This is a genomic window from Butyrivibrio proteoclasticus P6B7 (assembly GCF_000622085.1).
GTDB lineage: Bacteria > Bacillota > Clostridia > Lachnospirales > Lachnospiraceae > Butyrivibrio > Butyrivibrio proteoclasticus_A.
The window spans coordinates 1-57,671 of record NZ_JHWL01000025.1 but is presented as its reverse complement, the minus strand read 5'-3'; the positions used below and the strand labels follow the sequence as shown (position 1 = coordinate 57,671).

The following is a 57,671-nucleotide window of genomic DNA, read 5'->3' as shown; positions in this document are numbered from 1 at the left end:
TCATTCAGACTTTAACAAGGTGGGTGTGGAGGAACTCTTTTCACATCTTATGTCAGTTAGTAGAAAGCTTCAGTATCAGAAGCTTACAGAGCAGGGAGCATCACTTAGGCTTCCATTTATTCCGGTAGATTCCCTTGATAAGGATAATATAAGAGTTTGCTATCAGGGAGCAGAGGGCTCCTACTCAGAGATGGCCATGAAGAGATTCTTTGGAGAGGTCAACAATTTCCATGTTGATACTTTTAGAGATGCCTTCGGAGCCTTGGAGGATGGCAGCGCCGATTACTGCGTTCTTCCTATCGAGAACTCCACAGCAGGTATTGTAAGCGAGATTTATGACCTTCTTACAGAGTATGAGAGCTACATTATTGGAGAGCAGATCATTGAAATTAAGCACTGTCTTATCGGTGTAAAGGGAGCGCAGATGTCTGACATTAAGACTGTTTATGCTCATCCGCAGGCCCTTATGCAGAGCTCAAGATTTCTTTTGGATCACCCTGAGATCAAGCAGATCAGTATGAAGAATAATGCCTTTGCAGCCAGAAAGGTGGCAGAGGATAAGGACAAGACCCAGGCTGCCATTGCTAGTAGCTACGCAGCTGATATTTACGGTCTTGATATTGTGCAGGATGGAATCAATCAGGCAGATTCCAATTCCACAAGATTTATCATTGTTACCAATCAGAAGGTGTTCCTAAGGGGCGCTTCCAAGATCAGTATTTGCATGGAGATTCCTCACGAGGCAGGATCTCTTTATCACATGATGTCACACTTTATCTACAACAATCTCAATATGACCAAGATTGAATCAAGGCCTATCGAGGACAAGAACTGGGAATACAGATTCTTTATTGACTTTGACGGCAATCTTGAAGACAGCGCAGTTAAGAATGCATTACGCGGCCTGAGAGAAGAGGCCAAGATGCTTAAGATTTTGGGCAACTACTAATTTTTCAAGAGGTGGGGTATGTTTGGAGAAGTATTTGCTGCAATCGATGTGGGCTCCTATGAGATGGCTCTTAAGATCTTTGAGCTGTCCCGTAAGAAGGGCGTAAGAGAGCTGGACCACATCAGACACAGAATGGATATCGGAAGTGAGACCTATGCAAAGGGTCGCATTTCCAATTACCATGTGGATGAAATGATCAGGATCCTTCTTGAGTTTAAGAAGACCATGAAGGAGTACGGGGCCACGCATTATCAGGCCTATGGCACCAGTGCGGTCCGTGAGACCAAGGATATTCTTGTGGTTCAGGACCTTATTGAGCAGCGCACAGGAATTCATATCGATATTCTTTCTAACTCAGAGCAGAGATTTCTTGATTACAAATCTATCGCTCTTAAATATGATCAGTTTAAAGAGCTGATCAGTAAGCCCACTGCCATTATCGATATCGGCGGTGGTAGTATTCAGCTGTCCTTATTTGAAAAAGACACCCTTGTTGCAACCCAGAACCTTAGGACCGGCGTTCTAAGGCTTCATTCTACTATGGAGCAGGTTCATGCCACTAAGTTTAAGTATAATGAGCTGGTGTCAGAGCTTGTTAATTCTCAGCTTTCCGTATTTTCCAAGCTTTATCTTAAGGACAAAAACATCGAAAATCTCATAGTCATCGACGACTATGTTTCTCCTATCATGCAAAGAATTCAGATGGGAACTGACAGACAGGGCTACGCCACAAGAAGCGAATATCTTAAGTTCATTGAGAAAGCCAACTCCATGAACTCCCTTGAAGTTGCCAAAAAGCTCAACATTCCAGAGGATAATGTACCTCTTTTATATGTTTCAAGTATTCTTGTTAAGTGTATCTTAGAGGCCACCAAGGCAGAGAATCTCTGGGCTCCAGGAATCACTCTCTGTGATGGAATCGCCTACGAGTACGCTGAGAAAAAGAAATTCATCCAGTCGCCCCACGACTTTGAAAAGGATATCATTGCCTGTGCCCAGAATATCTCCAAGAGATTCATGGGTAGTAAGTCAAGAAGAGAGACCCTTAGTAAGATTGCCCTGACTATCTTTGACAGCACCAAGAAGCTCCACGGACTGTCAGATAGAGACAGGCTCCTTCTTCAGATCTCAACTATACTTCATGACTGTGGTAAGTACATCAGCATGGTTTATCTCGGGGACTGTTCCTACAACATCATCATGTCCACCGAGATCATAGGTCTTTCCCATGTAGAAAGAGCTATCGTTGCCAATGTAGTCAGATTCAACCACGAGCAGTTTGAGTATTACTCTTCAGGTAACGACAGATTCGAGGGCATGTCTCAGGAGGAGTATCTTAGAATCGCCAAGCTGACTGCCATAATAAGAGTTGCCAACGGCCTTGACAGAACCCACAAGCAGAAGTTTAAGGACGTTACAGTAGCCCTTAAAGATAAAGAGCTTGTCATTAACGTGGACACCTCTGCAGATATCACTCTTGAAAAGGGACTGTTTAATAACAGAGCCTCCTTCTTTGAGGAGGTATTTGGAGTAAGACCTGTAATCAGACAGAAGAAGATGCTTTGATCAAAGGAGAAGAGCTTATGAAAAAGATAATCAAAAGTGATAAAGAGAACTTTGATGATCCAAAATATTACATAAATAGAGAATTAAGCTGGCTTCAGTTTAATGAGAGAGTTCTGTCTGAGGCAGAGGATAAGGACAATCCTCTTTTTGAAAGACTTAAGTTCTTAAGTATCTCAGCCAGCAACTTGGACGAGTTCTTTATGGTCAGAGTTGCGTCGCTTAAGGATATGATAAATGCTGATTATAAGAAGCTTGATATAGCCGGCATGACAGCATCTGAGCAGCTTTCAAGTGTCCTTGATGCTCTCCACGTCTTTGTCAAAAAGCAGTACAATATCCTGAACAAAAAGCTGATACCTCTTTTAACAGAGAACGGTATTGTGGTCTGCGATGCTGCAGACCTTACTGGTAAGGAAGCGGAGTTTGTGGACAGATACTTTGATGAGTACATTTATCCGGTTTTGACGCCTATGGCTGTGGACTCATCAAGACCTTTTCCACTTATCAGAAATAAGAGTCTTAATATCGGAGCCCTTCTTAAGAAGAAAGAGGGTAAGGATGACGTGGACTTTGCAACGGTTCAGGTTCCTGATGTTCTTCCACGTATCATCAATATTCCGGTTCAGGATGATGGCCCTAAAAAGATAGTTCTTTTGGAGCAGATTATCCAAAGGAATATAGATAAGCTCTTTTTAAACTACGATGTAATTACAAGTTCGCCTTATAGAATCGAGCGTAATGCCGACCTTTCCATTGATGAGGATGAGGCTGAGGATCTTCTTAAGGAGATCGAGAAGCAGATCAAGCGCCGTCAGTGGGGACAGGCCATCAGACTTGAGGTTGAAAGCGGCATCAACAAAAAGCTTTTGTCCATTATTGCCCAGGAGCTTTTGGTTGATGATAACGAGATATTTAATATCGATGGTCCTCTTGATCTTACCTTCCTTATGAAGATGTACAAGATCGAGGGCTTTGACCATCTCAAAGAGCATGGCTATAAGTCATCTGCTCCCGTTAAGCAGTTCATGGATGGGGACAATATCTTTGATATTATAAGTAGAGGCGACATCCTTATGCATCACCCCTACGAGACCTTTGAAAACGTAGTTAAGTTCGTTGAGAATGCAGCTGTTGATCCTGACGTTCTTGCCATTAAGCAGACCCTTTACCGCGTATCTGGTAATTCACCTATCATCGCGGCTCTTGCTAAGGCTGCAGATAACGGCAAGCAGGTAACTGTTCTTGTTGAGCTTAAGGCAAGGTTCGATGAGGAGAACAACATTGTATGGGCTAAGATGCTTGAGAAAGCAGGCTGTCATGTTATCTACGGACTTGTGGGACTTAAGACCCACTGTAAGATCACCCTTGTGGTAAGGCGTGAGGAGGATGGCATCAAGCGTTACGTTCATCTTGCCACAGGTAACTACAATGATTCCACAGCTAAGCAGTATACCGATGTAGGTCTTTTCACCTGCGCACCAGCCTTTGGTGAGGATGCTACCGCTGTGTTCAATATGCTCTCTGGTTACTCAGAGCCCCTTGGCTGGAACAAGCTTTCACTGGCACCACTATGGCTTAAGGACAGAATCCTTGACCTTATCAGGAAAGAGGAGGAGCATGCCAAGGCCGGTGAGCCTGCAAGGATCATCGCCAAGATGAATTCCATCTGTCACAAGGAAGTTATAGCAGAGCTTTACAAGGCCAGCTGTCTTGGTGTTAAGGTGGACCTTATTGTTAGAGGTATCTGCTGTCTTAGAGCCAAGGTTCCGGGAGTCAGCGACAACATCACCGTTAGATCAATTGTCGGCAACTATCTGGAGCACAGCAGAATTTTTTACTTTGAAAATGGCGGCAGTCCGGAGTATTATTGTTCAAGTGCGGACTGGATGCCCCGTAACCTTGAAAGACGTGTGGAGATTCTTTTCCCAGTTGAAAACCCAGAGCTTCGTAAGAAGCTGTGGCACATCCTGGACCTGGAGCTTAAGGACAATGAGAAGGCCCACGTTATGAACAAAGATGGCATCTATGTTAAGGCTAAGAGAAACGAAAATGAGGAAAGAATTAATTCCCAGAAGATCTTTGGCGATGAGGCCCACGAAGCCTCTAAGGTTTTAAGCGCACAGAATTCCAGAGTCTTTGTGCCAGAGATGGGAATATAGGATTAGAGATGAGATATGTACTTGCTTCAGGCTCTCCAAGAAGAAGGGAGCTGTTAACTAAGATTATTCCGGAGTTTGAGGTCATTCCTGCCACAGGAGAAGAGAATCCAACCAGTAGTGATCCTGCGGAGCTGGTAAAAGAGCTATCGTTCCAAAAAGCTTCCGAAATTTTTCACAAAATTTTAACGGATAGGGCACAGAGTCTTATTGTAATCGGCTCTGACACCGTTGTATCATATAATCGTAAGGTACTAGGGAAACCAAAGGACCGTGATGATGCTGCTAGAATGATCCGTGATCTTTCAGGCAACACACATTCTGTATTTACAGGAGTTACAGTCTTTTACCAGATCGATGGACAAGTGGACCACTTCACTTTCTATGAAGAGACTAAGGTAATAGTGGAAGTTATGTCCGAGGAAGAGATCCTCTCCTATGTGGCAAAGGGAGAGAGCGATGATAAGGCTGGTGCCTACGGTGTTCAGGGACTATTCGCAATATTCATTAAAGGTATTGAAGGCGATTATTATAATGTTGTCGGTCTCCCGGTAGCCAGACTTTACAAGGAATTAAAGTCTAAAGGATTATTATGTGAGAGCTGTTAAGGCAGCGGAATGGAGATTGTATGCACGAGTATGATGAAGCTGTTCTAAGATGTTTTTTGGAGAATCAGGGTCAGCTTTTTCCTGAGGATGTGGCAGAGAACATGGAAGAGGCTGAAGCTTTCTTGGAGGACTGCATGGCTGTCGTTGTTGATGGCGTAGACGAAGTGGAAGAATACTTTGAGGAGTCAGGCGTTGATACCGAGGGTGGCAACGTTCTTGATGCCGATGAGGTTTTTGATATTGGAGATGGAAGATATCTCATAGTGGAAGGATGAAGTAAATAATGGGTTCAGGCTCTAAAATCTTTTTCTTTGATCTTGATGGAACCCTTCTTACAAGTGAAAAGAAAATTTCAGATAAGACTATGGATGCCCTTAAGAAGTTTACTGATGCAGGTAACTTTTTCTGCATCAATACAGGACGTGCTATAGACAGCGCCAAGGCTGTCTATACCGGGCTGGGACTTGACTTTAAGGGCAGTTTTTTATGTGGTTCTAACGGAACCGAGATCTACAGTGTAGATGAAAAGAAATATATCTATAAGACAGGAGTACCTCTTGATCTTGTTCCTAAGATCTTTGAGATATCCAAAAGAACTGGCATACACTGCCATACCTATAGTGAGGACAGTATTATAAGTCCTTATAATGGCGAGTGCATGGATTACTATAGGAGAGTTATCAAGACTCCTCTTATCGTTACAGAGGATGTGCTTTCCTATATCAAGGAACCACCTTCTAAGATGATTGCAATTGAGCTTCATGATCATGATAAGCATGAGGCCTTTAGAAGAGAAGTGGAGGAAATGGCTGGAGGGAGACTTACTCTTTTGTATTCCAATCCCTATTATCTTGAGATCTTTCCATCGGATGCTGGAAAGGGAAGTGCTGTTAAGCGCCTTGCAGATTTTCTTGGGATTCCTGTGGAGAACACTTATGCAGCAGGAGATGAGGAAAATGACATTTCTATGATAGAGGCAGCTGGCTGCGGAATCGCAATGATAAATGGTACAGATAAGGTTAAGTCTATTGCAGATGTGATCACTACAGATGACAATAACAATGACGGTTTGGCACCATTTCTTTTAAATGCTATATCATAAAATTAAGCCTGTTCAATCGAAGCTGATTGGACAGGCTTTTGTAATTAAAGAATATAGATTAAAGAGCTTTTTTAATTGCTTCAAAGAGATCGTCGTAGCTTTCAAAGGCTGGAAGCTCTGGATAGTCAGCTTTGATCTTATCTGTTGAGCGGAACAGGAAACCGGCTTTGGAAGCCTGTATCATGGCAAGGTCGTTGTAGCTGTCGCCACTTGCAATTGTCTCATAGCCAATTGACTGAAGGGCCTTAACTGTAGTGAGCTTTGAATTCTCAATTCTCATCTTAAAGCCAGTGATCTCACCAGAATCTGCAACTTCAAGAGAGTTACAGAAGATTGTTGGCCAGCCAAGCTTCTCCATAAGAGGAGTAGCAAACTGTGTAAAGGTATCACTAATGATGATCACCTGAGTGATGGCTCTTAATTTATCAAGAAATTCCTTAGCTCCTTCAAGGGGCTCAATCTTAGCAATTGTATCCTGAATCTCCTTAAGTCCAAGACCGTGCTCCTTAAGAATTCCAATTCTCCATTTCATAAGCTTGCCATAGTCGGGTTCGTCTCTGGTTGTACGAGAAAGTTCAGGTATTCCTGACTCTTTAGAAAAAGCAATCCAGATCTCTGGAACAAGTACGCCTTCAAGGTCTAAGCAAACGATATTCATAGTGTGATCTCCCTTAGCTGTTATTTTCTATTTATTATGTGTTATCTTGCGTTCTGATAGATTTTAACACATTAAAGTGGCGCAGACAACAAGTATATTGTAATAGAATTAGTTCTTTTGACATAAAAAAAGGACCACCACCGGGAGCCTGCCGCAGTGATGGTACTTTATCTTTTGTTTGGAAGGATTTTCATGTTGTTTTTCCTCCTTCTTTTATTACCTTCACTTTTTATATCGGTAGGATGAGCCTCCAGATTAGGATTAAAGTATGTATTATTTCTGAATTCTTTATTAAATATCGGGGATTGAGGGGATTACTATTCGGATATTAAGTATAATAAAATGGTCGCAATATCGTTTATTCCTATTCTTCTAAAGGAGGATGTGATGGGCAAGAAAGATGCTACTCAGAAACGTACCAGTAACATTCCGCTGATGTATAGCGTGAAGTTTAACCTGATTGTTACTATGGTTTTGATTGTTGTAATTCCATTAGTTCTTTCTATTATTGTCAGCTATTTTTCTTCTATAAAAAAATCTTTGGCTGATGCTGAAAAGATTAATCTTAAACAGGCTATTATTGTTGCTGATGAGTTTACCACAACCCTTGATCAGCAGATCAGAACTCTTCAGGGCGTTGCCAATAACCCTTATACCATTGATTTTGTTAAAAAAGGATCTGACCTTACTCAGGCAGATTCCGATACAATGATCGCCTATCTCGATACTCTTAATGAGCCCTATGCAGATGGCAATAACATCGTTATTTCTGCAGCTACTGGCGATCAGCTTGTTAGAACCGGAGGCGGTAAGCTTTCCAATATTAGTGAGAGAGAATTTTTCCAGGATGCTATGCAGGGCAAAGTAGTTCTTTCTGATGTGCTTGTATCAAAGGCTACAGGCTCCAGAATCATTGTTCCTGCTGTTCCTGTTTATGATTATGACTACACAACTCCAATTGGAGTAGCACAGCGAAGCTATGATCTTTCTGTTCTTCACACTCTTCTCACAGAGAATCTTGATGACAATCAGAGGGCCTTTATTACTGATGACAGTGGTATAGTTATCGCTCATTCTGATTATGAGATTTCAGCTGATGACGAGGAAGATAATAGAAGTGACAGACTTTTCTTCCAGTATGCTAATGCTAATCAGAAGGGGACATATCTTTCCGATGGAAAAGGCGATGATAAGCAGATTGTTTCATATTACAAAGAACCAAATACTGGCTGGATAGTTGTTGTTTCTACTAATTACGACAAGACTATGCTCTCAGCTAAGAAGAGTGCTAATTCTGTAGTGCTTCTTGGTATTATCATGACCATATTGGCAGTGCTTCTTTCATTTAAGATGGCTAAGTCCTTCACAGGACCTATGACAGAAGTTAATACAGCACTTTCACATCTTTCAAATGGCGAATTCGTTCATATAGATAAGTTTACTAACCGTAAGGATGAGTTTGGTGAGATGATTGGCAATACCAACTCGGTTCTTGATGTCCTTGGAGGTATTGTTAAGAACATCAAGGAATCAGCTATTGCTGTTAATGATTCCTCCGAAGAGCTTGCAGATGCTGCCAGCCAGATTTCTCAAACTGCAGATGATGTATCCAATGCAGTTCAGGAGATCGCATCCGGTGCAACACAGCAGGCTGATGAGATTCAGGAGGTTACCATCAACGTTGGCAACATCGGCGAAGCTACTACAAACATGCAGAGTAGTACAACAGATCTTGCTTCTATCGCTGAGAGAATGCAGCAGGCATCCACAGCATCGGCTCAGAGCCTTGCAGACCTTCAGGAGAGCAGTAGCGATGTAAGTAAAAAGATATCCGATATTTCCGAAAGGATCGGTGCAACAAGTAATTCTGTTGAAGAGATCAACGGAAAGGTTGATGCTATTACTAATATTGCAACCCAGACTAACCTTCTTTCACTTAATGCTTCCATCGAGGCTGCAAGAGCAGGTGAAGCAGGTAAGGGCTTTGCAGTTGTAGCAGAAGAGATTGGTAAGCTGGCTGAGGATTCCAAGACTCTTGCCAACGGAATCAGAGAGAGCATGGATGTTCTTCTTACCCAGTCCCAGGAAGCTGTTACAATGGCTGCAGAGATCCAGCAGTCCAATACAGAGCAGAGTCAGGTTATCAGCGCTACTGTAGAAAGTGTTAAGTCAATGATCGATGACGTAGCATCTACTGTTACTGGTGTTAAGAGTATTGAAGGTGATACCGGATCCTGTGTAACAGCAAAGGGAGTTGTGGCAGATGCCATGACATCGCTGTCAGCTATCTCGGAAGAAAACGCTGCTTCTTCAGAAGAAACAGGCGCTTCCATGCAGGAGCTTTCTGCAACAGTTACCACACTTTCCGGCAGTGCAGATGCTCTTAAGAGTATTGCTGAGAAGCTTAGCAAGGATATGGAATTCTTTAAATAACAATTATTTCTTTACATGCGATTGTTTCTATGTTATTATTACTTAGTTGCTGACATAAGTTCAGTTAACTTTTGCAACTACCAGCACTCGGATTGTGGATACTCCAACCGAATCTTGGTGCATGGCGGATATTTTTCAAGAAACAAAGGAGAAAGAAATGATCGCAAAAGAGAAGAAAACAGAAGTAATCAACAAGTTCGCTAGAAAGGCTGGCGATACAGGTTCACCAGAGGTTCAGGTAGCTATCCTCACAGAGAGAATTAAGGAGCTTAACGAGCACCTTCAGAAGAACCCTAAGGATCACCACTCAAGAAGAGGTCTTCTTAAGATGGTAGGTCAGAGACGTAGCCTTCTTGGTTACCTTAAGAAGAAAGACATCGAGGCTTATCGTAAGCTCATCGCTGATCTTGGTCTTAGAAAGTAATTCGATGAACAAAAAAGGCGGGATATGGCTGATTTACATCGGCTTTATTCCGCTTTTCTTCTTTTAAGAGAAAATCACGAGAATATGCGCATTTTTGCGCTTTTCTATATACAAAAGACGAAAACATGTTTTGATGCACACGCGCCTGAAGTACAATAGTTTCAGTAAATTACAGCAATTTGCACTCCGCTGCAAATTGCGTGAGAACATGAATTGGGAGTGAGGGGCAATTTTGCGCAAGCAAATTTGAATATTGCCCCGAATACAGTTCATGAAATGAACTGTAGATGAGGGGCCGCGGATGAGCAGAAGAAGGAGAAAAAATGGTTAAAACTTATTCAATGGAACTGGCTGGTCGTACACTTAAGGTTGAGATCGGCAAGGTAGGAAAACAGGCAAACGGCTGCGCTTTCATGCAGTATGGAGACACAACTGTACTTTGTACAGCAACTGCTTCAGCTAAGCCAAGGGATGGAATCGATTTCTTCCCACTTTCAGTAGAGTATGGCGAGAAGTTCTACGCTGTAGGCAAATTCCCTGGTGGATACAACAAGAGAGAGGGTAAGCCTTCTGAGAACGCAATTCTTACAAGCCGTGTTATCGACCGTCCTATGCGTCCTCTTTTCCCTAAGGACTATCGTAACGACGTTACTATCGAGACAATGGTAATGGCAGTAGATCCTCAGTGCCGCCCTGAGCTTGTAGCTATGCTCGGCGCTTCAGTTTCAGTTTCAATTTCAGATATTCCATTTGATGGCCCTTGCGCTATGACTCAGATGGGTATGATCGATGGAGAGCTTATTGTTAACCCTACTCAGGAGCAGTGGAACAAGGGTGACCTCAAGCTTACAGTAGCATCTGTAGGACAGAAGGTTATCATGATCGAGGCTGGTGCCAACGAGATTCCTGAGGAGAAGATGAAGGAAGCTATCTACAAGGCTCACGATGTTAACCTTCAGATTATTGAGTTCTTCAAGGGTATCGTAGCTGAGGTTGGTAAGCCAAAGCACGAGTATACAAGCTGTGCAGTTCCTGAAGAGCTCTTTGCAGCTATCAAGGAAGTTGTTCCTCCAGAAGAGATGGAGAAGGCTGTATTCACAGATGATAAGCAGACTAGAGAAGCTAACATCGCTGATATTACAGACAGACTTACTGAGAAGTTTGCAGATAACGAAGAGTGGCTTGCTATTCTTGGTGAAGCAATCTATCAGTATGAGAAGAAGACAGTACGTAAGATGATCCTCAAGGATCACAAGAGACCAGACGGTCGTGAGATCAAGCAGATCAGACCACTTGCTGCAGAGGTTGATCTTATTCCTAGAGTTCACGGAAGTGCTATGTTCACACGTGGACAGACACAGATTTGTGATGTAGTAACTCTTGCACCTCTTTCAGAGGCTCAGAAGGTTGAAGGCCTTGACGCTTTCGCTGCAGACAAGAGATATGTACATCAGTACAACTTCCCTGCTTATTCAGTAGGTGAGACAAAGGTTTCAAGAGGACCAGGACGTAGAGAGATCGGTCACGGAGCCCTTGCTGAGAGAGCACTTCTTCCAGTTCTTCCTAGCGTAGAAGAGTTCCCATATGCTATCCGTGCTGTATCAGAGACTTTCGAGTCTAACGGTTCTACATCAATGGCTTCTACATGTGCATCATGTATGTCACTTATGGCTGCTGGTGTTCCTATTAAGAAGATGGTTGCTGGTATCAGCTGCGGTCTTGTAACAGGTGACACAGATGACGATTTCGTAGTACTTACAGATATCCAGGGTCTTGAGGACTTCTTCGGAGACATGGACTTCAAGGTAACAGGTACTAAGGAAGGTATCACAGCTATTCAGATGGATATCAAGATCCACGGTCTTACAAAGCCTATCGTTGAGACAGCTATTGCACAGTGTCGTGAGGCTAGATTCTTCATTATGGATGAGTGCATGAGCAAGGCTATTGCTGAGCCTCGTAAGGAAGTATCTAAGTACGCTCCTAAGATCGTATCTATCCAGATCGATCCTGATAAGATTGGTGATGTTGTTGGTCAGAGAGGTAAGACAATCAACGAGATCATCGACCGCACAGGCGTTAAGATTGATATCACAGATGATGGTAAGGTTTCAGTATGCGGCGAGGATCAGGATATGATCCAGAAGGCTGTAGATATGATCAACATCATCGTTTCTGATTTTGAGAAGGGTCAGATCTTCACAGGTAAGGTTGTAAGCATCAAGGAGTTTGGTGCATTCGTTGAGTTCGCTCCTGGTAAGGAGGGAATGGTACACATCAGCAAGATCTCTAAGGAGAGAATCGAGCACGTTGAGGATGTTCTTACACTTGGCGATACAGTTACTGTTGTTTGCCTTGGCAAGGACAAGATGGGCAGAATCAGCTTCTCAATGAAGGATGTTGCTAACAACAATCTTTAATCTTGTTATAAAATGAATTTCTGGGGCCGGCATGTTTTTGCATACCGGCCTCATACTTAGTTGAGGTAAAAGAGATGTGTTTTAGACATTAAGTTCTGGATTGGAAGCTAACTAACTTACAATTCAGAAAGGAAATAATTATGAGTAATACAAAAGAAACAATCAATGAAATAAATAAGAGACGTACCTTTGCCATCATTTCCCACCCTGATGCAGGTAAGACAACACTTACAGAGAAGTTCCTTCTTTACGGAGGAGCCATCAATATGGCTGGTAGTGTTAAGGGTAAGGCTACAGCAAGACATGCTGTATCTGACTGGATGGAAATTGAGAAGCAGCGTGGTATCTCTGTAACATCTTCAGTTCTTCAGTTCAACTTTGAAGGCTGCTGCATCAACATCCTTGATACACCTGGACACCAGGATTTCTCAGAGGATACATATCGTACACTTATGGCTGCTGACTCAGCTGTCATGGTTATTGATGCAAGTAAGGGTGTTGAGGCACAGACTAGAAAGCTTTTCAAAGTCTGCGCCATGAGTCATATTCCGATCTTTACCTTTATCAACAAGCTTGATAGAGATGCTAAGGATACCTTTGATCTTCTTGATGATATCGAGAATAACCTTGGTATCGCCACATGTCCTATGAACTGGCCAATCGGTTCAGGTAAGAACTTTAAGGGCATCTATGACAGAAGAGAAGGCCATATCGTTACTTTCTCTGAGACCCAGAAGGGTACTAAGGAAGGTAAGGAGACCTTTATAAGCCTTGATGATAAGGCTGGTATCGAGGCTAATGTTGGACAGGATGCCTTCGAGACACTTCAGTCTGAGATTGAGCTTTTAGACGGTGCTGGTGCTGAGTACGATCTTGAGAAGGTTAGAAAGGGAGAGATTACTCCTGTATTCTTTGGATCAGCTCTTCAGAACTTTGGTGTTGAGCTTTTCCTTCACCACTTCCTTAAGATGGCAACTCCTCCTACAGGTAGAACATCATCTGACGGAGAGGTTGTAGATCCATTAGAAAGAGATTTCTCAGCCTTCGTATTCAAGATTCAGGCTAACATGAATAAGGCTCACAGAGACAGAGTAGCATTTATGCGTATCTGTTCTGGTAGATATGATGCTGATAAGGAAGTTAAGCATGTTCAGTCAGGTAAGGTTATGAGACTTTCACAGCCTCAGCAGCTTATGGCTGATGAGCGTAAGATCCTTTCAGAGGCCTATGCTGGAGATATCATGGGCGTATTTGATCCAGGTATCTTTTCAATCGGTGATACAGTATGTATGCCTAAGGAGACAATTACCTACGAGGGAATTCCTACCTTCGCTCCTGAGCACTTCGCAAGAGTTCGTCAGGTTGATACTATGAAGCGTAAGCAGTTCGTTAAGGGTATCACTCAGATTGCTCAGGAAGGTGCTATTCAGATCTTCCAGGAGTACAACACAGGTCTTGAAGAGATTATTGTTGGTGTAGTAGGTGTCCTTCAGTTTGATGTCTTGAAGTTTAGACTTCAAAGCGAGTACAATGTAGACATAATCCTGGAGAATCTTCCTTACGAATACATCAGATGGGTTGATAATGAGGATGTTGATATGGCAAGCCTTGTTGGTACATCTGATATGAAGAAGATCAAGGATATGCACGACAGACCACTTCTCTTGTTCATTAACGAGTGGAGTGTTGGTATGACTATGGAGAGAAATAAGGGTCTTGTTCTTTCTGAGTTTAAGAAGAACTAAGATCTTGGGGATATCTTGGAGGGAGAGCGTTTGAAAGGTTGGAGGATACATAAAGCTTTAATTACACTTGTTTTGACACTGACACTGGCTGCATCTTTATCAGGCTGCAAATATAACAGCTTTGATGAGTATCTGGAGGCTCTGGGTATGAAGGATGCCGAGGATAGTGCAGTTGAGAGTTCGTCAGGAGCTTCTGTCATTGTTTCAGAAGACTCTACGACTTCTGAGCAAGGTGCATCAGTTGTATCCTCTATAGATTCCTCAAACGCAGCTTCTTCTGAGAATTCTGATGATGCTGCTGCCCAGGATACAAGTAAGGAAAAAAGAGCTGATTCAGATTTTGAGTCCTATTATCAGTCCTCTGACAGCCTGGCTTCTGATGAAGAAATGCAAAAGCAAAGGGCTGCCATCGGTCTTACTGATACAGGTATTGCCAGCATCAAGGAGAAGCAAAAGGGACTATATTGCTACGAGCGACTTACAGAATCTGGCAAGACCCTTTATGTTGAGATCCTTACCATTATGCAGAATCTTGGAAAAGATATCCTGGTATCAACCACCAGTGATGAAGCCGTTGAGCTTGTGTTTGATTATGTGTGCGCTGATCATCCTGAGATCTTCTATGTTGATGGCTATCAGTACACTAATTACACCGTAGACGGCGTTATTACCAAGATCTCTTTTAGCGGCAATTACATCTACGATAAGGATGAGATAGCAAGAAGAGAGACCCTTATCAATGAGTATGTCAATAAATGCCTTGAGGGAGCACCTAATTCTGAGGATGACTACTATGCCATCAAGTACGTGTACGAATACATCATTGAGAACACAGAATATGATGTAAACGCCGCTGACAATCAGAATATCTGCTCAGTATTTATGACAGGTAAGAGTGTATGTAATGGTTATGCCAAGGCTACACAGTACCTTCTTAATAAGCTTGGAATTCCATGTACTCTTTGCGTTGGAACAGTAAATACCAAGACCTCCAAAGGCGTAAGACATGCCTGGAATCTGGTTCTTTGCAACAATGTTTATTACTATGTAGATACTACCTGGGGAGATTCCTCCTACCAGACATCCTCTGGAGAGAGCGCTGATGCAACTAAGCTTCCTAAGGTCAACTATGATTATCTTAATGTTACTTCTGCGGAGATAACCCAGAATCATACCTTCTCCGATGTGCTTGATGTTCCGGTATGTACCAATACAACGGATAATTACTACGTTAGAGAGGATGAGTACTTTACATCTGCTGAGCTTTCCTTAGTTGGAGATCTTTTCAAAAGAAGATATGCAGATGGCAGTGATAATGTAACCATTAAGTGCGCCTCCAAAGAGGTGTACGATTCAATCTTTGAGGAGCTTATCACTAACAGAAAGGTTTTTGATTATCTTCAGGGAGATAACAGCGTAGTTTCCTATACTACATTTGCTGACACCAAGACCATTATTATCTGGTTAAAATAGTCAGCTTCTATATGTGAATACACAGAGGAAATATGATATACTATACGTGTATGTTTTGACATCCTTTAGAATAACGAGGTGTAGATAATGAGTAAAAATGTAGCCGATATCGGTTCAGTTAAGATTGCTGATGATGTAGTTGCAAGAATTGCAGCTTTAGCAGCTCTTGAGGTTGATGGAGTTTCTGCTATGGCAGGCAACTATACCAGCGATGTTTTAGAAAAGGTAAGCCGTAAGAACCTTGCTAAGGGTGCTAAGGTAATGGTTAGCAGCGCTGAGGTTAAGGTTGATCTTGCACTTATGATGGCTTATGGATACAACATTCCTGCAACTTGCCAGCAGGCCCAGACCAAGGTTAAGGCCTCTGTTGAGAATATGACAGGTCTTGAAGTAACTGATGTTAACATCAGAATCGCCGGAATAACAATGCCAAAGGCTTAAGTCCTTTGCCAGTACAATAATAGAATGGGAATAATATTATGAACAGATCTGAACTGAGAGAGCAGGTATTCAAACTGCTCTTTCGTGTTGAATTTAACACTAAAGAAGAAATGGAAGAACAGGAAGAGCTTTTTGTTCTTAATCAGGACAAGGAGTTTTCCAAGGCTGATGCAGATTACATCAGAGACAAGTATGAGAAGATAGCTGACAAGCTCTCAGAGATTGATGAAGCCATCAATAACGAGACTAAGAGCTCTGGTTGGGATACCACCAGAATGGCCAAGGTTGAGCTTGCTATCATCAGACTTGCTGTATATGAGATCATGTACGATGAGACAGTTCCTACAGGAGCTGCTATCAATGAGGCAGTTGAGCTTGCCAAGAAGTTTGGTCAGGACGGTTCCTCTGCTTTTGTAAACGGAGTGTTGGCAAAATTTGCGCAGTGAATACACAGTCACACAGGTTAACTCATATATAAAGAATATGTTTACTCAGGACTTCCTTTTACGATCTCTTGTTGTAAAGGGAGAAGTGAGTAATTGCAAGTATCATTCCTCCGGTCACATCTATTTCACTATGAAGGATGCGGGCGGAGCGATTGCTTGTGTAATGTTTAGAGGTGACAGAGACAGAGGAGGCCTTCGCTTTGATCTTAAGGAAGGTCAGCAGATCAAAGTCACCGGAACAATTGATGTATACGAAAGAGACGGTAAGTACCAGCTCTATGCCAAGAAGATAGAACTTGATGGAGCTGGAGCTCTTTATGAGAAATACGAAGAGTTAAAGAACAGATTAATGGAATCCGGCATGTTTGAGCAGGAGTACAAGCAGCCTATTCCCACATATATCAGAACTCTTGGCGTTGTCACTGCCCCAACGGGAGCAGCAGTGCGGGATATCATCAATGTAGCAACCCGTAGGAATCCACATATTCAGATTATTCTTTTCCCTGCTATAGTTCAGGGTGATCAGGCTGCCGAGAGCATCGTCAGAGGCATTAAGCATTTAGAACAGGGTCTGGCAGATGTGATCATCGTGGGACGTGGCGGAGGTTCTATAGAAGATTTATGGGCTTTCAATGAAGAGATAGTCGCTGAGGCTATTTTCAACTGCCCGGTTCCAATTATTTCAGCTGTTGGACATGAAACAGATACCACAATAGCAGACTATGTTGCAGACAGGAGAGCACCTACTCCATCGGCTGCGGCTGAGATTGCTGTATACGAATATAACAGATTTGAGCAGGATCTTGAGGACTATGCCTATACTCTTTCTGATAAGATGGATGGAAAGATAAGCAGGGTCAGGGCTTTAGAGGAAAGATATGCTCATGCCCTTAATATCTTAAGCCCTGAGGGCAAGATAAGAACCAAACTCCTAGAACTGGACAAATTCCAGGAGCGCCTATCATTCCTTATGGATAAGAGAGTAAGGGATGCAAGGAATAGATTATCTGTGGATGCTGAGAGACTAAAGGGCTTGTCGCCTCTTGACAGACTTAAGTCCGGTTATTCTTATGTAAGCGATGATGAAGGCAACAACATTAAGAGTACCAGGGATGTTAAAGTAGGCGATGATATTAAGATAAGTGTTACCGACGGTAATATTTCTGCCAGGGTAACCGAGGTTTCAGAGGAACAATTCTATGGCTAAGAAGAGTACAAAAGAAGAGAACAACCTTACAATAGAAGAGGCTTTTGCCCAGGTAGAGGATAAAATAAAAGCTCTTGAGAGCGAAGATATTTCCTTGGAGGATTCCTTCAAGGAATATCAGGAGGGTATGAATTTACTAAAGTATTGCCATGAAAAGGTAAGCGAGGTTGAGCTTAAGATTCAGAAGATCGCTGAAGATGGCAGCTTGGAGGATTTTGAGTAATGGGATCAGATTTTGAAGCCAGATTATCAGACAAGGCTGGCTATGTTGAGGATATTTTGCAGAAGTTCCTTCCTAGGGAAGAGGGCTATGCAAAGACTGTTATAGAGGCCATGAATTACAGTCTTTTAGCAGGAGGAAAGAGACTTAGACCTGTCATGATGATGGAGTCTTACAAGCTCTTCGCTGGCTCTGTAGATAACATTTCAGAGCTTTGGCCATTTATGGCAGCCATGGAGATGATTCATACCTATTCACTGGTACATGATGATCTTCCTGCTATGGATAACGACGAATACAGAAGAGGCCGCAAGACTACCCATGCTATGTACGGCGCAGGTATGGCAACCCTTGCTGGAGACGGACTTCTCAACTATGCCTTTGAGACAGCAATCATGGGATCTGCAAATGGAGATCCTAAGTTCGTTAATGCTCTTAAGGTTCTGTCCCAGAAGGCTGGAATTTACGGAATGGTAGGTGGTCAGTGCGCAGATATTGTATCTGAGAACAGAACTGACATCCCTGCTGATGAAATGAAGGACATCCTTCACTATATCGATGAGAACAAGACCGGAGCTCTTATTGAGAGCAGTCTTATGATAGGCGCCATTATCGCAGGTGCTGATGAAGACGAGGTCAGAATGATAGAAAAGGCTGGAAGCAACGTAGGTATTGCCTTCCAGATTCAGGATGATATCCTTGACATAGAGGGAGATGAGGCACTTCTTGGTAAGCCTGTAGGGTCAGATATCAAGAACGCCAAGACCACATATGTATCTCTCTATGGCATGGAACAAGCCAAGAACAAGGTAAAAGAGCTATCTGATGAAGCTTTAGGCATTCTGGATGAGCTTGGCTTTAAGGACAGCTTCCTTGGAGAGCTGTTTAGTTTTTTGATTTACAGAAAGAAGTAAGAAAGTGAGCTTTTATTATGCTACTTGATCAGATAAATTCAACAGGTGATATAAAGCAAATTCCACAGAGTAAATATCCTGAGCTGGCCCAGGAAATCAGGGACTTCCTTATCGAGAAGATCTCGGTAACAGGAGGACACCTTGCTTCCAACCTTGGCGCAGTTGAGCTTACTATGGCACTTCACCTTGCTTTAGACCTTCCTAAGGACAAGATTATTTGGGATGTTGGACATCAGTCCTACACTCACAAGATCCTTACTGGAAGAAAAGATAAATTTGATACCTTAAGACAGTTTGGCGGTTTATCAGGATTCCCTAAGAGATGCGAGTCTGACACTGATGTTTTTGATACAGGACACAGCTCCACATCTATTTCTGCCGGCCTTGGAATGGTTAAGGCCAGAGACCTTATGGGAGAGGACTATGCCGTTGTTTCTGTAATTGGTGATGGCTCCCTTACTGGTGGTCTTGCTTACGAAGCTCTTAATAACGCAGCTAAGCTTGAGACCAATTACATCATCATTCTTAATGACAATGAGATGTCCATTTCTGAGAGCGTTGGCGGTATGAATAAGTACCTTAACAGCGTTCGTACAGCGGAAGGATATCTTAACCTTAAAGAGGATGTTTACGCCCAGCTTAGTAGCAACCACAAGGTTGTTAACGGTATCAGAAGAGCTAAGAACAGTTTTAAGCAGCTCTTTGTACCTGGAATGGTATTTGAGAATCTTGGAATTACATACCTTGGCCCAGTTGATGGCCATAACGTGGCAGCCCTTGAGAGAACCATCAAAGAGGCCAGAAAAGTTAAAAAAGCTGTCATGATCCATGTAATGACCAAGAAGGGTAAAGGCTATGAACCTGCAGAGAGACACCCTGCCAGATTCCATGGAACCGAGCCATTCTTAGTAGAAAATGGTATTCCAAGAAATCCAAGAACCACAGCTAATTACCAGGATATCTTCAGCACCGTTATGTGTAAGCTTGGTGCAAGAGATGACAAGGTAGTTGCCATTACAGCAGCCATGGCTGATGGAACAGGTCTTAAGAGATTCCGCAACATGTATCCTGATAGATTCGTGGATGCCGGAATCGCAGAAGAACACGCTGTTTCTTTTGCTGCAGGTCTTGCAATAGGTGGCTACAAGCCTGTGTTTGCTGTTTATTCATCATTCCTTCAGAGGGCCTATGACCAGATCCTTGAGGACGTATGCCTTCAGAACCTGCATGTTACCTTTGCTATAGACAGAGCTGGCCTTGTAGGAAGTGATGGTGAGACACATCAGGGAATATTTGATATTTCCTATCTGACTTCAATGCCTAATATGACTGTTATGGCTCCTAAGAATAAGTGGGAGCTTTCAGATATGCTTAAGTTTGCTACTTGCCATAATGGTCCTGTAGCTATCAGATACCCTAGAGGTAACGCTTACGATGGACTTAAGGAGTATAGGCAGGAGGTTGAGCTTGGTAAGTGCGAAGTGATCTACGAGGAGAAGGATGTATGTCTTTTAGCCCTTGGTTCTATGGTCAAGATCGCAGAGTCAGTAAGAGACAAGCTCAAGCAGAATGGAATCAACTGCACCCTTGTTAATGCAAGGTTTGCTAAGCCAATAGATACTGATTATATTCATATGGCAACGGGGAACCACAAGCTCATCGTTACCATGGAAGAGAATGTGGCTCACGGCGGCTTTGGAGAGCTTGTAAGAGATTATATTGATCAGAACAGACTTGATACTTATGTACTTTCTATTGCCATCGGTGATGAGTTCGTCACCCACGGCAATGTAGATATCTTGCGTAAAGAACTTGGTATTGATGCTGATTCCGTTGCAAATAAGATACTTATGGAGATTCGCAGGTAATATTTATGGCAAAAGAAAAAGAGAGATTAGACGTTCTTTTAGTTAATAGAGGACTGGTCTCATCAAGGGAAAAGGCTAAATCACTTATCATGGCCGGTGATGTATTCGTAAATGGTCAGAGAGAGGATAAGCCTGGAACAACCTTTGAAGAGGCTAAGATCACATCCCTAGAGGTTAGAGGAGATACGCTTCCCTACGTTAGTAGAGGGGGTCTTAAGCTTGAAAAGGCAGTTAACACCTTCCCTTTAACTTTAGAGGGTAAGACATGTATGGATATAGGCGCTTCCACCGGCGGTTTTACAGACTGCATGCTTCAGAACGGAGCAGTTAAGGTTTATTCGGTGGATGTAGGTCACGGACAGCTTGATTGGAAGCTTAGAAGCGATGACAGAGTTATCTGCATGGAAAAGACCAACTTTAGATATATGGTAAGGGATGACATTCAGGATGATCTTGATTTTGCTTCCTGTGATGTTTCTTTTATCTCCCTGACCAAGATCCTGATTCCAGCCAGAAAGCTTCTTAAGGATGAAGGGGAAATGGTATGCCTTATCAAGCCACAGTTTGAAGCAGGTAAGGATAAGGTGGGCAAAAAGGGTGTTGTTAGAGACCCTAAGGTTCACGAAGAGGTTATTCGCAAGATAATCGACTTTGTTGATATAGTTGGATTCAAAGTTCTGGGCCTTGAGTTTTCACCTATCAAGGGACCAGAAGGCAATATTGAGTACCTTATCTATCTTAGGAAGGATCCTTCAAGAAATGCTGAGGTACAGGATATTACTGAGGCTGATGGAGAGAAGATGTTAAAAGAGATAGTTCTTTCTGCAAATGGATTCTCCTACAGCAAAGAGATGAATGAGCTTATCATGGGGATAGTTGATAAGGCTCATGGTAAACTTGATAAAAACGACTGACGATTTTGTTGGGGAATATTATGGATCATTTTTGTATTGTTACTAACAAAAGTAAAGACACAGACTTCAAGATGACTAACTATATAAGGGACTACCTGGTTAGTCACGGCAAGAAATGTGATATTGCTGAAAGTATGAGATTGGAGCCCTCTGAAGACAAGCTTGGCAGGAAATATTTAAGCGATATTCCTGAGGATGCAGAATGTGTCATTGTTCTTGGCGGGGATGGAACAATGCTTCAGGCTGCAAGAAGTGTTGCCAGCAGAGATATTCCACTTATCGGTGTTAATCTCGGCACACTGGGATACCTGGCTGAGGTTGAGACTGGCGGTGTTGATGAAGCTCTTTCTCGCATAATATCCGGTAATTACGAGACGGAAGAGAGAATGATGCTCTATGGTCTTGTAAATAACAAAAGAGACTACGCACTCAATGATATTGTTATTTCAAGATATTCAAGGGCCATTGAGACTATTAACTTTGATATATATGTCAATGACCTGTTCCTTTGTAACTATCATGCAGATGGTATCATAATCTCTACCCCTACAGGATCTACCGGGTACAGTATGTCTGCAGGAGGCCCTATCGTGGAACCCTCCGCTGATATGATACTTATTACGCCAATCTGCCCACATACTCTTAATTCAAGGAGCATGGTTCTTTCTGGTAATACTAAGATAAGGATTGTTATAGGTTCTGGAAGGGATAATGCTGAACAGACCGTGGCAGCATGCTTTGACGGCAGCGAGAATGTGCAGATGAAAACAGGCGATCAGATAGAAATAGAAAGATCTGAAAAGATCACCAAAATAATAAGATTAAACAGAGTTAGCTTCCTTGAAGTTCTGGGAAAGAAGTTTGATAGATGAAAAAGGGGGAATTCGAGATCATGAAAAAGAATAGACACGATAAGATTGTTGAGCTTATTGCAAGAAACGTGGTAGAGACACAGGAGCAGCTGGCTAGCCTTCTTAGGGAGGCAGGCTATGAAGTTACTCAGGCTACTGTTTCCAGAGATATAAGACAGATGAAGCTTACCAAGCAGGTTACAGAGGACGGTAAGTCCAAGTATGTGTATACAACTGCTGATCCTGATGTAATGCAGGATAAGTATGTAAGTGTTTTAAAGGCTGGATTTTCCAGCATGGATGTGGCTCAAAATATCCTTGTTATCAAGACTGTTTCCGGAATGGCTATGGCTCTTGCAACAGCAATTGATGCACTTGATTTTCCACAGATTGTTGGATGTATCGCCGGGGATGATACTATCATGGTTGCCATCAAGTCTGTTGAAGAAGCTGTTGAAGTCATGGATGAACTGAGGAAGATGATAGAAAGTTAAGGGAGAGTATGCTTTACAGTTTACATGTTAAGAATCTTGCTCTTATCAAGGAGCAGGAGATTGAGTTTTCGAAGGGGCTTAATATTCTAACTGGTGAAACTGGTGCTGGTAAGTCGGTAATAATCGGCTCTATCAACCTTGCTCTTGGAGCTAAGGCTGATCCGTCGCTTATAAGGACTGGGGAGGAATACGCACTGGTTGAGCTGGTGTTTGGCCTTGAGAATGACTATCAAAAGAATTTCTTTAAAGATATGGAGATTCCTGTGGAAGAGGATGATACGGTTGTGATCCAGCGTAAGATCATGCCTGGACGAAGCGTATCCAAGGTCTGTGGCGAGAATGTCACCTCCAGACAGCTTAAGGAAATCTCCAATGTTCTAATCAATATTCATGGACAAAATGATCATCAGGAGCTTCTGCAAAAGAAGAAACATCTGGAGATTTTGGACGACTATTGCGCAGCTAGTCTATCTCCTTTATTTGATGAGCTTTCAACATCCTATAAAAGACTTAAAGAGATAGAGAGCGAGTTATCCAAGACCAATATTGATGAGGATAAAAGACTCCGTGAACAGGAGCTTTTAGAATACGAGATCAACGAGATTACAGAAGCTAATCTTGTTGAAGGAGAGGATGAGAAGCTTGAAAACAGTTATCGCAGGATGACAAACAGTAGGAAGATCTCTGAAGCTCTTTCTACAGTTACCAATATGACCGCTTCCTGCGACGACAACGAAAGCGCTTCAGATATGATCGGAAGAGCAGCAAGAGAGCTTAGCTCAGTATCTGGCTTTGATGAAGAGCTGGGAAGCCTCCTTGATCAGCTTACTGATATTGATAACCTTTTGTCTGACTTTAATCATAGCCTTTCTGGTTATATCAAGGACCTTGAATTCGATGATGAAGAGTTTAAGGAGACAGAGGACAGACTTAATCTTGTTAATCACCTTAAGGATAAGTATGGCGCCACAATTGAGGCTGTGCTTAAGAGCCTTGAGGATAAGGAAAAGAGATTTGAAGCTTTAAGTGATCTGGATTCCTATAAGAATAAGCTTTCTGCAGAGTATGACAAGACCAGGAAAGAAGTCCTTAATACCTGCAAGGAAATATCAGACATAAGACAAAAAGAGGGTAAGGTCCTTCAGGAGAAGCTTAAGGAAGCTCTGGTAGACCTTAATTTCCTTGATGTTAAATTTGAAATAGCCATAAATAGTGATGAGAATAACCTTTCATCAAGGGGCTATGATGATGTAGAATTTATGATATCCACCAACCCTGGCGAGGCGCTAAGGCCTCTTGATCAGATAGCCAGCGGTGGTGAGCTGTCCAGAATAATGCTGGCTCTTAAGAGCGTTATTGCAGACAGAGATGATATCAGTACTTTGATATTTGATGAGATTGATGCCGGAATAAGTGGTAAGACTGCCTGGAAGGTATCACAAAAGCTGGGACAGCTGGCTAATGAGCATCAGATTATCTGCATTACGCACCTTCCACAGATCGCAGCTATGGCGGATACTCACTTTATGATCGAGAAGGGCGTTGATGATGGCAGAACAGTAACATCCATCTATGGCCTTGATGATGATTCTTCTATTAAGGAGCTTTCAAGACTTCTTGGAGGAGAGGTGGTTACAGATGCCACAATTACCAATGCTTTAGAGATGCGCAAGATGGCGCTGGAGTCCAAGGGCGCTTGATAATAAGCCCTAGAACACTGGAATTATTTACGAGGAAAAGAACATGACAATTGATAATGATGATCTTATGAATAGCATACTGGGTACACTTGGAAGAATTGATCTTATTTCCTCCAAGGAAATGCCTAACATTGATCTTTATATGGATCAGCTCACAACCTTTATGGATGAGCGACTTAAGAGGACCACAAGGCACCCTGAGTCCGACAAGATCCTTACTAAGACAATGATCAATAACTATGCCAAAAATGACCTTCTTCCTCCACCTGTAAGGAAGAAGTATTCCAAGGATCATCTGATTCTTTTGATCTTCATTTATTACTTTAAGAGTTTTCTTTCAATAAATGACATTCAGACCCTTATTGAGCCGCTTAAGACAAGATTCCATGTAAGTGATGATGAGCTTAATCTTACCAAGATCTACGATGAAGCCTTCAGCATCCATGATGATGAGCTGGAGCCACTTATTGCTGATCTTAAGGAGAAGTATGCTCGTTCTCTTAAGACCTTTGATGAGTATGATCTGGATGAGGAAGAAAAGAAGAGAATGCAGCTCTTTTCCTTTATTACAGAGCTTAGCTACGACGTATATATCAAGAAACTCTTAATCGAGAAGATGCTTGATAATATCCAGGAAGACGCCGCTAAACAAAAGGCCAAAGAAAAACAGGATAAGAAGAATAAGAAGTAAGGAATTAGTTTTACATGGGAATTTACGATACGCTTAATTCACAGCAGAAAAAGGCTGTTTTGCAGACCGACGGGCCTGTACTTATACTTGCGGGCGCAGGATCTGGTAAGACCAGAGTTCTGACCCACAGAGTTGCATATCTTATCGATGAGTGCAACGTCAATCCATGGAATATCATGGCAATCACCTTTACCAACAAGGCTGCTGGCGAGATGAGGGACAGAGTAGACAAGATCGTGGGCTTTGGAGCCGAGAGTATCTGGGTTTCTACCTTCCACTCCAGCTGCGTTAAAATGCTTAGACGCTACGCTGACAGACTTGGCTATGGTACCAACTTTACAATCTATGATACAGATGATTCTAAGTCTTTGCTAAAAGAAATCTGCAAGAAATATCAGCTTGAGACATCCACTCTTAAACTCAGACAGATCCAGAGCAGTATTTCAAAATGTAAGGATAATCTTGTAAGCCCTGAAGAATATGCGCTTTCCACCATGAACGATTTCATCAAGGTCAAGATATCCAAGGCCTATACTGAGTATCAGGCAGCTCTTAAAAAGAACAACGCCATGGACTTCGATGATCTTATTGTGAAGACCGTTGAGCTTTTTAAGACTAATCCTGATGTTCTTGAATCCTATCAGGACAGATTCCGCTATATCATGGTGGATGAGTATCAGGACACCAACAATGCCCAGTTTGAGCTAATCAGACTCCTTGCTGACAAGTACAGGAATCTCTGCGTTGTAGGTGATGATGACCAGAGTATTTACAGATTCCGTGGCGCCAACATCAGGAACATCCTGGACTTTGAGCAGGTTTACCCAGATGCCACAGTGATCAAGCTGGAACAGAACTACAGGTCAACTCAGCAGATCCTGGATGCTGCCAACGCAGTTATTTCCAATAACTATGGCAGAAAGGATAAAGCTCTTTGGACTGATATCAAGGATGGAGAGCTGGTGGCCTTCAGACAGTTTGATTCAGGAGAAGAGGAAGCCAGATTCATTGCTTCTGATATTGGAAAGCTTAAGAGATCAGGTAAGCTCTCTTACAACGATACTGCAGTTCTTTATCGTACCAATGCCCAGTCAAGACTTTTGGAGCAGTGCTTTAACCGTGAAGGCATTCCTAATAGCGTTGTAGGTGGCGTCAGATTCTATTCAAGACGTGAGATAAAAGATCTTTTGGCTTATCTTAGGGTTATCGACAGCGGTTCTGATGATATTTCTGTAAAAAGAATTATCAACGTTCCAAAGCGTGGTATTGGCGCTACAACAATAGATTATGTTCAGAGCTATGCCGACGAAAGAAGAATTAGCTTTTTTGACGCCCTCTGCGAAGCAGATCAGATCGTATCTGTGGCAAGAAGCGCTTCTAAGCTTAAGGATTTCGTTACAATGATCAGGGCCTTTAGGACCAAGCAGAAATCCATGGCTATTGATGAGCTCCTTGGAGATGTTATCGATGTTGTGGGTTATATGGACTATCTTAAGACTCTTGAAGAGGACGATGACGAAAGCGGTGATAATGACAGAGAAGCTAACGTAAGTGAGCTTATGTCAGATATCAGAGAGTACATCGACAGAACTAATGAAGAGAGCGACGAAGCGCCTACTCTTACTGGATATCTGCAGAAGGTGGCTCTTATCTCTGATATTGATAATGTTACAGAAGAGAATGAGAAGGTTCTTCTCATGACTATTCACAGTGCTAAGGGCCTTGAGTTTGAGCATGTGTACCTGGCTGGTATGGAGGAGGATATCTTCCCAAGCAGCATGGCAACAGGCTCTGACGATGCCGATGCCATAGAAGAGGAAAGACGCCTTGCCTATGTAGGTATTACAAGAGCCAAGAAGCATCTTACTCTTACAGCAGCTCGTTATAGAACTGTCTGGGGCAGAAATGAAGGCCACAAGACCAGTAGATTTGTGGGAGAGATCCCTGCAGAACTTCTTGAAAAGCATAAGGTTTCCAATAAGCCGGCATTTCTTTTTGATGATGGCGACAGCATCGATGAGTATGAGGGCGTTGAGGATTCCTATACTAAGGGTAGATCGGCTTACAGTAATGATTATAGATCTGATGACTATGATAGCTATGGATCTGGAATCAAGCCTGCATATGCGGCTGGAATTAGAAAGGCTAATGCTAAGGCATCTGCTAGTAGTTCTAGTACTGGTAAGTCAGAGCTGGCAAGCACATATAAGCTTAAGGCTAGTCCTAAGCCAGCGAGAGCCACAAAGAGAGCAACTCCAAAGGATAAGCCATTTATCGCTAGTGTAGGTAAGACATATTCTAGAGGAAGTCTTGAAGGACTTTCTAAGGGAATGCCTCTAAAGATGGTTAAGCCTGAGTATAGCGTGGGAGATAAGGTTTCACACATTAAGTATGGAATCGGAGTTGTGACTTCTTTGGAAGAGGGTCCAAGAGATTATAAGGTTACAGTTAACTTTGATGACTGCGGCCAGAAAATCATGTATGCAGCCTTTGCCAAGCTAAAGAAGATTTAATGAATGTAACTTGTATTTGCGGATATTCGGTGCTAATACTAATTCAAGTAATTTGCTCCGATACACTTAATTCTGCTATACTTAAACTATCAAATAATTCTATGAAATGGAAAGGGGTTACTTATGGAAGTAAAATCTAAGATCGACGACTTTATTGAAATGACACGTATTAATGAATTACTTGATAAGAGAGAAGCGGCTAATGCCAAGAAGCCTTCCAACGTGATCCTTTGGATTTTGGCCGTACTTGGATCAATTTCTGCTGTAGCAATTATTGCATATCTTGTATATCGCTACATGACTCCAGAATTTGAAGATGACTATTATGATGATGATTTCGATGATTTCGAAGACGACTTCGAGGATGAGGATTTCATCAAGGAAAGCTAAGAAATAAAGTGAAGAAAAAAGACATTGTAGAGGGAATTGTACGTAGCGTAGAATTCCCTAATAAAGGAATAGTAGAAACTGCTGAAGGCAAGGTTATTGTAAAGGGTGTACTTCCTGACCAGAAGGTATCTGTTCAAATCCAGAAGGTTAGAAAGGACAGAGCTGAAGGCAGACTTATAGAGGTTTTAGAAGAGGCTAAGGACGCCATAGACTGCCCATGTATTCATTTTGGCAGATGTGGTGGTTGTAGCTATCTTACTATGCCTTATGTTAAGGAGCTTGGCCTTAAGGAACAGCAGGTTAGACACCTTCTTAAGCCAGCAGTAGAGAGACAGACAGCAAAGTTTACCTGGGAGGGTATCAAGACCAGCCCGGTTAAGTTTGCTTATCGTAATAAAATGGAGTTCTCCTTTGGTGACGAAGTTATGGGAGGACCCCTTTCTCTTGGTATGCACAAAAAGGGCAGCATCTATGATGTTGTAACCGTTAGTGGATGCCGTATCGTTGATGATGACTATAGAGCCATCCTTTCAGCAACTCTTGATTATTTCTCACCAATGTATGAGAGAAAAGAGATTTCTTTTTACCATAGGATGAAGCAGACCGGATATCTGCGTCACCTTCTTGTTAGAAAGGCTGTAAGAACGGGAGATATCCTGGTTGACCTTATTACAACAACCCAGGAAGAGCATGATCTTGAGCCTTATAAGGAAGCTCTTTTATCACTTTCATTAAGTGGAAGGATTGTGGGTATTCTTCATACCCAGAACGATTCCCTTGCAGATGCGGTAATTGATGAGGGTACTGAGATTCTCTATGGTCAGAACTACTTTTATGAGTATCTTCTTGGACTTAGGTTCAGGATTACACCATTTTCATTCTTCCAGACCAACAGCTTAAGTGCTGAGGTTCTGTACCAGACAGTTAGGGGCTACATCACAAGTCTCTTCGATCAGAATAAGATTGGTAAAGACGGCGTTATCTATGATCTTTACTCTGGAACCGGCACTATTGCTCAGCTTCTTGCTCCTGTAGCAGATAAGGTTATTGGTGTTGAGATTGTGGAAGAGGCAGTTGAGGCAGCTAAAGAGAATGCCAAGCTCAATCAGCTTGATAACTGCGAGTTTATCGCTGGTGACGTCCTTAAGGTTCTTGATAGCATCGAGCAGAAGCCTGATCTCATCATCCTTGATCCACCTCGTGACGGGATCAATCCTAAGGCCCTTACCAAGATTATTGGCTACGGCGTTCCTTACATGATCTACGTATCCTGTAAGCCTACATCCCTGGCCCGTGACCTTGAGATCCTTCAGGGAAATGGATATGTCATGAGCAGAGCTGTGGCTGTAGATCAGTTCCCATGGACAAGCCATGTTGAGACTGTATGTCTATTGTCCAAACTAAATGATGCCAAGCACCACATAGAGTTCGAGGTTAGTCTTGAAGAGTTGGGAGTAACCACAGCAGAGGCTAAGGCGACTTATGAGAAGATTAAGAAGTGGGTTGATGAGAACTACGAGTTTAGTGTAACTAATCTCTATATTGCTCAGGTTAAGAGAAAGCATGGAATTATAGAGCATGAGAACTATAATCAGACAGGTAGCGGTAATGGAAAAGTACCGCAGTGTCCACCGGACAAAGAAAAGGCTATAGAAGCGGCACTTAAGCACTTTAAAATGATATAAAACAAGCAATAAATGTGATGTAATGTGGATTGTTGCTGTGATATGATAAGGACATGTGTTTTCTTGATGAAGGAGCACATGTCTTTTTTATTTGTTGGAGGAAGTTAAATGGGGAACATAAATATAGAATTAGTGCCCATGACAAGGGAATTGTGCCATGGACTTTTCAGGGAATGGGAAAATGATCCGGACATCTATTCAGATATGTCATTATTTAAGCCATTTATATATACAGAAGAATATGCAGACAAATATTTTGATAGCAAACAAAAGCCTAACCGTAAAATGATGGTTATTATGCTTGAGGACAAGCCTATTGGAGAAATTCAGCTAAAGCAGATAGATTATGATAAAAAGGAATGTACCCTAAGTATCCACATGCAGAATGATTCATACAAAGGAAAAGGTTATGGGACTACTGCAGAAAAATTGGCTGTGGAGTATGCCTTTTCAGAGCTTGGAATGACTGCTGTTAATGCAGATACGATAATAAAGAATAAGCGTAGTCAGCATATTCTTGAAAAGATGGGTTTTAAATTTCTGAAGGAAGAAGATGGATTCAGATTTTTCAGAATTGAAAAAGAATAATTGTGAAAAATAAAAAACAACTTAAGGAATGATAGAAGATGAAAAATGTTTACGAGCAGGTTGAAGAAAATATAGATAATTTAGTTGCAAATCAGGCAGATTGGACAGCCTCTGCGACTAATGAGGAACTTGACTTAGCAAGAGCAGGAAGACCGATTCTTTATTTTTATGATAAGGAAGTTCCTGCGGAATGGTTAAATGATATAAAGGGGAAAAGAGTTCTTTGTCTTGCCGGTGCAGGAGGACTGCAGGCACCAATCTTAGCCTGTGCAGGAGCAAAGGTTACTGTCATAGATATCTCTAACAAGATGCTTGAAAAGGACAGGGAGATTGCTGAAAGAGAAAAGTTGGATATTGAAATCGTAAAAGGAAACATGTGTGATTTATCAATGTTTGCTGATGAATTATTTGACTTAATTGTTAACCCTCCGTCTCTGATGTATATACCGGATTTGTCTTTGGTTTATAAAGAGTGCTATAGAGTTCTAAAGAATGGTGGGCAGTTTATCATAATGGCTCCGAATCCTGTTAATTATCTTTGCGACTGGGTTAACGATGAAAATGGTGGATATTATAAGGCTATCCACAAGATGCCCTGGTGTTCAAAAGATTATGACGATTCAGAATGGATTGAATATGGCCATTCCATGGAAGAATACCTAGGAGGATTGATACGTTGTGGCTTTGTGCTTGATGGATATATGGAATGTCAAAGAGAAGATATCACTGAGCTTATGTTTATGGTAAGAGCTAAGAAATTATAACAAAGGGACATTACAAACAGAGGGTGTATGAAAGAGTTATTAAACGCATTACTTACTAAATATGGTTTTGGAGAACTAGTGGGGGACATATTGCCAGTTTCAGGGGGCTTAATGCATAAGATGTATAAAGCGCAAACGGAAAGAGGAACATTCGCCGTAAAGTGCCTTAATCCTGACATAATGAAGCGCCCAGGAGTTTTTGACAACTACGCCAGAGCAGAAGCTTTGGAGACTCTTCTTGATAATAATGGAATACCGATAGTTCCAGCGTTTACTTTTGACGGTAAAAAGATGGTTGAAGTAGGAGGTAGATATTTTTATATATTCAGGTGGCAGAAAGGACACATTACAGATCAGGGAAATATTTCAAAAGAACAGTGTTATAAAGCCGGAGAGATACTTGGGAAAATACATGCAATAGATGTTCATAATGTTGAAGCTTCTGAGCCAGAGCTTTCAGCTATAGATTTTAGGAACTATTTGAAAGAGGTTAAACAAAAAGAGAGCAGCATAGCGGTGATATTTGAAGAAAGTATTGAGCTGCTTGAATATGCACAGGATAAACTTAATGAAGCCAGGAAAATGCTTCCTGCTATGAAAGCAATCAGCAATGATGACATGGACCCTAAGAATATCATGTGGGATAAAGGAGAGCCTTATGTAATTGATCTGGAGTGTTTAGGATATAGTAATCCTGTAGCATCTTGTCTTGACCTTTCGCTTCAGTGGGCGGGAACAGTTAATCAGAGTTTCAGCAGGGAAAACCTGTCGGCTTTTTACAATGGATATTTGAGTGCATATGATAATGGTTTTAGATCATATGATGAGCTATATGGAATAGCATATACATGGGTCGAATGGCTTGAATATAATATAAAACGTGCATTGGGAATAGAAGGCACTACAGATGAAGATATAAAGCTGGGAGAGGCTGAAACTATAAATACTATAGGAAGAATCAAGTATCTATATTCCTTGGAGAAGGATATCTGTGATGTCTTCAATAATCTTCCTTTACCTGATGCAAAGAACTACAAAACGCATGATGATACTTTATGCTATGTTGACTTGGCATTTGAGGGTGGCTTAGATAATCTCCAGTATTTTGAGTTGCCGGATGGATATAGATTCACCTATTATCATCCAGGAGATAAAAAAGAATGGATTGATATTGAAATGTCTGCAGGTGAATTACTGAGTCTGGAACAAGGAGAAGAATGCTGGGATAGATATTATGGCTGTAAAGAAAATGAACTATCAAGGCGAATGGTCTTTGTTGTCGATAAAGAAGGCAACAAAGTTGCTACAGCTACTGCATATTATGATATTCATACAGTCGATGCACCGGAAAATGGACAACTTCATTGGGTAGCTATAAGGAAGAATTACCAAGGAAAAGGCCTTTCAAAGCCGCTGATAACACATGCGCTGAAGTTGATGAGTGAGTTGGGATATACATGCACTAAGATTCATACGCAGACAAATACCTGGCTTGCATGTAAAATATATTATTCATTAGGATTTCGTCCCACAAAGGAAAGCTTGGGGAATAACAGATTTGGTTGGAAGATGGTAGGTTTATTGACAGGAATAGATTACTTTGGAGGAAGGATATGAAATATAAATATATAGATATGCCGAAAACAATGAAGGGAACATTTGGCGAAGGATTGTATGGATTTTCATGGAAAGAATTTGTAATGACAGTACCATCACCAATGTTTCTTGTGACAACATATAAGTCTAATGGGCAACCTAACGCATGTATGCAGTCATGGGCTACTTTTACAAGCGCTGATCATGGAAAAGGGTTTTATGCCATTTTGGCAAGTGTTAATAAAAATGGACATCTATATAAAAGCCTTAATGAGAAGACGGAAGCTGTAATCAATTTCTTTTCAGCAGAATATCATTCAGCGTGTATGGCAACAATCCAGCATAATCAGTTTGATGCAGATGAAATTACTGAGTCTGGACTTTCTGTAGAAAACGCTGCATGGGTAGATGCTCCTATGGTAAAAGAATGCTTTATGAACCTTGAATGTAAGTATGTTTGGGAAAAAGAAATAGTTCCCGGAGATGATCACGTTATGATATGTTTAGAAATTGTTGGTGTGCATATTGATGAAGACCACCTTGCTGATAAGACTGGGGATAATGGTATTATGTACAATATCCATTATCCACTTGATCCTGAAAATATTGGAAAGACAGCGCATGATTACGCAGGTGTTCTTCAGAAGAAAATTGATGTTGGGGAATACTAATAAAAACTATTATTTCTTTCTCCGACGTTTTCTGTCGTCTGGTTCTATGATTGGAGATTGGTTTACAAGATTATCAAAATCTTCATTAACACCGATTTTAGCGACTCTATCAAGATTGGAGTCGCTATTTTTTATGCGCAGCATTTTTAAGAATAGAGTCCTAACTACCTGACCGAGGGTTAGCTTATTATCATTCTTTTCCAGGTCATCGGCAGTTGAAATAAGCAGATTTTTAAAGTCCGATTCTCCGTTTTGATAATCGGAGGTTGAAGTATCATCCTTATGGTGGAATTTAATATCATGAAGGATATTCTTAAGAGCTTCGCCCATTCTTCCGGAAAAAAGATAGTCTTGATCCATCTGAACATAATCAAGAGCAAGAAGGTCTTTCTTTGCATCCAATGATTTCAGATTGGCGTGTTTGAGTTTTGCACGACCTACCTGCATAAGTGCATTATATCTTTGTACAGATTCATCTGCGAATCCATCTACATATACTGCAGCGTCCAGCATCATTTCATCAAATTTTTCATGTTCAATTATCTCTGACAATAGCTCTGGATATATTTTCCTGTTTCGTAGTTTATCAAGGGCAGCATCAGAAAGGCCAAGCTCATGTATTTCAAAATTTGGCTGCTTAAGATTATTTGTGAGTCCCAGAAGATAATCTGCTGAAACATTAAAGGTCTGGCAATATTTTATAAGGATATTACTTGGTACGTAGTATCCTTCTTTTTCATATTCGGCTATTGATGATGCCGGAACGTTAAGCATCGCGGCAACGTCTTTTTGAGTGAGCTTTGTATCGCTCATGTATCTTACATCTTTAAGCCTTACATTAACTGATTCCATATCTTTTTACCCTCTACAATCAAATATCATATCACAAAACGAGATGTCGTTTTTATATTTATTTGAAGATAAAAAACGACGATTCGTGTATATGAAGGTTAGGCACCCATTTGGCTTTTAATAAGGTTAGAAAAACTGAATGAACGTTCCAAGTGGATACCTAACCCGGGGGAGTAGAAAGCTAAGCGATGATGTCTGGCAAACGGAGCGAGCCGAGGGTGGCAAAGACGACAAAGCCCAAAACAGTCTAAATGGCTAAAATGATCTTAGAGGATACTTGTCAGGAAAACATGAGGGGAGACGGCACCTTAAGAAAAAGCTTAAGGAAGAAGCAAAGAAGAATCGCAGCAGATTTGTAATTTGATAGTGAGCAAATGAATGGTCATCAGTTTCGGTAGCAGACTGATGACTTTTCATTTGGCCATTATCAAATGTGAAAATGAGTGCACGCATTTTCACGGAAAGGGGGTCAAGGGGGAATTACCCCATTGTCAGGTCGAGGGCGAAGCCCCGCCCAGTAGATGTGGTCGTTGCGACACATCGTACTGGGTATTTTTTGTCATCTTGGGCCTATGTAGCCCTTGAAGACGGCGCGGCGTTGCTGACAAATTTTTTACAAGAACTATAGTAACAATTAAATTTTTTTGGAGGAGATTTTAACAAATGAGAGTATCGAGGCATAATGGGAGATCCGGAGCTCATGGAGCTTACAATCCCAAACACAATGATAGAGAGTTCGAACTTGAAAAAGCTGAGGAACTTAAGAGAGAACTTACAAGAAACAATCTGTACTGGAATTGCATTGACAGGGAAATAGTAAGGCATGAGGAACTAAAAGAAAATGCTACTTCGTTTACAGATGTTGAGAAAGGTTTTTACGATTTGGTTTACAAAGGGTATGCTGAAGGACAGAATCAGAGGAACACTGAAGCCAGGCATCCTGAGCGTAACCGAACCACCGATGATCTTAGGATGAATCCGAAAACCTGCCCTGAGGAAACAATCTATCAGATAGGTAACATTGATGAACATGTTTCCTATGAAGTACTGGCAGAAGTTGCAGTGGAGTTTCTAAGCAAAATGCAGGAAAGATATGGAGACCATGTTCATATACTGGACTGGGCATTACACCTGGATGAAAGTACACCGCACATTCACGAAAGACATGTTTTTGATGTGATAAACGCTTACGGAGAAAGGCAGCCTAAACAGGAGCAGGCACTTAAGGAAATGGGATTTGAACTTCCTGATCCGGACAAAAAGCCGGGGAAATATAACAACAGGAAAATGTGTTTTGATGCTGAGTGCCGAAAGCTCTTTATGGAAATCTGCAAAGAACATGGTCTTCAGATAGATGAAGAACCTATATACGGTGGGCAGAAGTATAAGGAGAAAAAGGAGTATGTCATCGACAAGCTAAATGCAGATCTTGAGGAACTGACAAGCAAATATGAGGCAGCGCTTTCTGAGAATAACATTCTGGCAATCAGTAACGAGGAGTGCCGGGCTGACAATGAAAGACTTCGAGGGGAGAATGAAACACTGACAAGTCAGATTGAGGAACTTATGGACAGAAAAGAAAATCTGGAGCTAGAGATAGAGGATGTGGAAGGTCTTGTAGACAAGGTTTCGGATATCGCTTATGAAAAGGCTTGTGACAAACTTGTTGATGAAATAGCAAACGGTGTCAAGATAGAAGGTTCAAGAGAGATAGGCAGACTAAAAACACAGATTATGAATACCAGTAGTTTAGTCCCTAAGCCCATAAGGAAGGTTGTAATCGACCAGCTTACTAAGTTTCAGGATAAGCTCTCTGAAATTAAGGACAGGGTTGTCGCAGCAGTGAAAGAAAGACTGTCAGCAGCTTCAGTTAAGAAACAGTACGTCAGAGAGATAGCTTATGAAGCGAAGCCAAGTATCAATGAACTTCTTGAAAGAGCAAAATATAAAGCGCAGCAGGAGAATAAGCGGAGAGAACGTGAACGATCTACAAGAAGTAAGAAGCATGACATTGAAAGATGAGGGAGGTATCTGGGTGAGTATTTTTGATGAAATCAAGGAAAGGGTGACAGCTTATGATGTAGTTACCTATTATGGAATCATTGTGGATAGCAAAGGAATGTGTAGGTGCCCATTCCACAATGACAGGAATCCGAGCATGAAAGTGGATAAACGTTACCATTGCTTCGGATGCGGTGCTGATGGAGATGCAACGGATTTTGTAGCAAACTACTTCGGATTATCTGTAATTGAAGCAGCCAAAAAGCTCAATGAGGATATGAAGTTACAATTACGGATTGGGTGCGATAAACGGCTGTTTCCAAAATCTCAGGAGCAGATAATGCAGGAGAAGGAACAGGCTTGGAAGAAAGATGTTATAAGAGCTTTTAATATCTTAAGACGTGATGCAATAAACATCTTAACCAAGTACCACAAACTATTATGGGAATGGAAAAGAGAATATGGACCAGAAGCCATGAATGAAGGGGATGCCAATTGGCATCCTTTTTTCGTGGAAGCACTGGGAAAGTTGGAACATGTTAACGAACTTCTTGATGATCTGTCCTTTGGGGACAGAACCAAACAACTGGATGTTTTAGAAACTTATGGAGAGGAGATCAGGCGTATTGGGGAACGAATTAAACAGTTTGACTGAAGAAGAAATAAGTCGTATGGCAACAGTGTTTATGACATCAGGAATCATGGATGAAATTAAAAAGAGAGCTGTTGTTGATAAAGGAGATGGGAGAACTGGGGATAACCAAGATGAAATATCTAAGCAGAGGCAAGCAGTATTGCAAATGTTGGAAACAGATGCAAAGGGAATTCCTAAACAGACCAACAATAACTGCAAGATAGCGCTTCGTGAAGATCCGGTTCTTAAGGATGCTATCAGGTTCAATGAGCTTAATGAAAGAGTGGACATCATAAAGCCAATGCCCTGGAGAAGGACAGCCGATGCACTTACAGATGTAGATGTAGCCAATCTTATAACTTATCTTGAAAACTATTACGGCCTTAAGGTTGACAAGATGATAGAAAGGGCGATAAAAACAGTCTCTTTTGATAATCCCTATCATCCGATTAAAACTTATTGGGAGTCGCTGGTTTGGGATGGGAAATCGAGAGTTAGGTATGCACTGCATCATTTCCTCGGAGCTGATCTTTCAGAGCTAAACTATCAGGCATTGAAGATATTTATGCTGGCTGCAATAGCAAGGGTGTATGATCCCGGTCACAAATTTGACTATATGCTCTGTTTGGTAGGCGGACAAGGAGCTGGAAAGTCTACCTTCCTAAGATTCTTGGCTATCATGGACAGATACTTTACGGATGATGTTAAAAAGCTGGATGGTGAGGATGTCTTTGAAAAATTACAGGGGCATTTGATCATAGAAATGGCAGAGATGCTGGCAGCAATAAGGGCTGTGAACGCAGAGGAAATTAAGTCCTTTATCACAAGACAGGTGGATGTTTATAGAATTCGCTATGACAAATATGCAACTGAACATCCAAGGAAGTGTGTATTTGCAGGTACTTCCAATAAGAGGCAGTTTCTTCCACCGGATAAATCCGGAAACAGACGATTTATCCCTGTGGAGTGTCATGCAAGTTTAGCGGAGGTTCACATCCTTGATGATGAAGAAGCTTCCCGAAAGTATATTGAGCAGATGTGGGCTGAAATGATGGTGGTATACAACTCCGGAGACTATTCTCTTACTCTTTCCAAAGAGATGAAGGAGGAGCTGGAGATCCTTCAGGAAGACTTTGTTCCAGAGGATCCCATGGAGACAGAGATTCGGGATTTCCTTGACTTAACTAAAGAAAACCATGTATGCGTGAGTATGCTTTACTATGAAGCTCTTAAGCATAATAGGGATTTTGACAAGCCTAAGCAGGGCGAAGCAAGGATCATTGCGGATATCATGGATAATATCCCAGGTTGGGAGAGAGTTACTTCCCATAACTTTGCAGATTATGGAAAGCAGAGAGGTTGGAAGAGGGAAGGGACTCATCCTGCAGAGGATAATCCTGATGGTTTTGTCCAGGTTACGGAGCAAATGGAGATTCCCTTCAAGTGAAACGTAAACTGATAAACCGATAAACTGAGAAAACTAAAAAGTTTTCACAGTGTGTAACAAGAAAAAAGTTTTTTAGAGCCGGTTTACGAAGTGAGTTTACCGCTTCTCTGCCGGCTCTTTTCAAAGGAGGATAATAATGAGTAAGAAAAATGTTGTGATAATTGAGAAAAGAGATGAATGGAGTGCATTTGGTGAGTTCCTTGCCGAAATCATTGCAAAGTATTCAGATGAAGTATCGTTGGATGATCTTCCGGATCCTGATGTGTTCTTTGCAAGAAAATATATCAAGGATGCCTACAAAGCATATATGCGCCACGTTAGGGAAATTACCTGTGAAAAAGCAATGGAGAGCATTGAATATGTATTGGTGGGATGATATTATAAACGTAGCAACGAGATGTATAACGCTCGTATATACGGAGGATGATAATCGTGATCATAAGCGAAAGAATATTCAAGATATTACAGGAACGCGGCATTTCACAGGCATCTTTTGGCAAAATGGTTGGTCTTTCCAGCAGTACAATAAGTGATTGGAAAACAAAAAAGACAAATCCTTCAGCAGAGAAAATAATGGATATCTGCGCTGCTCTGGACATCACTCCGGAGCAGCTTCTTACAGGGGATGGGATCGATGATGATTTCGCAAGGCATAATGATATGGAAGTAAGCTTTGAAGATAAAGAGATGCTTGTTGAGTATCATGGTCTTGGGGAAGAACAGCAAAAGAGGCTGATGGCTTATCTGAAGACTTTGAAGAAACTTGAGGATCTTGAGAATATCTGATTTTGAAATGTTAATTTGGCATTTCAATTATTATAAAGTGTTCAGATGTGAACATTTTTGTTGGGGAAATTTAAGGTCACAATTAGTGCCCTTAAAAAATTATTATTAAAAGTTAAGGGAGGAATACCATATTCAATGGTTAATAACGGTTTTACTGATAGATCAAGGATTATGACTGATAAGAACGGAAAGGAGATAGTTGTAATCGACGAAATCAGATTTAAAGGAAAGCGAGCAATTAATTGGGATGATGTAAAAGATTATCTCAAGCAGTTTGTTGGGAGAAACTATACTATTTCTGACACAAAGGATCTCATTTACATCGGAAACGATCTTCCTAACGAGTACGCTGGTTCAGAATACACTTATAAGCTAAACGGTGCAGTGGCAAAAGCTAAAGCAAATGCTTCACAGGGAATTCCGGAATTGATAACGACTGCAAAAGGTAAACATTTCCGCGAAAATAATGAGGAAAAGCACAGTAGAAATGCAAAATATGGGTGGTACAGGTATGACACCAGGTTTGCGATTCCTGTGTATGCTGAAGATGGGACTGTAGAGAGATATAATGCTTTTCATGCATCTCTTATTGTTAGACACTCTGAGGATAAGAAAATGTATCTATATGATGTTATAGACGTAAAAAAAGAAACGAGCAACCCGCTTGAGCACCTAAGCGCTGTACACGACACAAAACCCATTTCTTGATTATAAGATACAAAGAATTTGGGGGTTAGTCAAGTATTTTTTGAAAGGATTTGATAAATGACAAACAAGCAGGAAAAGATTAAAGTCTATCTCTATACCCGCGTATCCACTGCAATGCAGGTAGATGGTTATTCTCTTGAAGCTCAGAAAGCTAAGATGAAGGCTTTTTGTGAGTTTAATAACTATGAAATTGTCGGAGAATATGAGGATGCAGGCATTTCCGGTAAATCCATTGAGAATAGGATAAAGTTTAACCGCATGATGGATGACATCAAGACTATGAAAAATGATGTCTCATATGTGCTTGTTTTCAAGCTTTCTCGATTTGGAAGAAATGCAGCTGATACACTCAATTCTCTTCAGGTCATGCAGGATTTCGGCGTTAATCTTATATGCGTAGAAGACGGATTGGATTCATCAAAAGATTCCGGCAAACTTATGATATCTGTGTTATCTGCTGTTGCAGAGATAGAGCGTGAAAATATCCGTGTTCAAACCATGGAAGGGCGTATGCAGAAAGCAAGAGAAGGTAAGTGGAACGGAGGCTTTGCTCCGTATGGGTACAAACTTGTTGACGGAGCACTTGTAATAAATGAGGAAGAAGCTCCGGCAATTAGAACTATATATGACCTTTATGTTAATCACAACATGGGTGTTGCCGGAATTGCCAGATACCTTGACACTCACGGCATCAGTAAGATTCCCAGACAGAACGGAAAGAGCACACTGTTTAGTACTGCTGTTTTGAAGCAGATATTACGTAATCCAGTTTATTGTGGGAAAATAGCTTATGGCAGGAGGCGACTTGAGAAAGTCCATGGGACAAGAAATGACTATCATCTGGTCAACCATGATGACTATATTCTGGTTCCTGGAATTCATGATGAGATAGTTACAGAAGAAATATGGGAACAGGCGCAAATTATCCGTCAGGCAAACGGGGAAAGGTATAAACGATACAATAGGGTAGAGGATGAAACTATTCATTTGCTTTCCGGGATAGTTAAATGTCCTGTTTGCGGTGCGGGGATGTATGCCAGCAAGTGCACAAAGCGTAAAAGCGATGGCTCTTTTTATAAGCATTTTTACTACTATGGCTGCAAACATCGTCGCAGTGACAGAGGCCATAAGTGTGACTATAAAAAACAGATCAATGAGGAAATCCTTGATGCAGCAGTCATGGAGGCAATTTCTAAAACAGTACAAAATAAAAAATGTGCAGATTTTCTCAGAAGCAAGATTAATAGTAAGGTTGATGTTTCTGATCTAGATGCGGAGCTTGAAGCACTCGGAAAACAATTACGCCAGCAGAATAGCAGAAGAGACATAATCCTAGCTGATATTGATAATTTGGATGTTGATGACAAGCATTATAGTCGTAGGAAGACAGACTTGGAAAACAGCTTGTATAAAGTATATGATAAGATAGATGAGATTGAAGGTCTTATCATAGAATCAAGAGCCAAGAAAAGGACGATAATCTCTGATAAAATGTCTGTAGACAATATTTATAAGTCTATTATCTACTTAGATAAATTCTTTGATAAGATGAATCAACAGGAACGCAGAGACTTTATTGAGCATTTAGTGAGCGAGGTACAAGTTTTTCCGGAAAGAACTGCGCTGGGGCAATGGCTAAAGTCCATCAAGTTCAAGCTTCCGCTTCTTGAAAAGGATATGGAAATAAGTTTGGACAAGCATAATCACGTTGAGACCGTCGTCTTACTCACCAAGACAACCGCATAACCATGCGGGTTTAATGCGGCTTTACAAGGAAACATGTCGACTAAACAGTTTTCTGATCACAAATTCTAACAAGATATTCTAATAATTGCGGCTGACTAAGCTTTTAGTCTGCCGCAATCTTGAACTTTTGATTCTTAGCAGACGTTTTATTCAAAGCTTGTCTGCTGCAAATCCAATTTTTTTATATAGAACAGACATATTTATTGGTGTTTGTCTGCTTGATACCTATATTTAGGAATATCAGCAGGCTAGAACAATTGAATTTGTCTGCTTGAATTTGAGGGTGCTGTATTTAAGCAGACCAAATGCCTTCAAATAGCCTGCCTAAATATGCATTTACGCATTTGCCAGCAGACATTAGGGCGAGGGATAGTCTGCCGAAGTGCAGTATTTATGGCAATAAAGCAGACACTAGGGCGAGAGATAGTCTGCCGAAGTGCAATATTTATGGCAATAAAGCAGACACTAGGGCGAGGGATAGTCTGCCTAAGTGCAATATTTCTAGCAAAAAGGCAGACAGTACACTGATAGACAGCCTGCCAAAACCGCAAATACATAACGATAGGCAGACATATGAAGGCAGACAAATAAAGACATACAAATAAAGACATACAAATAAGGCAGACAAATAAAGACATACAAATAAAGACATATAAATAAAAACACACAAGTAAAAGCAACATACAAAAGAAAAACTTGTAATAGAAATAACAAATAGAAGGAGAAGTAACAAGTAAATGAATGGTTTAAAAGAATTACTAAAACATGAAGAGGAGAAACTGCAGGCGGTAAAACTTGTAGTAGATAATAGGCTTAAGAATGTTCCAGATGGTGCATTAAGAATAACATCAACCAGAAAGAGTCAAATACAATACATGCATTGCACTGAGCAGGACAAAAATGGGCAATTCATAAAGAAGGAAAACCAAGAACTGGCATTTAAACTAGCTCAAAAGTCGTACGACCAAAAGGTACAAAGGTTAGTAGAAAGGCGCATTAAACAAATCAAGAAGCTTAGTGATGAATATAACGACAATGAAATTGAGGATATATATGACCAGTTACATCCAGTAAGACAGAAGCTTGTCATTCCAGTAGAGAAGCCATGGGAGAAGCGTCTTGCTGAATGGAAAGACATCCCCTACGTAGGAAAAGAGTTTTCTGAGAACATTCCAGTAATCTACACTAAGAAAGGGGAACGTGTCCGATCTAAATCCGAAAAGATAATTGCAGATACATTCTATGATTTAGGCATTGAGTACAAATACGAATGCCCATTGAATCTTAAGGGAGTAGGAACTGTCTACCCTGATTTCACTATTTTTAGGAAAAGAGATGGTAAAGAAGTTTACTGGGAACATGATGGTAGAATGGATGACCCGTCATATGCGGAAAAAGCAGTACGGAAGATCAACTCGTATATTGCAAATGGCTATTTTCCAGGGGATAATCTAATAGTATCTTTTGAATCTTCGGGAAATGTGCTTAACGACAGGATTATAAAAAAGATGATTTCTAAATACATTTTTTGAAAGGATTTGATAAATGAAAGTACTTGTAATTCCGGATATACATTTAAAATCCTGGATATTTGACAGGGCAGAGGAAATCCTAAATGCAGGTAAGGCAAATAAAGCAGTGTGCCTCATGGACATACCTGATGATTGGGGAATGGAACTCCGTGTGGATAAATACCGAGATACTTTCGATAGGGCTATTTCTTTTGCCAAGGATAAACATGAGACATTATGGTGCTATGGAAATCATGATGTTAGTTATCCCTGGGGCAAACTTGAAACAGGCTACTCACCATATGCTGAAAGAACTGTCATTTCAAAGTTAGAAGAACTCAAGGATTCTCTGCAGGAAAAATCACAGATTGCATTTATACACAGGATTGATAATGTACTATTTATGCATGGTGGGCTGACTGCGGAGTATGTCAGCAGATTAAATCCTGTATTGCTGGATGCAGATATAGATGAGGTTTTGGAAGCAGTAAACAGTGCATCAGATAAGTACCTATGGAATGATGAATCACTGCTTTGGTACAGACCGCAGTATAAAGATGTGGAGGCTTTTAGGAAAGAAATCTACACGCAGGTGATTGGCCACACTCCGGTTAAGGAAATCTACGAGAAGAATGGCTTCATTTCTACGGATGTATTTTCTACATATAGTGATGGAAGGCAGATTGGAGAATCAGCCATGATTATTATTGATACTGAAACCAGGAAATACGAAAAGGTTCCAGTTATGGGGAAACTTGGATATAAAGTTTGTACGGTTACAGTTGGTGAAGAAGAGACAAAGACATGCTAAGTATAGAAAAGCGCTGAAGGTGGTTATTTCCATTTTGGAAACAGCCACTCATCATAATAGCCGCAGCAGATCGTCAGATAAACTGCACAATTTATCTGACGAAAAAGGGTGTTTGCGTATTGAAAAAGTGTCACGATAATTGTATAATAATCGTGACAGGAGGAGCGAAATGGCTACGACTATTTCTAATGAAATCAACAATAGAATATTAGAAGCAGAAGATGGTGCTATTTTTCTTACATCTGATTTTTCAGACTTGGCAAGTAATACTACGGTTAGAAAGTGCCTTGGAAGACAAACGGAAAAGGGCAACATCAAAAGGGTTATGGATGGTGTGTATGAAAAGCCACGTTATAGTTCTTTTTTGAAAGAAATACTTCCTACGAATCCAGAGGCAGTTGCCTATGCTATAGCCAGAGGATATCATTGGAATATTTCTCCTGCAGGTGATGTTGCGCTCAATAAGCTGGGGCTTTCTACGCAGGTTCCTTCTGTTTGGGTTTTTGTTAGTGATGGCCCATATAGGGAGTTTGAAATAGAGAATGCGAAGCTTTCGTTTAAGCATAGGACTAATAGAGATATCAGCAATATGTCGACCTTAACTGTGATGGTTATAGAAGCCTTAAAGACATTAGGAAAAGAAAGAGTAGATGAAAGCGTAATAAAAACTCTTAGAAATAAGATTGCTCATGAGGATAAGGAGTTGATACTTATGGAATCGGCTGACAGCGCGGAATGGATACATGAAACTATAAGGAAGGTTTGTTGTTAATATGAGAAAGGTAGCCACAGCAAGTGACCAGGATAGAAGGGATCTTTTTGAAGCAACTGCTGCAAAGGTAGGAATAAGAGCAGATGCAATAGAAAAGGACTTTTGGATTTGTTTCCTGATAGATCATCTTTTTAATGAAAGCAGTTTTAAGGATATATTTGTATTTAAAGGTGGGACAAGCTTAACTAGATAGAAAATCCCATAAAATTGTAAAACCTACATCATATTATGATGTGGGCTTTTCTTTTTTATAAAAGTTTAATATAGTTCATTCTCTTATCGTTGTAGAATAGATATATAGACTAAAATGCGTAAACATTGCACGATAAAACGTCAGGTGATTCTGAATTCATGAAAAAAGTCATGAGTAAAAAGAAACTGAATAGCTACCTTGTCAAAAACTTCGACAGGGCAATCAGTGAAGACTGGATAGAGACCTATTACCAGCCTGTTGTTCGTACGTCCAATGGCAGAGTATGTGAAGATGAAGCTCTTGCCCGTTGGGAAGATCCTGAGATTGGCGTTCTTAACGCTGCTGAATTTGTGCCAGCCCTTGAAGAAGCTGGAATAACTGAAAAGCTAGACCTGTACATTCTTAATCAGGTTATCGATAAAATGAAGAAGCAAAAGAAGAATAAGCTTCAAATCGTTACTACTTCTATCAATTTCTCCCAAGTAGATTTCCAAAGTGGCGATATTGTTGAGCAGATAGACAAGATCGTGTCCAAGGCTAAGATAGCAAAGGATAAGATCGCTATTGAGGTGTCCGAAAGTTCAGTTTCCGTGAATTTGGATAATACACTGGATCAGCTTCATCGTCTTCAGGAGCTGGGGTATAAGATTGAGCTTGACGATTATGGCTGTAGCGATATTTCCCTTCTTCTTTATCCTGATGTTCATTTTGACAATGTAAAAATAAATATCACTTTGACTAGACTTGCTACAAAATACCCAAAGGCAAGGATTGTCCTTTCAGAGCTAGTAAAAACAGCTGGAAAGATTGGTGTAGAAACCACAGTTAAGGGGGTTGAGACAAAAAAACAGTATGAATTCCTTAGTGAGCTTGGCTGTGCCAAACTTCAGGGCTTTTATTATTGCAAGCCCATTTCACTTACTGAAGTTTTTGACAGATACGAAAAAGGATTACAGATTGGCTTTGAGAACCCTGAAGAAAGCGATTATTATTCAGCTGTAGATAAGATAAGCCTTCATGACATTTCATTTATAAGAGAAAAGCCAGGAATTGATGCGGATTTATACGATTCCCTTCCAATGGCTATTTTTGAGGTGGATGAAAATAGCTTTACAGTAATGAGGCAAAATAGCGCCTGCATGGAATACGCCCAGCATAATTTCCCTATTTATAACAAAAAGGTCTATATTCCTTTTAGCGATGCTAAAGGAAATGGTCCTGGAACATATACAATCAATTCGATTAAGAAGGCATCTCAAAGTAATGAATTAGTTATTATTGATGACAGAAACTATGGAGGCAAAAATATCCATATCCTGCTTCAAAGAGTGGCTCAAAATCCTGTTACAGGTAGGAATGCAGTTCTTTTTGCAGTTATTTCTGTTAATGACATTGATAAGACAACAGATGCCCTTACCTATAACTACATTGCCAGGTCCCTTTGTGAGGACTATGATGCTATGTACTTTGTGGATCTGGAGACCAATAATTTCGTGGTTTACACATCAGATGGTACAAACAGAGAGCTTAGCATCGAAAAACATGGTGAAGACTTTTTTAAGGACGCAATCGATAATAAGGATGGCCTTATCTATGAAGAAGATCTCGAGATGTTCAATGAGATCTGCACAAAAGAAAATATCATTAAGAGTATCGATAATCATGGCGCTTTCTCCATAACCTACAGGGCTAATGACAAAAAGGGCGTGCACTATGTGAATTTCAAGGCTGTAAGGGCTAAGGGAGACAATAAACACATAATCATTGAAGTTAGTGATGTTGATGATCAGGTTAAGAAGCAGCAGATGTTTGCTACCCTCCAGGAGGAAAAAATAGTCTATTCAAGAATAGCTGCGCTTGCAGGTAGTATCTTTGCTGTTTATAGCGTGGATATTGCTGATAATAGCTACATTGCATATAAGACACAAGAAGGAGTAGGCCTTATTGGTGGAAAACAAAAAGGCGAAGATTTCTTCGAAGAAACAAGAATAAGAATAAAAGAACTCATACTTAAGGAAGATTACAAGGAGTTTGAAAGAAGAGTTAAGAAGGATAATATCCTTAATACCATCGCTAAAGATGGTACCTTTGAGCTTAGATACAGTCTTATTATAGCTGGTGAACCGAAATACGTAATGTTCAGGGCTGTTGTCATCAAGGAAAATGACGAGTCCAAGCTTATCGTGGGACTTATAGATATCGACGCACAGGTTAGAAAGGATCAGAAGTATAAAGAAAACCTTTCTGCGGCAGAAGATCTGGCCTTAAAGGATGAGCTGACCTGTGTTAAGAATAAGCATGCCTATTCTTTGGCACAAAAAGAGATTGAAGATAGCCAGAAAGAGGGTAAAAACCAAAAGTACGCTATTGTTGTCCTTGATATTAACGGACTTAAAAAGATAAATGACACCTTTGGACATCAGATGGGCGATGAATTCATCAAGGAAGGCTGCAGAATAATCTGTGAAATATTTGCCCACAGCCCTGTATATCGTATTGGCGGAGATGAATTCTCTGTTATAGCCAAAGGAAAGGACTACGATAACATCAAGTCATGCCTTGCTATGATAGATATCAGGAATAATTCAAATAAATTAGACGGTGCAGTTACCGTGGCTTTTGGAATGGCAAAGAATCAGGAAGCCTGCTCTTTTACCGAAGTCTTTGAACTTGCGGATGAGAGAATGTACGATAAAAAGAAGCGCATGAAGAGTAGCTTATATTAAAAAAATCAACTTTCACTACCATTATTTACATTGGATGGTATAATGGTAGAGATAATTTGACTTTTAATAAATAGGAGCATTATAAGTATGTGCGGAATTGTAGGATATGTAGGACGTAAACAGGCAGCCCCAATCTTGTTGGATGGCCTTTCTAAGCTTGAATACAGAGGATATGATTCAGCTGGACTTGCAGTTAGAGACGGAGATCACAACACAGTAGTAGTTAAGAGTGTTGGAAAGCTTGTTAACCTTGCTAATAAGACTAATGACGGTAATGCCATTGCTGGTTGCTGTGGTATCGGTCATACAAGATGGGCAACCCACGGAGCACCAACTGAGGTCAATGCGCATCCACACGTAAGTGGTAAGTATGAGCATTCAGGCCACGGTGATGTTGATTCTGAGGTTGTTGGTGTTCACAACGGAATCATCGAGAACTTTCAGGAGATGAAGGACAAGCTCACAAGAAAGGGCTACGAGTTCTATTCAGACACAGATACAGAGGTTCTCATTAAGCTCGTTGATTATTACTACAACAAATATAAAATGGGTCCAATCGACGCTATCGCTAAGACTCTCGTAAGAGTACGTGGCTCTTTTGCCTTAGAGGTAATGTTCAAGGACTATCCAGGTGAGATCTACGTTGCCAGAAAAGATTCACCTATGATCATCGGTGTAAGCGAGGATTCATCATATATTGCATCAGATGTACCAGCCATCCTTAAGTATACAAGGGATGTTTACTACATCGACAATATGGAGATGGCTAAGATCACTGGTGGTAACGTTACTTTCTACAACCTTGATGGTGATGAGATTGAAAAAGAGCTTACAACTGTAGATTTCTCTGCAGAAGCAGCAGAAAAGGGCGGCTTTGAGCACTTCATGATGAAGGAGATTCACGAGCAGCCTAAGGTTGTATCAGATACTATCAACAAGTATATCAAGGGAAAAGAGATTGACCTTTCTGAAGTTGGTATTTCAGATGAGGACATTAAGAATATCAATCAGATTTATATCGTGGCTTGCGGATCTGCTTGGCACGTTGGAATGGAAGCTCAGTACGTTATCGAGGAACTTACAGATGTTAACGTAAGATGTGAGCTTGCTTCTGAGTTCAGATACAGAAAGATGAATCTTGATCCTAACGCTCTCGTAGTTGTTGTTTCTCAGTCAGGTGAGACAGCTGATACATTGGCAGCCCTTCGTATGGCTAAGGAAAAGGGCATTAAGACCTTGGCTATCGTTAACGTAGTTGGTTCTTCTATTGCAAGAGAAGCTGATTACGTAATGTATACACTGGCTGGTCCTGAGATCTCAGTTGCAACAACTAAGGCTTATAGCTGTCAGCTTATCTGCGGATACTTCCTTGCACTTAAGCTTGCTCAGGTAAGAGGTACATTAGAGGATGCCAGCAAGATGGAATACTATCTTGACGAAATCAAGAGTATCCCTGAGAAGATGACCAGAATTCTTGATGAGAAGGAGCGTATCCAGTGGTTCTCAGCTAAGTTCTCTAACGCTCAGGACATTTTCTTCATCGGAAGAGGCATCGACTATGCAATTTCCCTTGAGGGAAGCCTTAAGATGAAGGAAATCAGTTATATCCATTCTGAGGCCTACGCTGCAGGAGAGCTTAAGCACGGTACAATTTCTCTTATCGATAAGGGAACCCTTGTTATCGGTGTTCTTACACAGCCAGATCTCTATGAGAAGACTGTTTCTAACATGGTTGAGTGTAAGAGCCGTGGAGCATATCTCATGGGTCTTACAACCTATGGAAGATACAACGTTGAGGATCAGTGCGATTTCACTGTATATGTACCTAAGGTTGACGAGCACTTCATCGGAAGCCTTGCAATTATTCCTCTTCAGCTTCTTGGATATTACACCAGTGTTGCTAAGGGTCTTGACGTTGATAAGCCAAGAAACCTTGCTAAGAGCGTAACAGTTGAGTAATTCATACTAAACACAATAACATACGTAAATAATAAGGGCTTGCGCCAGTGTTTTCCGAATGGAAACACCAGCGTGAGCCCTTTTTTCTGTTTAAATTGTTTTTGTTGAAAAAAATTATCGCAATTTAATATTTTCGGTAACCGAAATATAGTAAATTGTTATGAAGTATTGTCGTTAAGTGGATTCAAAGGAGATAGTATGGAAGTTCTATTCCGTGGAAACTTAAAGCTCGTATCCCCAAGATTTTGTCAGCGGTTATTATGATCATTATGATAGCTCTTTTCTACTCAAGGGCATCTAAGAACAAGATCTACATAGCTGTGATCCATTACGAGGGCGTGGAGACGGGAATTGTGAAAAATGCTGCAGACCTTAGCTGGTCTGCAGTTTTTTTTATTCAAGCGCACTCACGCGATATGTAATTTGTTGCATAAATGCAACCGCGTTCGGCGCAATTTATATTTAATTCACTAAAGCAATATAGTATAATCGTGGGGATGCTTAAATATATTACTTAAGGGAGAAATGAGGGTATGAAAAAGAGTCAGAGTTTTTTGAAGAGGAAAAACATTGAGATTTCCTTGAAACGCTATGGTATTGATGCGCTGGGGGCAATGGCGCAGGGTCTTTTCTGTTCGCTTCTTATTGGAACAATCATTGATACCATTGGCAAGCAGTTTGGTATTAGCTTTTTGCAGGATACTGTTGCAAACATCGCTGGTAAAGAATATACGGTAGGCGGACTTGCCAGTGCTATGAGTGGCCCAGCCATGGCTACAGCTATTGGATTTGCACTTGAATGTCCGCCACTTGTTCTTTTTTCAATGATCACCGTTGGTTTTGCTGCTAATGCTCTAGGCGGAGCAGGCGGTCCTTTGGCAGTTCTTTTTGTAGCTATTATTGCTGCAGAGTTTGGTAAGGCTGTTTCTAAGGAGACCAAGGTTGATATTCTGGTTACACCCCTTGTTACAATCGGAGTTGGTATGTTTTTCTCATGGCTGATAGCACCACTTCTTGGCAAATTTGCTATGTGGTTTGGTAAAGTCATAATGGATGCTACTGAGCTTCAACCACTTCTTATGGGAAGCGTAGTTTCAGCCCTTGTGGGAATTGCACTTACACTTCCTATTTCTTCAGCAGCTATCTGCGCAGCCTTTGGACTTACCGGTCTTGCAGGTGGAGCAGCTGTAGCTGGATGCTGTGCTCAGATGGTGGGCTTTGCTGTTATCTCATTTAAGGAAAATAAGTGGGGCGGTCTTGTTTCACAGGGAATTGGAACAAGTATGCTCCAGATGGGCAATATCATTAAGAATCCAGCTATCTGGATTGCACCTACATTGGCATCTGTTATCACAGGACCTATCGCTACCTGTATATTCAAGCTTCAGATGAACGGTGCGCCAGTATCTTCAGGCATGGGAACCTGCGGATTAGTTGGACCTATTGGCGTTTACACAGGATGGGTTAACGACGTGGCAAGCGGAGCAAAGGCTTCAATTACAGCCCTTGACTGGATCGGACTTGTGCTTGTATGTTTTGTTCTTCCAGCAGTACTTTCTCTTGCTATTCATGCAGTTGTTAAAAAGCTCGGTCTTGTTAAGGACGGAGATATGAAGCTGGCATAAGGGGTTGCCAGCAGTGGTATAATAGTACTTGTGAGTTGGGGTGGAATATTTGAAATGGAGTATCAAAATGGACACACTAAGTATTTTAAGGGATTTGGCGATCATTATTATTTCTGCGAAGTTTATGGGAATCGTAGCCAGGAAGCTCAAGGCGCCTCAGGTTGCCGGCGAAATCATTGCAGGCCTTCTTATTGGACCTACACTTTTTAACCTGGTTACAACAAACGACTTCCTTTCAGGCATGGCTGAAATTGGCGTAATTCTTCTTATGTTCAGCGCTGGCCTTGAAACAGACATTGACAGTCTTAAAAGATCCGGCATTAAGGCAACAATCCTTGCCTGCACCGGTGTTGGAATACCACTGGCTATGGGAACAGTTCTTTTCATGGGATTCTACGGATTTGCTTCTCCAGGAACTCCTGAGTTTATGCAGGCTCTTTTCGTTGGAACAATCCTTACTGCTACATCTGTCAGCATCACTGTTCAGGTGTTAAAAGAGCTTGGAAAGATCTCTACAGATGTGGGAACCACCATTATGAGTGCTGCTATCATCGATGACGTAATCGGCATCGTTGTGCTCACTGCAGTTCTTGGACTTAAGGAGCCTGGCTCCAACACGGGAATGGTCTGCATTAAGACAGTTCTTTTCTTTGCACTTTCATTGGTTGTGGGAATCATCGTATTCAAGATCATGAGAAGACTTGATGCAAGATGGCCTCACACCAGAAGAATTCCTATCATGGGAATGGCTCTTGCCTTTGTATTTTCTTACGTGGCAGATAAGTACTTTGGAGTTGCGGACATTACCGGCGCCTACGTGGCAGGCATAATCCTTAGCTCCCTTGAGGATTCAGAGTATATCGACAGGAAGATGGATATCAATTCCTATATGATCTTCGGACCTGTATTCTTTGCCAGCGTTGGTCTTCAGACCAATCTTAAGGATATCGATATGACTATCCTGGCCTTCTCTGTAGCCTTTGTTGTTGTGGGACTTCTTGGTAAGGTGCTTGGTTGCGGAACAGTAGCTAAGCTCCTTGGATACAACTTAACTGACAGTGCTAAGATTGGCGTAGGTATGATGACGCGTGGAGAGGTTGCTCTTATCGTTGCCCAGAGAGGCTTAAAGGCGGAGATTATAGACAGTAGATATTTCACAGCAGTAATTCTACTTATCATCACAAGCTCAATTCTGACGCCTATTATCCTTAAAGCTATCTATGCTTCGGATGAACGAAAGCAGAATTCTTGAGGATAAGGATATTTGAACATATTTTTAAAATAGTGTGAAAAGTGCGAAAAGGCTCAAATCAGTGTGGTTTGAGCCTTTTTCTTATGCTATGATATTAGACATGAGTCAATGGGGACGATTCTAAATGACTTGTTTTGGATTGGGGAATATCTGAATAATACGTGTACCACAAGGAGGAGTTATGGCATCAAGTATCATGCATATAGCGGTAATTAACGAACTAACTAAGAAGTACACTTTCAAAAATGTGGATCGCCTTAAATTTGGGGCAGTTCTTCCTGACGCAGGTCAGAAGCAGGCGGGACATATTAAAACAGGACTTTGGGGATATAATAAAAAGGCTTATGACTTTGAGCTTTTTAGGACTAAATTTGGGGATCTAATGAAGGAGGATGACCTATATCTTGGTTATTACCTTCATCTTGTGCAGGATGCCTGCTACAGGCATTTTGTCTACGATAAGCACCACTGGAATTCACATACACCGGGAAATGTTGAGAAGCTTCACAACGATTATTCAATAATCAATAGTTATGTTGCTGAGAAATATCAGCTTTGCAACGATGTTGTTGTGCCATCCGAATTTGATAAAGAAAAGATCAATGAGATCTGCTTCTATGATGTGAAGTGGTTCATGGATTCATTGGATAAGTATTTCAATGAGGTTCCGGAGGGAGACATTTTCTTTTTCACTAGAGAAATGGCAGATGAATATATAGCCGAGGCAGTGGAGGCCTGTGAAAAAGAGCTTACGGCTCTTAAGGAGGGCACGCGCCTCATTAGCGGCTACGATACAGCCTGGGACAACATGCCATATTCACTTCTCGAGACCACACAAAATACTAGAGATCTTGGTGGCTACAGAGTCGATGGCACAGATACATTAACTAAATATGGCCGCGTTATCAGAAGCGACGTTGCCAATTACCCTTCAGAAAGAGATATTGAGTATCTTAAAGATAATGGCATCACTACCATTATCGATATGAGAAACGGTGAGGAGAAGGAGCGTAAGCCTCATGGCCTTGCCGGTGTGGAAGGCTTTGAGTATCACGATATTCCTATCGAGGAAGGAAGCGGCGTTCCTGAAAGCGTAGAGGCTGTGCCTTATAGTTACTACAAGATCGCTCACTCAGAGAATCTGGTCAAAGTGTTTAAGACAATTGCTGATGCAAAGGGGAGTGTAATGTTCAACTGTAGCGCCGGTAAGGACAGGTCTGGGGTGACGTCAGCTCTTTTACTGTGGCTCTGTGGCGTCAGGAAGGCAGACATCGTCTTCGATTACATGAGAACCAAGCTCAATATCGCGGAGCGCTTTGAACTGATTCACAAGAACTTCCCAGATCTTGATATGAACATCGTTATTCCTAACGAGAACAATATGTACGTATTCTTCGACCTTCTTAAGGAGAGTCACGGCACTGCCAAGGCCTTCTTTGAAGCCATCGGAATTGACGCTGCGACCCAGAAGAAAATCGTTGCCAAGATGGTACATTAGGGACGGTTCTGTTTGACTTGGAGTCACAGGGGACGGTTCTGATTGACTTGTTTTAGAGGAGGAATAATGTATCCAACAATAGAAGAAGCGTTAAATGAATTGAAGATTGCAGAACAGCTTAATCCTGGGCCATGGGTTAAGCACTCGATAAATGTAGGAATTGCTGCTCGTAACATTGCTGAGAAAGTGCCAGGGATGGACGCAGAAAAGGCATATGTAGTGGGTACTCTCCACGACATCGGACGCCGTGCGGGAATCACTGACATTCCAACCCACGTCTACGACGGCTACAAATACTGCATGGAGAAGGGCTGGGATGAAGCAGCTCGTGTCTGCATGACTCACTCATATCTTTTTATGAAGGATGAGTTTGAGGGGTACGAGCCTAAAGAAGAGCATCTTAAGGTTATTAAGGAATATATCTGTAGTCTGGATGGAGCCGACGATTATGACAAGCTTATTCAGATCTGCGATTCCATGGCTGTTGACTATGGCTTTGTAATCATGGAAAAGAGATTTGTTGATGTTACAAGACGTTACGGCATCATGGAAGACTACATTCAGGGCTGGGAGAAAGCCTTCGAGATAAAAGAGTACTTCGAATCTAAGATGGACTGCTCTATCTACGATGTACTTCCTGATATTGGTAAGACATCTCTTTTAACACCTGAGCCATGGAAACCAGGAACTCAAGCATAGCAGTCAACGGGGACGGTTCCAAATGACTCCAAGAAATAAGTCGAAGAGAACCGTCCCCAGTGACTTACAAGAAATAAGTCAAAGAGAACCGTCCCCAGTGACTTACCCAGTGACTTAATGATATACGAGGAGGATGATTATGGAAAAAGAATATAACTGCGGATTTACTGAGGACAACAAGTGGTTCAGATACCGCGCTGCAGCTATAATTGTAGAAGGTGACAGCGTCCTCTTTGCTGGAAATTCTATAGACGACTATTACTACTCAATTGGCGGAGCGGTCCACATGGGCGAGACTGCTGAGGATGCCGTTAGAAGAGAAGTCTTCGAAGAGACTGGCGTTCACTACGAGATAGACCATCTTGCGGTAATTCACGAGAACTTCTTTAACGAGAACAAGGGCGGCCTCAAGGGCCTTGACTGTCATGAGATAGCTTTCTATTTCCTGATGAAGCCCCGCGGAAGCCGTGAGCTTAACAGCCATAGTATGACCCAGGGCGTTGAAGAGAAGATGCACTGGCTCAAGATAGCTGACCTGGACAAATATAGATCTTTTCCCACATTTATGAAGGACTATCTGCAGTCAGAACACAGCGGCGTTGAGCACATCGTATCGGATGAGAGAGTTGAAGGGAACCAGTAAGGGACCGGGCCCAATAAAGCCTCCAGTAAAGAGGTCAGTAAAGAGTACATTGAGTTGATTTCAAAGAAGATATCATTGAATTTACGGCTCTTTTATCAATTTCTTTGAAAAAGATGTCCATATTTTTTAGGACGTCGTCTTTATTCCAATTATCTTTAAAAAAGCAGTAGAGAATTGAAGGTCGCGTACGAATTCAGAGATAATCCTACTGCTTTTATTTTTAAAATCTGATTTTAGCAGTAAGTGGGCATGTAGAAGATAGTATTGAATAGCAAATATATGCCATTCTCTACTGCTCAAAAAAAGAAAATGATAATAAAGACGTTGCGATTTTTTATATGGACATCTCGAATTGGGAAAACTCTAAAAAAGCCGTAAAGTGTAATAGCGTTGCTGAAGAGCTGTTATCAATAGCAAGTATAGAGGGAATCAAACATAATGAACAAAGAAGATTTATAACAACGTGCGAGAAAACTCCTTCCGATGAAATCGGTTGTGGGATGAATCGCACTAGCTTTTCTTTTTGTATTTTCCCGTCTTAATGTATTTGCGTTTGTGTTCTTCTGTTCGTTGTTCTTCAATGTATTTCTTAACAGTATCAAGAGAAACACTTCCTGTAGTGGCACAGAAGTAACTTGCACTCCAGAAGGGTGAATCTCCCCATAGATACTTTTCTACATGAGTCCTATATGTATTTCTCACTTCTTTAGAAAGTTGTGATTTTAACGAGTTGATGAGCTTTACAGGAGCCACATCAGGTGGCATGGAGATCAGCAGATGCATGTGATCGACATCGGTCTCTGCTGAAATGAGTTTGCTGTTCATGCGTCCACAGAGGTAAGCGGCGTAATTCTTCATGAAATCACCGATCTCATCTGTGATCACTTTCTTTCTGTATTTAGTCACGAAAATCACATGGTAAGTGAGTTTGTATACGGAATGTGAGCCTCTTCTGTACTCGTTCAGGATATCTGATTCCAGCATCGATTTCTGCATAAATTTACTCCTTATCCTAAGAGAACATTTGTTTGTGATTTTCTGAAATGTGTGCTATAATACTAACTATAGAATACTGATAAGGAATTTTCAACCGTGTACAGAACAAGGCAATACAGGATAAGCAAAAACCACATACTCTATGACTACTGCAGGGATATCTGCAGATCATCAGCCATTCTGTACAACAGGGCAAATTTCATCTTAAGGCAGTATTCTTCATCGGTCGATTCAATGGCCATGTTCAAGCCTCTTTTCCCAAACCAGATGGTAGTTTACAGGCTCGTAAGGGATAGTCTCTTTGGAACCAAATATCTAGGTGACAGCAAGTGGCTCTCATATAATGCCCTTGATCATCTGCTAAAGGTAACAAGGGATAAGGCATACTATGCCCTTCCGGCCCAGGCTAATCAGCAGATATTAAAGCTCCTTCTTAGGGACTATAAGTCTTTCTTTGAAGCTGTAAAAGTATATGGAAGGAATCCTGAGGCCTTCACGGGGCGTCCCAGGATGCCGGGGTATATGCCTTCCGGTTCATTCAAGACATCTGTCCTTACGAACCAGATATGCAGGCTCAAAGATGGCTGCCTTAAGTTTCCCGGAACCAGGGATACTCTGTCTCTTGGTCAGCTCCCGGAAGAAGTATGCCTTAAGGAAGTACGCATAAAGCCCAGTGGAAACAGCTTTGTCCTGGATGTAGTTCTTTCAGTGCCTGACAAAGGGATAACCCCCATGGCTGATAAGGATATCCTCGCTGACCTTTCGGCTGTAGAGGATCTGAAAAATCTGAGAGTTATGGCTATCGATCCCGGAACTGACAACATAGCCGCTGTAGCAAACACTTTTGGTGCAAGACCATTTGTGATAAAGGGAGGTATGATCAAGTCAATCAACCAACTTTACAACAAAGAGATGAAAAGACTCTCTTCCTGTGCCATGACATGTAACAAGAGGTACAGGACAAGGAGGATGAATTCTCTTACTGAAAAGAGGAACAGAAGGATAAAGGATCAGTTCCATAAGGTGAGCAGACAGCTTGCTGACTATGCAAGGGATAACCATGTAGACATAGTGGTGATGGGACATAACACATACCAGAAAAAGGAAATAGGTATAGGACATGTCAATAACCAGAACTTTGTGCAGATACCAATGCTGATATTTGCAGACATGCTCAGATACAAACTTGCTGAATATGGTATAAGGTTTGTCCTTACAGAAGAAAGCTACACATCAAAGGCAGACTACCTTGCAAAGGACTATATCCCTGTATATAAAAAGAATGCGAAGGATAACCCCACTTTTTCAGGAAAGCGGATACAGAG

The 57,671-nt window shown here is 41.3% G+C and carries 52 protein-coding genes (1 of these 52 running past the window's edge); 49 read left to right on the top strand and 3 right to left on the bottom strand.

The features are described 5' to 3' along the window. The 6 genes in view from pheA to T541_RS0113380 are tightly spaced (at most 20 nt apart) and all read left to right on the top strand, a layout consistent with a single transcriptional unit that may run on beyond the window. A protein-coding gene (gene pheA, locus T541_RS0113405; RefSeq protein ID WP_026653204.1) for a prephenate dehydratase crosses the window boundary here: on the top strand, nt 1-949 show its 3' portion. Its footprint begins 176 nt before the window's first position; the window shows 949 of its 1,125 coding nt (coding positions 177-1,125); the start codon falls outside the window, past its left edge; its stop codon occupies nt 947-949. A gap of 18 nt (nt 950-967) precedes the next feature. Further along, nucleotides 968-2,515 carry an HD domain-containing protein gene (locus T541_RS0113400; protein ID WP_026653203.1) on the top strand — a complete coding sequence of 516 codons (1,548 nt, stop codon included), beginning with the start codon at nt 968-970 and terminating at the stop codon, nt 2,513-2,515. 17 nt (nt 2,516-2,532) lie between these two features. Continuing rightward, nucleotides 2,533-4,674, top strand: a complete 2,142-nt coding sequence (locus T541_RS0113395; protein ID WP_034467192.1) for an RNA degradosome polyphosphate kinase — start codon at nt 2,533-2,535, stop codon at nt 4,672-4,674. 8 nt (nt 4,675-4,682) lie between these two features. Continuing rightward, nucleotides 4,683-5,279 (top strand): Maf family protein, encoded by a 597-nt coding sequence (locus T541_RS0113390; protein ID WP_026653201.1) that lies wholly within the window; start codon nt 4,683-4,685, stop codon nt 5,277-5,279. Nucleotides 5,280-5,299: 20 nt separating this feature from the next. Continuing rightward, complete coding sequence (locus tag T541_RS0113385; protein ID WP_026653200.1) at nt 5,300-5,554, top strand: hypothetical protein; 255 nt, start codon at nt 5,300-5,302, stop codon at nt 5,552-5,554. A gap of 8 nt (nt 5,555-5,562) precedes the next feature. Beyond that, on the top strand, nt 5,563-6,381 hold the full coding sequence (locus T541_RS0113380; RefSeq protein WP_026653199.1) for a Cof-type HAD-IIB family hydrolase: 819 nt from the start codon (nt 5,563-5,565) through the stop codon (nt 6,379-6,381). Between the two features lie 58 nt (nt 6,382-6,439). On the opposite strand, the gene thrH is transcribed toward T541_RS0113380, so the two are convergent. Further along, nucleotides 6,440-7,039 (bottom strand): bifunctional phosphoserine phosphatase/homoserine phosphotransferase ThrH, encoded by a 600-nt coding sequence (gene thrH, locus T541_RS0113375; protein ID WP_026653198.1) that lies wholly within the window; start codon nt 7,037-7,039, stop codon nt 6,440-6,442. A 387-nt stretch (nt 7,040-7,426) separates the two neighbouring features. Here thrH and T541_RS0113370 point away from each other — a divergent pair, with 387 nt between their 5' ends. From T541_RS0113370 to T541_RS0113260, 23 genes are all read left to right on the top strand, one after another. Beyond that, nucleotides 7,427-9,472 (top strand): methyl-accepting chemotaxis protein, encoded by a 2,046-nt coding sequence (locus tag T541_RS0113370; protein ID WP_026653197.1) that lies wholly within the window; start codon nt 7,427-7,429, stop codon nt 9,470-9,472. A 157-nt stretch (nt 9,473-9,629) separates the two neighbouring features. After that, on the top strand, nt 9,630-9,896 hold the full coding sequence (gene rpsO / locus T541_RS0113365) for a 30S ribosomal protein S15 (RefSeq protein ID WP_026653196.1): 267 nt from the start codon (nt 9,630-9,632) through the stop codon (nt 9,894-9,896). 323 nt (nt 9,897-10,219) lie between these two features. After that, entirely contained in the window at nt 10,220-12,316 is a 2,097-nt protein-coding gene (locus T541_RS0113360) for a polyribonucleotide nucleotidyltransferase (RefSeq protein WP_026653195.1), read from the top strand. A gap of 140 nt (nt 12,317-12,456) precedes the next feature. Beyond that, complete coding sequence (locus T541_RS0113355; protein WP_026653194.1) at nt 12,457-14,061, top strand: peptide chain release factor 3; 1,605 nt, start codon at nt 12,457-12,459, stop codon at nt 14,059-14,061. A 30-nt stretch (nt 14,062-14,091) separates the two neighbouring features. Then, nucleotides 14,092-15,534 carry a transglutaminase domain-containing protein gene (locus T541_RS20790; protein WP_155839525.1) on the top strand — a complete coding sequence of 481 codons (1,443 nt, stop codon included), beginning with the start codon at nt 14,092-14,094 and terminating at the stop codon, nt 15,532-15,534. 87 nt (nt 15,535-15,621) lie between these two features. Beyond that, nucleotides 15,622-15,975 (top strand): Asp23/Gls24 family envelope stress response protein, encoded by a 354-nt coding sequence (locus tag T541_RS0113345; protein ID WP_034467163.1) that lies wholly within the window; start codon nt 15,622-15,624, stop codon nt 15,973-15,975. 38 nt (nt 15,976-16,013) lie between these two features. Further along, nucleotides 16,014-16,421: a transcription antitermination factor NusB gene (gene nusB / locus T541_RS0113340; RefSeq protein WP_026653192.1), complete on the top strand. Its 408-nt coding sequence runs from the start codon at nt 16,014-16,016 to the stop codon at nt 16,419-16,421. After that, nucleotides 16,411-17,628, top strand: a complete 1,218-nt coding sequence (gene xseA / locus T541_RS0113335) for an exodeoxyribonuclease VII large subunit (RefSeq protein ID WP_026653191.1) — start codon at nt 16,411-16,413, stop codon at nt 17,626-17,628. The genes nusB and xseA overlap by 11 nt, the downstream gene beginning before the upstream one ends. Continuing rightward, on the top strand, nt 17,621-17,851 hold the full coding sequence (gene xseB / locus T541_RS0113330) for an exodeoxyribonuclease VII small subunit (RefSeq protein WP_026653190.1): 231 nt from the start codon (nt 17,621-17,623) through the stop codon (nt 17,849-17,851). Before xseA ends, xseB begins: the two co-directional genes overlap by 8 nt. Then, the gene (locus T541_RS0113325; RefSeq protein ID WP_026653189.1) at nt 17,851-18,762 is read left to right on the top strand and encodes a polyprenyl synthetase family protein; all 912 of its coding nucleotides are present in this window, start codon (nt 17,851-17,853) and stop codon (nt 18,760-18,762) included. The genes xseB and T541_RS0113325 overlap by 1 nt, the downstream gene beginning before the upstream one ends. Nucleotides 18,763-18,779: 17 nt before the next feature. Next, nucleotides 18,780-20,630, top strand: coding sequence for a 1-deoxy-D-xylulose-5-phosphate synthase (dxs, locus tag T541_RS0113320; protein WP_026653188.1), 1,851 nt, complete (start codon nt 18,780-18,782; stop codon nt 20,628-20,630). Between the two features lie 5 nt (nt 20,631-20,635). After that, entirely contained in the window at nt 20,636-21,544 is a 909-nt protein-coding gene (locus tag T541_RS0113315; protein WP_026653187.1) for a TlyA family RNA methyltransferase, read from the top strand. A 20-nt stretch (nt 21,545-21,564) separates the two neighbouring features. Then, nucleotides 21,565-22,416: an NAD(+)/NADH kinase gene (locus tag T541_RS0113310; protein WP_026653186.1), complete on the top strand. Its 852-nt coding sequence runs from the start codon at nt 21,565-21,567 to the stop codon at nt 22,414-22,416. Nucleotides 22,417-22,436: 20 nt separating this feature from the next. Next, nucleotides 22,437-22,889 carry an arginine repressor gene (locus T541_RS0113305; protein WP_026653185.1) on the top strand — a complete coding sequence of 151 codons (453 nt, stop codon included), beginning with the start codon at nt 22,437-22,439 and terminating at the stop codon, nt 22,887-22,889. A gap of 8 nt (nt 22,890-22,897) precedes the next feature. Beyond that, complete coding sequence (recN, locus tag T541_RS0113300) at nt 22,898-24,589, top strand: DNA repair protein RecN (RefSeq protein ID WP_026653184.1); 1,692 nt, start codon at nt 22,898-22,900, stop codon at nt 24,587-24,589. A gap of 43 nt (nt 24,590-24,632) precedes the next feature. Further along, nucleotides 24,633-25,280: a DUF1836 domain-containing protein gene (locus tag T541_RS0113295; RefSeq protein ID WP_026653183.1), complete on the top strand. Its 648-nt coding sequence runs from the start codon at nt 24,633-24,635 to the stop codon at nt 25,278-25,280. A gap of 14 nt (nt 25,281-25,294) precedes the next feature. Next, the gene (locus tag T541_RS0113290) at nt 25,295-27,793 is read left to right on the top strand and encodes an ATP-dependent helicase (RefSeq protein ID WP_026653182.1); all 2,499 of its coding nucleotides are present in this window, start codon (nt 25,295-25,297) and stop codon (nt 27,791-27,793) included. A 123-nt stretch (nt 27,794-27,916) separates the two neighbouring features. Continuing rightward, nucleotides 27,917-28,183, top strand: a complete 267-nt coding sequence (locus tag T541_RS0113285; protein ID WP_026653181.1) for a hypothetical protein — start codon at nt 27,917-27,919, stop codon at nt 28,181-28,183. A gap of 8 nt (nt 28,184-28,191) precedes the next feature. Next, nucleotides 28,192-29,868 carry a 23S rRNA (uracil(1939)-C(5))-methyltransferase RlmD gene (rlmD, locus tag T541_RS0113280; protein ID WP_026653180.1) on the top strand — a complete coding sequence of 559 codons (1,677 nt, stop codon included), beginning with the start codon at nt 28,192-28,194 and terminating at the stop codon, nt 29,866-29,868. Between the two features lie 108 nt (nt 29,869-29,976). Next, nucleotides 29,977-30,456: a GNAT family N-acetyltransferase gene (locus T541_RS19655; protein WP_051538255.1), complete on the top strand. Its 480-nt coding sequence runs from the start codon at nt 29,977-29,979 to the stop codon at nt 30,454-30,456. A gap of 38 nt (nt 30,457-30,494) precedes the next feature. Further along, nucleotides 30,495-31,220: a class I SAM-dependent methyltransferase gene (locus T541_RS19650; RefSeq protein WP_051538254.1), complete on the top strand. Its 726-nt coding sequence runs from the start codon at nt 30,495-30,497 to the stop codon at nt 31,218-31,220. Nucleotides 31,221-31,247: 27 nt separating this feature from the next. Beyond that, a complete protein-coding gene (locus T541_RS0113265) occupies nt 31,248-32,837 on the top strand; it encodes a GNAT family N-acetyltransferase (RefSeq protein WP_026653179.1) in 1,590 nt (529 codons plus the stop codon). Beyond that, a complete protein-coding gene (locus T541_RS0113260) occupies nt 32,834-33,487 on the top strand; it encodes a flavin reductase family protein (protein WP_051538253.1) in 654 nt (217 codons plus the stop codon). The genes T541_RS0113265 and T541_RS0113260 overlap by 4 nt, the downstream gene beginning before the upstream one ends. Nucleotides 33,488-33,496: 9 nt before the next feature. Here T541_RS0113260 and T541_RS20785 read toward each other — a convergent pair whose 3' ends face one another. Beyond that, complete coding sequence (locus T541_RS20785; RefSeq protein ID WP_051538252.1) at nt 33,497-34,339, bottom strand: helix-turn-helix domain-containing protein; 843 nt, start codon at nt 34,337-34,339, stop codon at nt 33,497-33,499. A gap of 663 nt (nt 34,340-35,002) precedes the next feature. Between T541_RS20785 and T541_RS21670 the strand changes: the two genes are divergently transcribed. The 19 genes from T541_RS21670 (at nt 35,003) to T541_RS0113155 (ending at nt 55,350) form a co-directional block, all read left to right on the top strand. After that, nucleotides 35,003-36,361, top strand: coding sequence for a hypothetical protein (locus T541_RS21670; protein WP_026653177.1), 1,359 nt, complete (start codon nt 35,003-35,005; stop codon nt 36,359-36,361). After that, entirely contained in the window at nt 36,345-36,995 is a 651-nt protein-coding gene (locus T541_RS19640; RefSeq protein WP_051538251.1) for a CHC2 zinc finger domain-containing protein, read from the top strand. The genes T541_RS21670 and T541_RS19640 overlap by 17 nt, the downstream gene beginning before the upstream one ends. A 145-nt stretch (nt 36,996-37,140) precedes the next feature. Then, a complete protein-coding gene (locus T541_RS0113240; RefSeq protein WP_034467175.1) occupies nt 37,141-38,421 on the top strand; it encodes a VapE domain-containing protein in 1,281 nt (426 codons plus the stop codon). Between the two features lie 136 nt (nt 38,422-38,557). Further along, a complete protein-coding gene (locus T541_RS0113235; protein ID WP_026653175.1) occupies nt 38,558-38,797 on the top strand; it encodes a hypothetical protein in 240 nt (79 codons plus the stop codon). A gap of 47 nt (nt 38,798-38,844) precedes the next feature. Further along, a complete protein-coding gene (locus T541_RS0113230) occupies nt 38,845-39,207 on the top strand; it encodes a helix-turn-helix domain-containing protein (protein ID WP_242840787.1) in 363 nt (120 codons plus the stop codon). Between the two features lie 60 nt (nt 39,208-39,267). Further along, entirely contained in the window at nt 39,268-39,915 is a 648-nt protein-coding gene (locus T541_RS19635; RefSeq protein ID WP_242840786.1) for a hypothetical protein, read from the top strand. Nucleotides 39,916-39,972: 57 nt separating this feature from the next. After that, nucleotides 39,973-41,661, top strand: a complete 1,689-nt coding sequence (locus T541_RS0113220) for a recombinase family protein (RefSeq protein ID WP_026653173.1) — start codon at nt 39,973-39,975, stop codon at nt 41,659-41,661. A 737-nt stretch (nt 41,662-42,398) separates the two neighbouring features. Further along, on the top strand, nt 42,399-43,193 hold the full coding sequence (locus tag T541_RS0113210; RefSeq protein WP_026653171.1) for a hypothetical protein: 795 nt from the start codon (nt 42,399-42,401) through the stop codon (nt 43,191-43,193). 13 nt (nt 43,194-43,206) lie between these two features. Then, nucleotides 43,207-43,983, top strand: a complete 777-nt coding sequence (locus T541_RS19630) for a metallophosphoesterase family protein (protein ID WP_081779972.1) — start codon at nt 43,207-43,209, stop codon at nt 43,981-43,983. Between the two features lie 169 nt (nt 43,984-44,152). Then, nucleotides 44,153-44,755, top strand: coding sequence for a DUF6088 family protein (locus tag T541_RS0113200; RefSeq protein WP_026653170.1), 603 nt, complete (start codon nt 44,153-44,155; stop codon nt 44,753-44,755). Between the two features lies 1 nt (nt 44,756). Continuing rightward, a complete protein-coding gene (locus T541_RS0113195) occupies nt 44,757-44,948 on the top strand; it encodes a hypothetical protein (protein ID WP_026653169.1) in 192 nt (63 codons plus the stop codon). A 170-nt stretch (nt 44,949-45,118) separates the two neighbouring features. Then, nucleotides 45,119-47,674, top strand: coding sequence for an EAL domain-containing protein (locus tag T541_RS0113190; protein ID WP_026653168.1), 2,556 nt, complete (start codon nt 45,119-45,121; stop codon nt 47,672-47,674). Nucleotides 47,675-47,761: 87 nt separating this feature from the next. Beyond that, the gene (gene glmS, locus T541_RS0113185; protein ID WP_026653167.1) at nt 47,762-49,633 is read left to right on the top strand and encodes a glutamine--fructose-6-phosphate transaminase (isomerizing); all 1,872 of its coding nucleotides are present in this window, start codon (nt 47,762-47,764) and stop codon (nt 49,631-49,633) included. Nucleotides 49,634-49,893: 260 nt separating this feature from the next. Beyond that, a complete protein-coding gene (locus T541_RS21435) occupies nt 49,894-50,055 on the top strand; it encodes a hypothetical protein (protein WP_155839524.1) in 162 nt (53 codons plus the stop codon). A 111-nt stretch (nt 50,056-50,166) separates the two neighbouring features. Then, on the top strand, nt 50,167-51,258 hold the full coding sequence (locus tag T541_RS0113175) for a PTS transporter subunit IIC (RefSeq protein WP_026653166.1): 1,092 nt from the start codon (nt 50,167-50,169) through the stop codon (nt 51,256-51,258). A 67-nt stretch (nt 51,259-51,325) separates the two neighbouring features. Continuing rightward, nucleotides 51,326-52,510 (top strand): cation:proton antiporter, encoded by a 1,185-nt coding sequence (locus T541_RS0113170; RefSeq protein ID WP_026653165.1) that lies wholly within the window; start codon nt 51,326-51,328, stop codon nt 52,508-52,510. 181 nt (nt 52,511-52,691) lie between these two features. Further along, nucleotides 52,692-54,008, top strand: coding sequence for a tyrosine-protein phosphatase (locus T541_RS21910; protein ID WP_051538249.1), 1,317 nt, complete (start codon nt 52,692-52,694; stop codon nt 54,006-54,008). 66 nt (nt 54,009-54,074) lie between these two features. Beyond that, complete coding sequence (locus tag T541_RS19625; protein ID WP_034467158.1) at nt 54,075-54,707, top strand: HD domain-containing protein; 633 nt, start codon at nt 54,075-54,077, stop codon at nt 54,705-54,707. Between the two features lie 139 nt (nt 54,708-54,846). Beyond that, complete coding sequence (locus T541_RS0113155) at nt 54,847-55,350, top strand: NUDIX hydrolase (RefSeq protein ID WP_026653163.1); 504 nt, start codon at nt 54,847-54,849, stop codon at nt 55,348-55,350. A 510-nt stretch (nt 55,351-55,860) separates the two neighbouring features. Here T541_RS0113155 and tnpA read toward each other — a convergent pair. After that, on the bottom strand, nt 55,861-56,346 hold the full coding sequence (gene tnpA, locus T541_RS19620; protein WP_051538134.1) for an IS200/IS605 family transposase: 486 nt from the start codon (nt 56,344-56,346) through the stop codon (nt 55,861-55,863). Nucleotides 56,347-56,442: 96 nt separating this feature from the next. On the opposite strand from tnpA, the gene T541_RS19615 reads away from it, so the two are divergent. Further along, nucleotides 56,443-57,671, top strand: a 1,229-nt coding sequence (locus tag T541_RS19615) for an RNA-guided endonuclease InsQ/TnpB family protein (protein WP_081779897.1), incomplete at its 3' end; no start/stop codon positions are given.

What these genes read in the sequence shown, in the direction of transcription:
- T541_RS0113400 (WP_026653203.1), top strand. Translation starts at nt 968, where the DNA reads ATGTTTGGAGAAGTATTTGCTGCAATCGATGTGGGCTCCTATGAGATG.
- T541_RS0113395 (WP_034467192.1), top strand. Translation starts at nt 2,533, where the DNA reads ATGAAAAAGATAATCAAAAGTGATAAAGAGAACTTTGATGATCCAAAA.
- T541_RS0113390 (WP_026653201.1), top strand. Translation starts at nt 4,683, where the DNA reads ATGAGATATGTACTTGCTTCAGGCTCTCCAAGAAGAAGGGAGCTGTTA.
- T541_RS0113385 (WP_026653200.1), top strand. Translation starts at nt 5,300, where the DNA reads ATGCACGAGTATGATGAAGCTGTTCTAAGATGTTTTTTGGAGAATCAG.
- T541_RS0113380 (WP_026653199.1), top strand. Translation starts at nt 5,563, where the DNA reads ATGGGTTCAGGCTCTAAAATCTTTTTCTTTGATCTTGATGGAACCCTT.
- thrH (WP_026653198.1), bottom strand. Translation starts at nt 7,039, where the DNA reads ATGAATATCGTTTGCTTAGACCTTGAAGGCGTACTTGTTCCAGAGATC.
- T541_RS0113370 (WP_026653197.1), top strand. Translation starts at nt 7,427, where the DNA reads ATGGGCAAGAAAGATGCTACTCAGAAACGTACCAGTAACATTCCGCTG.
- rpsO (WP_026653196.1), top strand. Translation starts at nt 9,630, where the DNA reads ATGATCGCAAAAGAGAAGAAAACAGAAGTAATCAACAAGTTCGCTAGA.
- T541_RS0113360 (WP_026653195.1), top strand. Translation starts at nt 10,220, where the DNA reads ATGGTTAAAACTTATTCAATGGAACTGGCTGGTCGTACACTTAAGGTT.
- T541_RS0113355 (WP_026653194.1), top strand. Translation starts at nt 12,457, where the DNA reads ATGAGTAATACAAAAGAAACAATCAATGAAATAAATAAGAGACGTACC.
- T541_RS0113345 (WP_034467163.1), top strand. Translation starts at nt 15,622, where the DNA reads ATGAGTAAAAATGTAGCCGATATCGGTTCAGTTAAGATTGCTGATGAT.
- nusB (WP_026653192.1), top strand. Translation starts at nt 16,014, where the DNA reads ATGAACAGATCTGAACTGAGAGAGCAGGTATTCAAACTGCTCTTTCGT.
- xseB (WP_026653190.1), top strand. Translation starts at nt 17,621, where the DNA reads ATGGCTAAGAAGAGTACAAAAGAAGAGAACAACCTTACAATAGAAGAG.
- T541_RS0113325 (WP_026653189.1), top strand. Translation starts at nt 17,851, where the DNA reads ATGGGATCAGATTTTGAAGCCAGATTATCAGACAAGGCTGGCTATGTT.
- dxs (WP_026653188.1), top strand. Translation starts at nt 18,780, where the DNA reads ATGCTACTTGATCAGATAAATTCAACAGGTGATATAAAGCAAATTCCA.
- T541_RS0113315 (WP_026653187.1), top strand. Translation starts at nt 20,636, where the DNA reads ATGGCAAAAGAAAAAGAGAGATTAGACGTTCTTTTAGTTAATAGAGGA.
- T541_RS0113310 (WP_026653186.1), top strand. Translation starts at nt 21,565, where the DNA reads ATGGATCATTTTTGTATTGTTACTAACAAAAGTAAAGACACAGACTTC.
- T541_RS0113305 (WP_026653185.1), top strand. Translation starts at nt 22,437, where the DNA reads ATGAAAAAGAATAGACACGATAAGATTGTTGAGCTTATTGCAAGAAAC.
- recN (WP_026653184.1), top strand. Translation starts at nt 22,898, where the DNA reads ATGCTTTACAGTTTACATGTTAAGAATCTTGCTCTTATCAAGGAGCAG.
- T541_RS0113295 (WP_026653183.1), top strand. Translation starts at nt 24,633, where the DNA reads ATGACAATTGATAATGATGATCTTATGAATAGCATACTGGGTACACTT.
- T541_RS0113290 (WP_026653182.1), top strand. Translation starts at nt 25,295, where the DNA reads ATGGGAATTTACGATACGCTTAATTCACAGCAGAAAAAGGCTGTTTTG.
- T541_RS0113285 (WP_026653181.1), top strand. Translation starts at nt 27,917, where the DNA reads ATGGAAGTAAAATCTAAGATCGACGACTTTATTGAAATGACACGTATT.
- T541_RS19655 (WP_051538255.1), top strand. Translation starts at nt 29,977, where the DNA reads ATGGGGAACATAAATATAGAATTAGTGCCCATGACAAGGGAATTGTGC.
- T541_RS19650 (WP_051538254.1), top strand. Translation starts at nt 30,495, where the DNA reads ATGAAAAATGTTTACGAGCAGGTTGAAGAAAATATAGATAATTTAGTT.
- T541_RS0113265 (WP_026653179.1), top strand. Translation starts at nt 31,248, where the DNA reads ATGAAAGAGTTATTAAACGCATTACTTACTAAATATGGTTTTGGAGAA.
- T541_RS0113260 (WP_051538253.1), top strand. Translation starts at nt 32,834, where the DNA reads ATGAAATATAAATATATAGATATGCCGAAAACAATGAAGGGAACATTT.
- T541_RS20785 (WP_051538252.1), bottom strand. Translation starts at nt 34,339, where the DNA reads ATGGAATCAGTTAATGTAAGGCTTAAAGATGTAAGATACATGAGCGAT.
- T541_RS21670 (WP_026653177.1), top strand. Translation starts at nt 35,003, where the DNA reads ATGAGAGTATCGAGGCATAATGGGAGATCCGGAGCTCATGGAGCTTAC.
- T541_RS19640 (WP_051538251.1), top strand. Translation starts at nt 36,345, where the DNA reads ATGACATTGAAAGATGAGGGAGGTATCTGGGTGAGTATTTTTGATGAA.
- T541_RS0113240 (WP_034467175.1), top strand. Translation starts at nt 37,141, where the DNA reads ATGTTGGAAACAGATGCAAAGGGAATTCCTAAACAGACCAACAATAAC.
- T541_RS0113235 (WP_026653175.1), top strand. Translation starts at nt 38,558, where the DNA reads ATGAGTAAGAAAAATGTTGTGATAATTGAGAAAAGAGATGAATGGAGT.
- T541_RS0113230 (WP_242840787.1), top strand. Translation starts at nt 38,845, where the DNA reads ATGATAATCGTGATCATAAGCGAAAGAATATTCAAGATATTACAGGAA.
- T541_RS0113220 (WP_026653173.1), top strand. Translation starts at nt 39,973, where the DNA reads ATGACAAACAAGCAGGAAAAGATTAAAGTCTATCTCTATACCCGCGTA.
- T541_RS0113210 (WP_026653171.1), top strand. Translation starts at nt 42,399, where the DNA reads ATGAATGGTTTAAAAGAATTACTAAAACATGAAGAGGAGAAACTGCAG.
- T541_RS19630 (WP_081779972.1), top strand. Translation starts at nt 43,207, where the DNA reads ATGAAAGTACTTGTAATTCCGGATATACATTTAAAATCCTGGATATTT.
- T541_RS0113200 (WP_026653170.1), top strand. Translation starts at nt 44,153, where the DNA reads ATGGCTACGACTATTTCTAATGAAATCAACAATAGAATATTAGAAGCA.
- T541_RS0113195 (WP_026653169.1), top strand. Translation starts at nt 44,757, where the DNA reads ATGAGAAAGGTAGCCACAGCAAGTGACCAGGATAGAAGGGATCTTTTT.
- T541_RS0113190 (WP_026653168.1), top strand. Translation starts at nt 45,119, where the DNA reads ATGAGTAAAAAGAAACTGAATAGCTACCTTGTCAAAAACTTCGACAGG.
- glmS (WP_026653167.1), top strand. Translation starts at nt 47,762, where the DNA reads ATGTGCGGAATTGTAGGATATGTAGGACGTAAACAGGCAGCCCCAATC.
- T541_RS21435 (WP_155839524.1), top strand. Translation starts at nt 49,894, where the DNA reads ATGATCATTATGATAGCTCTTTTCTACTCAAGGGCATCTAAGAACAAG.
- T541_RS0113175 (WP_026653166.1), top strand. Translation starts at nt 50,167, where the DNA reads ATGAAAAAGAGTCAGAGTTTTTTGAAGAGGAAAAACATTGAGATTTCC.
- T541_RS0113170 (WP_026653165.1), top strand. Translation starts at nt 51,326, where the DNA reads ATGGACACACTAAGTATTTTAAGGGATTTGGCGATCATTATTATTTCT.
- T541_RS21910 (WP_051538249.1), top strand. Translation starts at nt 52,692, where the DNA reads ATGGCATCAAGTATCATGCATATAGCGGTAATTAACGAACTAACTAAG.
- T541_RS19625 (WP_034467158.1), top strand. Translation starts at nt 54,075, where the DNA reads ATGTATCCAACAATAGAAGAAGCGTTAAATGAATTGAAGATTGCAGAA.
- T541_RS0113155 (WP_026653163.1), top strand. Translation starts at nt 54,847, where the DNA reads ATGGAAAAAGAATATAACTGCGGATTTACTGAGGACAACAAGTGGTTC.
- tnpA (WP_051538134.1), bottom strand. Translation starts at nt 56,346, where the DNA reads ATGCAGAAATCGATGCTGGAATCAGATATCCTGAACGAGTACAGAAGA.